We start from the raw sequence: 57,671 nt of genomic DNA on the forward strand, positions 1-57,671 counted from the left end.
ATCGTCTATAACTCGGACTCGGCAGTACCGTGCGGCTGGTCGAGAAGGACGGAACACCGGGATCGATCGAAAAATACGAATCGATCGTACGGTACCCAGCGCCTGATCCGTCGACGAGGTTCTGCCGTCGGCGGATTTCGTTGTGCTTTGCTGTCCGCTGAACAGTTCCACGCGAAATCTGATGGATGCACGACGACTCGCGTTGCTTCGGATGGACTCCGGCTGGCCCTTATCGTGGTGTTCTTGTCCAATGCGGCCTGAGGCCGACTTACTTGCTGCCGTCTCGCGTGTCGCCGCCGATCGCATCGACGATGATCATGGTCCGGTCGAGCACGCCGCGTTCGTCAAAGTAGGCACTGAAATGCGCTGGCATGTAGGCGCCCGCATAGAGCCGGTAAGACCAGGCCTCGCGCTTCATCAGCGGGTAGTACTCGATGGGCTCGCGCGGACGGCCAAAGCGCTCGGCAATATCCTGCTTGGTCCAGACCCCCGGGCGTGCCTCGTAGATTTCTTTCTCGGTCAGCATCTGCCGAAAGCTCGTGAGCTTGCCGTTGGCGTCAAAGTCTGCCGCGTAGACTTCGAAGCCGAGCGGCTGTTTCGAATAAATCCACCGAGTGGTGCCATCAGCGAGCTGGTAGGTTTCCGTGGGAGCGCCGAACGTATCGCGCACGGCATGCTGCGGGCCGCCGAGCATGCCCTCTGCGGTTTCCAGGGGCCGGAGAGTGGCACAGGCGCCCAGCACAAGGGCCGCCACTGTGACAGTCACGCAGGCGGGCAGGCGATAACGCATGATCGTTCTCCAGCGGGTCCGCGGTGTGTGCGCCGCGCCAGTTCAGCATAGCGCACGCAGAGTCCAATAGGATATGGTCATTCATCCTGCCGTCCTGGAAAGAAATCCTTCTTATCTCATCGTCCGAAAAGATTCAGTTCTATTGCGACCAAGGTCGACGCTATAGTTCGAAGCAAGATGCACATCGGGGGCTGGGCTACCACGCTTGGCCAACCGTGTCACAAGATTCGCAGCGGAGAACGGCATGGATGCAGCAAAGCAACTGGTGCACGCGCGTGAAGTTGGCCTCAAGACCGGCATGGTGCTGCAAAAGCGCCTGAAGAATGCGCAGGAGGCCTTTAGTGGCCGCGTGCAGCAAGCCGTTGGGGAGCCGGGCGCCGGCCCGATCAACCCGATGGCCGGCATGGATCCGATGAGCAGCTATGCCTATGCCATCGACAGCATGCAGCGTGCCATCCTGTTCTGGGACACGCTCAGGCAACGGGGCAACAACTTTGTCGAAAACACCATGCAGGGGCTCAAGCCGGTCCTGCATTTTGGCTACGAGACCGTTCTGGATGCCCGCCAGTTCGAACGGCCCGTCAACTACGCGCTGTTGAAAATTATCCCGCCCGATGGCGTGACGATCGATGATAGCCGCCGCCCTTACGTCATCATCGATCCGCGTGCCGGCCATGGCCCGGGCATCGGCGGTTTCAAGGACGACTCGCAGGTCGGCGTGGCAATGCGTGCCGGCCATCCTGTGTATTTTGTCATCTTCTTCCGCGATCCCGAGCCGGGACAGACCCTGCTGGACGTGTGCGAGGCCGAGCAACAGTTCATCAAGAGAGTGCGTGAACTGCATCCACACAGCGCCAAGCCAGCCATCATCGGCAATTGCCAAGGCGGCTGGGCTGCGATGATGCTCGGCGCCTCGGACCCGGGCGACACCGGGCCGATCGTGATCAACGGCGCGCCGATGTCGTACTGGAGCGGTGCCTGGAGCGAGGGCGAAGGCGACAACCCGATGCGCTATTCCGGCGGGCTCCTGGGCGGCACGTGGTTGGCGTCGTATACGGCGGATCTCGGCAACGGCAAGTTTGACGGCGCCTGGTTGGTACAAAATTTCGAAAACCTGAATCCGTCCAACAGTCTCTGGGACAAGTACTACAACCTGTACAAGAAGGCCGATACCGAGCCGCCGCGCTTTCTTGAGTTCGAACGCTGGTGGGGTGGCTACTACCTGATGAACCGCGAGGAGATCGAATGGATCACGCGCAACCTGTTCGTCGGCAACAAGCTGTGGGGTGGTGAAGTCAAGAACGCCGGCGGCAAGGCGTTCGATCTGCGCGAGATCCGCTCGCCCATCGTTTTGTTTGCCTCGATGGGCGACAACATCACGCCGCCGCAGCAGGCATTCAACTGGGTGGTGGACATCTACGGCAGTACCGAGGAGATCAAGGCTCGCGGCCAGGTCATTGTCGGCATGATGCACCGGAGCGTCGGCCATCTCGGCATCTTCGTCTCCGGCAAGGTCGCGCAGAAGGAGCACGCACAGATCGTCTCGGTGCTCAAGAGCATCGAACTGCTGCCGCCTGGGCTCTACGGCATGGTCATCCATGAGCGCAAGGGTAGCGATGGCGTGGACTATGAGGTCCAGTTCGAGGAGCACTCGCTCGAGGAAATCGCCAGCAGGCTTAACCGCTTTGAGCGCGCCGACGAGAAGCCGTTCGAGACGGTCGCCAACCTGTCGGACTTCACGCAGCGCGCCTACGAGCTGTTTGCGCAGCCTTACGTCCAGGCGGTGTCCAATGAGATGACAGCACGGGTGCTGCGCGAATTCCATCCGCTACGCATGCAGAACTGGCTGTTCTCGGACCTGAATCCGTGGATGGCATGGTTGAAGCCCGCCGCCGACGCGGTCCGGGCCAGCCGGCAAACGTTGGAACCGGATCATCCGCTGCGGCAGCAAGAGCAGGTGGGCGCGGAAATGCTCAGCGCCGGTTTGGACGCATACCGGGCCGTGCGCGATGCGATGACCGAATACACCTTTTTCAACGTGTACGCCAACCTGTTCCCGTTCCAGCCAAGGAGCGAGCCTACCGCCCGCGCGGGTACCCCGGCGGCGACCGACCCGCATGACCTGCCGGAAGTCAAAGCGGCGCTGGCCGCGGCCGGGCAAGGCGGATACGCCGAGGCCATTGCCCGGCTGGCCTGCCTGCTGAGCCGCAGGGGTGAGCCCCTGCCGCTGTCCAGGCTGGAGCTGCGCAAGGAGCTGGTCACGGACTACGCCGATCTGCTGCCGGAACTTGAGCCGGACGCCTGGCGCGAGATCCGCGGCAGGCAGGAGCTGATCACGCGGTACGCGCCCGAACAGGCGCTTGCGACGCTGCCGGCCTTGCTCAGGTATCAGGCCGACCGCCAGCGGCTGCAGGCGCTGGCGGAGAAGCTGCGTGTCGATGAGCGCCTGCTTGGCGCCAGGCCCACTGTCGAGCAGGCGGCAATGCTGGAGCGGATCCGCACGGCGCTCGGCGCCACGCCGGAACGCGTCCGCGGCGCGGCCGCGCCGCTCACCCGCGCGTCCTAGCGCGCCGCGGCTGGCACACGCCTCGCAGCCGACCGACACCGACGACCCTGACGCAGGAGTAGCCCGTGGACGCCAAGCATGAGAAGTACCAGCGCCTGATTGATTACTGCAAGGCCATGCCGCCTACACCGACCGCGGTGGCGCATCCGTGCGACCAGTCTTCGCTGGAAGGCGCCGTAGAGGCCGCCCGGCTGGGCCTGATCGCGCCGATCCTGGTTGGGCCGCGTTCCCGCATCGAGGACGCCGCGCGCGCGGCCGGCATTGACATCCGCGAGTACCCGATTGTCGATGCCGAGCACAGCCATGCGGCGGCGGCTGCCGCAGTGCAACTGGTGCGCGAAAGCAAGGCAGAGGCTCTGATGAAGGGCAGTCTGCACACCGATGAGCTGATGGGAGCCGTGGTCGCGGGTAGCAGCGGCTTGCGCACCGGCCGGCGCATCAGCCACTGCTTCGTGATGGATGTGCCCGGCCACGAGGACGCTCTGATCATCACCGACGCCGCCGTCAATATTGCCCCGACGCTTGCCGAGAAGGCCGGCATCCTGCAGAACGCGATCGACCTGGCCCATGCCTTGCAGGTCAAGGAGGTCCGCGTGGCGATCCTGTCGGCGATGGAGACCGTCAACCCGATGGTTCCGTCCACACTGGATGCCGCCGCGCTGTGCAAGATGGTCGACCGCCACCAGATCACCGGCGCGATCGTCGACGGACCGCTTGCGCTGGACAACGCGATCAACCTGGACGCGGCGCGGATCAAGAAGATCGACTCACCGGTGGCCGGGCGCGCCAATGTCCTGCTGGTGCCTGACCTGGACGCCGGCAACATGCTCGCCAAGAGCCTGACCTTCCTGGCCGGCGCCGACGCCGCAGGCATCGTGCTGGGCGCGCGCGTGCCCATCATCCTGACCAGCCGTGCCGACTCGGTCATGACCCGGCTGGCGTCGTGCGCGGTGGCCGCGCTGGTGGCCAAGGCACGCCGCGAGTCCGGCCAGGTGGCGGGGTGATGCCATGGCCGAACTGATCCTGGTCCTGAATGCGGGTTCGTCGAGCATCAAGTACTGTGCTTACAATACCCATGACGATGCACTGAGGCTGGTGCTGCGCGGGAGCATCGAAGGTCTCTACGCGGCACCGGCATTCCACGCCACCGACGCCGCGGGCGCTGAGGTCGAGACCAGGCGGTGGGATGCCGGTACCACGCTCGGGCACGAGGGTGCCATTGCCTTCCTGGCGGACTTCCTGCGCGGCCATGGGGAAGGGCATACGCTGAGCGCGGTCGGGCACCGGGTGGTGCACGGCGGGGTACGCTTCACCCAGCCGGAAAGGGTGACCGACGCGCTACTGGCCGAGTTGGACTCGCTATGCCCGCTCGCACCCCTGCACCAGCCACACAACCTCAAACCGATCCGCATCCTTGCCGAGAGGCGCCCGGAACTGCCCCAAGTAGTCTGCTTCGACACCGCCTTCCACCGGGCGCAGCCGGAAGTGGCACAGGCATTCGCATTGCCCGCGGAGATCAGCGCGCGCGGCGTCAGGCGCTACGGCTTCCACGGACTGTCCTATGAGTACATCGCCAGTGTCCTCCCGAGCGTTGATGCGGGTGCGGCGGCGGGCCGCACGATCGTGGCCCACCTCGGCAACGGCAGCAGCATGTGTGCGCTGGTGGCGGGGCGCAGCGTGGCCAGCACGATGGGCTTCACTGCGGTGGATGGCCTGCCGATGGGAACTCGCTGCGGCAGCCTCGATCCGGGCGTCATCCTCTACCTGATCAGCGAACTCGGCATGGATGCCCGCGCCATCGAGGACCTGATCTATCGAAAATCCGGTCTGCTTGGCGTCTCCGGCCTGTCGAGCGACATGCGCGCGCTGCTCGCCAGCGACGATGTGCAGGCCCGTTTTGCCGTCGAACTGTACACGTACCGCGTCGCCCGGGAGCTTGGTTCGCTGGCCGCCGCCGCACAGGGGCTGGACGCGCTGGTCTTCACCGCTGGCATCGGCGAGCATGCCGCGCCGATCCGCGAGCGCGTATGCCGGCTGGCGGCATGGCTGGGGGTGAGTGTCGATCCCGCGGCGAACGCCAGCGACGGACCGCGCATCAGCTTAGCCTCGGGCAATGTCCCGGTCTGGGTCATCCCGACCAACGAGGAACTGATGATTGCCAGGCATACCCGGGAGGTCCTGGCGGCACCCGCTCGATGACCACCGCTACAGCCGACCAAGCCAGCGGCATGGTAGCGACCGCTCGCTGGCAACAATGAATCCAGGAGAGAGTGACATGACTGCAGCGCAACAACTGCCTATCCTCGCCAACGCCCGCGCACTCGTCTGCGGGATTGCGAACGAGCACTCCATTGCTTACGGGTGCGCCAAGGCCTTCCGCGAACTGGGTGCCGAGGTGGCGATTACCTATGCCAGCGAAAAGGCGCGCCAGTTTGTCGAGCCGGTGGCGCAGGAGCTTGACGCTTCCATCTTCCTCCCCCTGGATGTCACGAGCCAGAAGGAAATGGACGAGTTGTTTGCGCGGATCGGGGAGCAGTGGGGAAAGCTCGATATCCTGGTGCATTCGGTGGCCTGGGCGCCGAAAGACGATCTGCAGGGCGGCCTGCTCAATTGTTCGGCCGAAGGCTTCGCCAAGGCCATGGATGTGTCCTGCCACTCCTTCGTGCGCATGGCCCGGCTGGCAGCGCCCCTGATGGGCGATGGTGGCACGATGTTCACCATGAGCTATCACGGCGCCAACAAGGTGGTGCCGAACTACAACGTCATGGGCCCGGTGAAAGCCGCCCTGGAAGCCGTATCACGCTACCTGGCGTACGAGTTGGGCCCGCGCGGCATTCGCGTGCATGCGATCTCGCCCGGGCCGCTGCAGACCCGCGCTGCGTCCGGGCTTAAGAGCTTCGATTTGATGCTTGCTGACGCTGTGGAACGCGCTCCACTTGGCGAGCTGGTCGATATTATGGATGTGGGATACACCTGCGCCTTCCTGGCCACGCCTTACGCCCGGCGGTTGTCGGGCGAAACGCTGTATGTGGATGGCGGCGTCAATATCATGGCGTGAAACGCAGCGCTCGTTGACATCGTGGGAGGAAAAGGGCGTACGAGGAAACTAAAGTGGGTTGACGGCACAAGGCTCATCCAGCCGGTTCAAGAGGGGATGCATGATGCCTTGCCATGGCATCGAGGTTTGGGAGCCTCGGCTGGCAGCCTCGCTCTCAAGGCCCTCAAGGGGCAAGAGGTACGACTCTATTTCTCCCGCCCCATCATCCCATGAGCAGTACAAGGAATTGCTGCAGCTCCTTCAGTTCCAGATCGGATCTTCCTTCTGCATCTGATCCTTGGTCTTCTTCATCCAATAGGAGCCGATCTGGCGCTCGGTGACGTGACCCTGTTTTTTTACGTCGATCTTGTCGAAACTTTCGTAGACCTTTGGCATTCCCGCCTGAGCTTCGTCACGAGTCAGCTTGCCGTCATGATTGGAATCGGCAGCCTTGAATCGCTCGGCAATCAGAGCCTTGGCCTGGGCCGTAGTCGGGGGAGCTTTCGGCACCTCGGCTGGCGCCGCTCCCTGTTGGGATCCTTGTGCCGGCTGGGCGGCCGCGCCTATAGAAATCAGTCCCATCAGGACTGCGAAACCAACTGCTGGCAATTTGCGCACGGTCATGTCGCTCTCCTCAGTTCATTATGTGTGTTTGGACCTTTGGCACGGAAACGACTTCCATTCGAGCTTCTGTGAGTCTTGGCTCACCCAGCATTCTAGGCGCTCGTAGCGGAGACCGGGGGGCAAATTGATTCCGGTCGGACTGGCGCGACAATACGGCTCGATGGCGGCGATGTCGTGCGTAATCGTCTATGTTCGATATCGGGAAAACTGCGCCGGATCAGCTATTATCAAATGCTGCGGGGGAGTGATTCAACGAGCTCGCTTTCATTCCTTACGACACCGTTGCCATGCAAGCCAAGTCTGACGTGACAAACTTCGTCCCGTACAACGTGCCCCTGTGCGACGGACGGGAAGTGCTGGTGCGGGAGATTGCCGAAGACGACAAGGTCGGCCTGTTAGCGGCATTTAACAGACTTTCTGCCGATGCGCGTTACGCCAGATTCATGGCTGCCATGCAACAGCTGCCGGAAGCGATGCTCGAGCAAGCGACGCATCCGTCGGCTGAGCGCGAGTTTGCGCTGGTAGCGCTTGCCACGGAAAACAAGGTGTCGTCTATTGTGGGTGGCGCACGCTACGCCGCCGCGCCGGGTAGCGATACCTGCGAGTTTGCGGTGACTGTCGCCGATGACTGGCATCGACTCGGCCTGGCCAGCCGACTGCTGGGCACACTGATCGACATCGCTCGGAGCCGCGGCTATCGATGCATGGAAGGCTATGTTTTGTCGTCGAATACCGCCATGCGGCGACTGGCTAAACGTTTTGGATTTGCCGATTTAGCGTGTCCAGACGATGCCACGCTGCGCGTGGTGACGCTTGCGCTTTAAGGCAGCGAGAGTAGTGCCAGGTGCAAGCGTCTTGCTGCGATGTCTTCCGTTTGACGTGATCTATATGAACGCGTGCCCTTTGCGCTAGCTCCTCGCGTGCTCGGTTAGACAGGAATCGCGCCTGGAAGAGCTTTGGACTGGGACGCAAGTACGATTACTCCGCGTGGGACGATCAGCCAAATATATGTCCCATTTTGTCAAATGAAGGTGAGTGCCCCTTGGTAGAATCCGGTGCCCTATGCAGCCAGTTCCGCCGGTTGGGCACGTCGCCCCGATCCATACAAGCGTGCTGCCGGTCTGAGTTAACGCGCATGCTGCCACCTGTCATCTCCGTCGTCATCGCAGACGATCACCCGGTAATTCAACTCGCAGTCAAGGCCACCTTGAGCGAGATCCCGAATGTCCGGATTTCCGCAATATGTTCGTCAGGAAAAGAGCTCTTTGCGGCGCTACAAACGCAACAACCTGACCTTATCGTCACCGATTTCACGATGGAGCGTTCCCACGTCAATGATGACGGTCTTCGGCTGGTCCACCGGCTCAGGCAGTCGCGTCCACATACACCGATCGTGGTTTTCACGATGTTGACCAATGGCGGACTGCTCACGCGCATCAAGGAGATGGGCGTTGCGGCCATCGTCGGGAAGAACGAGGAGCCGGGCATCCTGAGGCAAATCTGTGTCGATGCAATAACAGGTACTGGCCAGCGCCTGTCACCGGGCATAGCGGCCAGGATGTCAAGTGCGGGGGCGTTGGTCAACGGCACGGCAAGCCCGCTGTCCCCGCGGGAGATCGAAGTTGTGCGGATGTTCGCGACTGGCAGCACTCTCACGGAAATCGCGGGATATCTCCATCGATCGCTCGCTACCATTGCGACGCAGAAGCGCTCGGCAATGCGCAAGCTGAATATCACCACTAATGCGGACCTTGTCACGTACGCACGCGACAACGGTCTTACCTGATGCAGGAAGAGCGCGAGCGCTCGCAGCAATCGCCACTACACGCCGACCACTCGGTTGAGCGGAATCTGCAGCGGGAGCGCCGTGTGTTCTCGATGGTGGTCCTGCTGCTGGGGCTGGTCGCCATCGCGATCGCTTCGGCAGCCATGCTTGCCCGCCTGAATGAATCCCTGCGCGCCCAGGAGCAGGTCGCGCGCCTGTACGAGCAGGGCGTCGTCGATGCGGTGCTCGAACGCCGCAGCACCCTGACGGCGACGAACCTGATCCTTGAGTTGCGCAGCAATGGCAAAGTCCCCGCGGCGCAGCGCGGGCATGCCGGCAGTCTATGCACACAGGTGTCTCCGTCTGCGCCTCCCGATCCGGTGTTGGAGCAGAGTTGCGACCAGGCTGTCCGGACGCTGACTGCCGCAAGCCAGAAGCCTTCGATCGAAATGATCTCGATTGCGAACGGGGCGACGTATCGGTATGAAGCGGCCGACGCATCGGGATTCGGCGTGGCTGCGACCCTTCCGCCGCTGTCGTCGTCAAGCATCACCACGATGATTCTTGAGCGGTTCCAGAGCCGCGACATGGATCTCTTGCAGGCAGCGCGGGAGAAGCGTGTCGTATGGCTGGGCATCCCGGCGAATGCGGCCGGAGGGAGTCCGGAGATGGTTGGCGCATCGCTGGTCGCGAAAGGCGACGCACTCTACGCCATCGTGTTGACGCGGATCCCGCTGCAAGACTTGTTTCGGCCAGCCTGGCCGACCTTGTCGATCCCGGAGCCAATTGTCGTCGATCGCCTGGGCACGCCACTGGTTGCTTCAGGTGCACGGGCCAACGCACGGCGCCTGGACGCCAGGCTGGAGGGACTTCCGGAGGGGCTGTTTCATTGGGTCCAGGACTATGGATGGGCCCTGCGGCGCCCGCCGCTCATTGCGGATTTCGGCCACCTGGTCTTCGCACTGCCGCTAGGGCAGCAGTTCCGGGAAATGCGGGAGGAACTGCTCGTTACCGGCCTGATTACGGCCGCGCTTCTCGCCTTGCTGTTTGCGATGTATCGATACTGGAACTATCGCTTCCTGACCGGCACATATGCCGAAGCGGCACGCGCACAGCAGCTGTTGCACGAAGCGAGACTTGCCAGCGAGGCTGCGGCCAAGGCCAAGGTGGCGTTCTTTGCTTCGATGAGCCACGAGATACGGACGCCGCTTTCCTCGCTGCTGGGAAACATGGAGCTCGTGGCCCTCGGTAGGCTGGAGCCGGAGCAGCGGGCGCGGGTAAGCTCCATGCAGGTGTCGGCCGAAGGGTTGCTGCAGATCGTCAATGACGTGCTCGATTTTTCGAAGCTCGACGTGGGAGCGATGCGTCTTGCGGAGGAGCCTGTCGTCGTCACGGAACTCCTGGGTCGCATTGCAATCTCGCACGCGCCGCTTGCGGCGCGGCGTGGGCTGAGCTTCTTCGCGGTATATGGCAAGGAGATTCCGGCGCGGCTCAATCTTGACCCGGTGCGCCTGACACAGATCATCAACAACCTGCTTGGCAACGCGTTCAAATTCACCGAGGCGGGGAAGATTGTCCTGCGCGCGCAATGGGTGGATGAAAACCTTGAGATCGTCATCACCGATACCGGCATTGGCATACCGGAGGCGTATAAGGAACGGCTGTTTCAGCCATTCTCCCAGATCGGCAACAATTGTCTCGCGCAGGCCGGCGGGACCGGGCTTGGACTGTCAATCTGCATGCGGCTGGTGGAGCGGATGAACGGACGTATCACGCTGGACAGCGTACTAGGCGTTGGCACGCGCGTCACGGTTCGCCTGCCGCTCAGCCCGCCGGGCGGGCATCAGACCCCGGCGCAATGGCGCCTGGCGCCGCGCCGCGCGCTGGTCCTGTCCCGTGAGCCAGAGTGCCTCGAAGGAATGCTGAACCATTTCGACTGGGGATCATCACAGCCATTTTTTCGTTCCAGCATCGACGAGCCCATTGACGGGGACAGGTTCGACTGCCTGCTCGTGACCGAGTCCTTGGATCCGGCCCAAGTCATGGCGTGGTGGCGGAACCCCGCCACTATCGTATGGCTCAAGCAACTGGGCCCGCTCGTCCCGACCATACGGCCGGATGGCAGCCGGGAGGTGTCTGCCTACAGCCTGGCCGGTATCCATGCCGCTGCACAGGCGGTCCTCAATAATGCTCCGGAGACCAGGCTTGTCGACGAAGATCGTGTCGTGGCTGCCATACACGATCAGTCCGCAGCGCCGTTCGCGGGCCTTTCCGTGTTGGTCGCGGAAGACAATCTGCTGAACAGGAAACTGCTGCGCGACCAGCTTCACCTGTTAGGTGCGAGCGTTATCGAAGCAGGCAACGGCAACGAGGCCCTGGCAGTGTTGTCGGAACAGGGCGTGCATGCAGTGCTGACGGATGTGGACATGCCCGTAATGAATGGATTCGACCTGCTTCGTGAAATCAGGCGGTGCTGGCCGGAGATACCTGTCTATGCCGTAAGCGCAAGCGCGAGACCGAAGGATGTTACCGAGGGGCTGGCAAGCGGATTTACCGGCTATCTCACGAAACCGGTGTCGCTGGCGACGCTGGCTTCGGTGCTCGATGCTGTTGCCGCCAAGGCCGACCCGCCACGTACGGATGATGGGGCGGCGCCAGTGCTGCTAACCGATGACGATCTGCCTGAGCTGCCGTCGGTCGCCGAAGAATACGCCGAAGCGTTCCTGGCGCAGACCATGGTGGACCTGAACGAATTCGAGGCGGTCCGGGCAGCGCGAGACATCCGCCACCTGGAACGGCTGCTGCATCGAATCGCGGGGACGCTCGGGGTCGTGGGGCGCTCAGGACTGTCCGAACTCTGCGCTGACCTGCACGGCCACGTGACTGAAGCCAAACGCTGGGACGATGAGATCGAACTGCAGTCCGCCTTCATCGTTCAAGGCCTGATGAGCGTATGCGAGCGCGGGCGTGGTGAGAACGAGGTCGCCTGCGGTTCCCGTCCGCTGGCCTTCTAACTTCTATGATTGTGAACACACCTACGCACGGTCAGCATGGGGGGGAAGGCTGGATGCCTGCTTAAGGCACCACTCGTCTTGGGTACTGCCCCGTTGCGAGGGCCTTGGTTCGCCCGCCTGTACGGCGGGTATTTTTCTCTGTGCCCCGGCCGGGCGCATTGGCTGGCGCTGATTGCCGCCGCACCGAGGCGCGAATCCCCGCCACCGGGGAATGATAGCGCCATGCCCCGGACTGGCACCTTCTCAGGAGAGTTCATGAGCAGTTGTAGAAGTCTTGCTCTTGCCGTGTGCACGGCGGCACCGCGGAAGGTGGACCGGGCTGGCGGCAGCCGGTCTACCTCGCCGAGCAACTTGTCAGAGGCGTCCTAAAGAACGGCGCAAGCTTCTGCGCTGGCGGTAACGGCAACGTCCACCCGCGCATCATTGCGTAGGACCACGCAGAGGAAGTTGCCGATGGCTTCGCCCGCATGAGGCTTTTCCCGCCAAAGGCGTGGCAGGGGTGCCGTCGAGGCAAGCAGTTCGCCCTGTTCGGATGCGGCATGGGATTCCGTGCCGGCTATGGCATCGCTCCAGGTTATCGCGATGGGCCCCTCCGGCTTGGTGCCAAGGAAGCAGAAGGAGGGTGCCGACAGCGAGCGCCGCGACGCGGGTCCGGTCTCGCAAGGGCCGGCGCGTAGTGCCAGCACGTCATGATCGGTCCGGTTGACAGTGACGATTTTCGTCCACGGCCAGGGCTCCTGGAACGGATGCCAGGTTTCAGAGGTAGGGATCGCGCATCCTGAGATGGCGCTTGCCGTGGCAATGGCGATGACACGTGTGGAAATCGCGGAAACAGCATTCATTGGATAGTCAGTTCAGGTGAACCTGATCTTCACCTGGGAGGGCATACGACGGCGGACAGAGTAAGCCTGCCTCGCCATGGTGGCTATCAAAGGAATTCGAAATACCGGGCGGCCCTTGGCGCGCATCGATTCGACGCACCCTCACTTTCGAATTTCTTTGATAGCCCCGCCCGCGCCACCGGCATAAGGTGTGCACATCCACGGAGAAGCGACCGGCCGCGCCGGTTTGCGTCGACGGTATCTGATCCACTTCGAAGGAAACTACAGGAATGATCAAGCACTGCCTTTCGGCTGTCTCGATAGCGGGCGCCGGCGCGCGCGGTCGTGGGGTGCCAAACCTTGTCATGGCCCTGCTGATTGCCGGCGCCGCGCAATCGTACGCGCAGAACCTGCCCGCTCACACGCAGCGAGACACCGCGGCGCAGCCGGAAGCCTGCTCCGGTACCGGCGCCGGCCTGCAATCCGCGGCCTGCCGTGCGGCCAGCAATGCCGGCCAGAGCAAGTACAACCTCCTGTACGCGGACGATGTGCCGGCCGGCAACAGCGAAAGGTCAACCGGGCCGGTTTCAGCCAGCCCGTGCCGGAACTGCCCAACGGATGCACAATCCGGCCGGCAAGCGGGGCGCATGCCGGATAGCGCCGCCAGGAACAGCCGCAGCGAATCAGCGGGTACTGCGCCGGCCAGCACACTGTAGTTCTCAACGCGACCGAGTACCTGGCAAGTCAAACACCGGGCCCTGGTGCCCTATCTCTCTATTTCCCCGATGAAACTGCGTCAATATCTGCTGGCGGGCCTTGGCCTGCTGGCAATGCATGAACCAGCGTTCGCCTCCTTCCTCAGCGGAAAGGCCCTCGAGAGCGCCGCCAATGCCATCTCCTGGGTGGTGATGATATTCGTGCCGCTCGCAGCCATCTACCTGTTCTGGATGCTGCATATCTGGCCGGATAAGGTCGCCCACCGGAAGCAGCATCCGCAGAGGGAAGCCATCCATGCGCTATGCCTGCTTTCGCTCTTCTTCGGCGGACTGCTGTGGCCGATGGCCTGGCTCTGGGCACACACCAAGCCGGTGTTCTACCGGGCGGCCTATGGCACCGACAAACTACCGGAAGACGAAGCGGCGCGAGGCGCGGCACATGCCCCCATCGGCCGGCCCGGGAACGTCGCGTCCCTGCGGGCGCCGGCACGCGGCGCTACGTCCGGCGCAGGGGAGCAGAGCTGAATGGATGCGCTGCTGCTTGCTATCTACGCGCTGGCCGTCTGGCTGATCTTCTTCAAGTTCAAATGGCTGCCATGGAACACGACGTCCATGGTCATCGTGGTCACGATTCCGGTGGTTGCCCTGACGCTGCTGGTCCTGACGCTGAACGTGGTGGCACCTTCGTCCCATGATGTCAGGGTGGTCGGCAAGGTGCTCCAGGTGGTGCCGCAGGTAAGGGGGCGCATTGTCGAACTTCCGGCCGAGGGTAACCGGCACTACAAGAAAGGCGATGTCCTGCTGCGCATCGACCCGACGCCCTATCAGGCCTCGGTCAGGCAACTTGAGGGCAGGTTGATGGCGGACGACGCCGCGCTTGCCGAAGCGCAGGCCGTTGCTCGCCAACTCAGCGAGTCCGTGCGCGGAGCGGCCGGCAAGGTTGCCACGGTACAGGCCAAGCTGTCGCTCGCCCGACAGCGGCTCAGGGAACATGAGGCACTGCTTGCGGCAGGGGCCGGATCGAAGTTTGACCGGGAAGATGCCCTGGCGCGGCGGCACGAACTGGAAGGCGAACTGGTCAGCGCTCAAGCCGTCGAGGACGAGGCCAGGCAGAAGCTGTCTGCCAAAAGCCAGGGGGAATTCGCCGCCATCGCCACGGCGCGCGCCAAGCGCGCGGAAACCGAAGTCATGCTCGAGAACGCCCGATGGGAACTTGGCCAAACCGAGTACCGGGCGCCCGCCGACGGCAAGGTCGTGAACCTGCAGGTGCGCGTGGGCACGATGCTGGTCCCGTTTCCGTTCTCGCCGGCATTCAGCTTCGTTGAGGACGAGCAGGAGGTGGTCGCCTTCTACAGGCAGAACGAGCTATACAACGTCAAGGCGGGGGATGTCGCCGAGATCTACCTGCCGACGCATCCGGGTGAAATCATCAAGGCAAGGGTGGATTCGATCGTCTGGGCGCAATCACAAGGCCAGTTCGCGCAGGGGGGAATGATTCCGAACACTGCTGCCACGGAAGCCGTACCGAACCGGTTCGCCGTCAAGCTGGACCTGCGCGACGAATCGAAGGGCCAGATGCTTCCGGTCGGGGCGGTCGGCGCGGGTGCCATCTACACCGCGCACATGAAGATGTTCCATATCGTTCGGATGGTCTTCCTGCGCGTCAGTTCCAAGCTGAACTATCTGGTATTCAAGCTCCATTAAAGGCAAGCCTGTGTCGTCATCTCTCAACAAGACTCTTCCGGTACTGCTGGTGCCGCTCGCCATGCTCTTTGGCTGCGCTCTGCAGGCGCCGCCGGATAGCGCCAGCCTTCGAGGCCAGGCGGTCCCCGCGCTTGAAGGGCAGCGCACCTGGGCAAACGAGGCCGCAGCAGGCGAGCCCGCGGACGACTGGCTTGCAAGCTTCGACGATGCTGAGCTGCAGCGGCTGGCCCGGGAAGCGATCGCGCACAACGGCGATCTCAGGCTTGCAGCGGTGCGCGTCGAGCAGGCGCAGGCACTCGTTACCATGCAAAGCAGCGGCCTGTTGCCGAGCGCGGGCGTGAAGGGCAGGGCTGGCCATTCGGAAACCCAGTTCCTTTCGATTGGTGCGAGCTGGGAGATCGATCTCTGGGGCCGCATCCGCGCACAATCGCGTGCCGCGAAATCCCAGTATGCCGCTACCGCGGACGAATATCTCTGGGCGCAGCGCGTCGTCGCAGCCGCTACTGCCAAAGCATGGTTCACGCTGATCCGGTCCGCAAAGCTGGAAGGCCGGCAGCGGCAAGCCGTTGCCGTGCAGGAGCAACTGGTGCAGATCGCCGAGCGGCGGGTTGCCATCGGTGCGGCGCCGGATACTGAACCGGCGGAGGCGAAAAATGCGCTGCGCACGCAGGTGGATTCGCTGCGGAAGGCCGAACTCGCCAGGAGCCAGGCCGCGCAAGCCCTGGAACTGCTGCTTGGCCGCTACCCTGCCGGGGAAATCGGGAATAGTGTGGGGAAGCTGGAGTTGCCCGCCATTCCCATAGCCCCGCAGGCAGGCTTGCCTGCAGACCTGCTTGATCGCCGCCCGGACTTGACGGCCGCGGCGCACCGCGTCGCCGCGGCCTTCGACCTGAGGCAGTCCGCCGAGGCAGCGCGGCTGCCAAGCATTTCAATCAGCGCGGCCATTACCGGCATCCGTAGCGACGTGCTGTTGCTCAACCAGTCCGGCACTCCGATCAAGGGACTGAATGGCGCGATCTTCGCGCCGTTGTTCACGGGAGGAAAGCTCAAGGCCAGGGCGGACTACTACAGCGCCGAGCAGAGGTCCGCCATGATCGCCTATGGCAACAGTGCCCTGCAGGCACTGGGCGAGGTCGATGCGGGGTTGCGCGCTGAATCGAATCTTGCAGATCGCACCAGGCAACTGCAGGATCGGGTGAACGAGAGCCAGCTATTGGTACAGCGCGAGGAGGCGCGCGTTAGCATTGGTGCTTCCGATCCGCGCGGCGTCCTGAAGGCTCGGCAGACAATGCTGGCTGCCGAGATGGATCTGATCCACCTGAGGGGCGATCATCTCAACCAGCGCATTGCGCTATTGTTGGCGCTAGGGGGTGACTGGAGCAGGAAAGCCATGGAAAGCGCTTGAATGGGTCAAAATGCCAGTCAGAGCATGAAGCTGACTGGCATGGTGTGCCTTGGATGGAAGAGATTCACTTCTTGCTTTGAGAATGCGCGTCAAAGCGCGCGACTTCTTCGAGCAGCATCGGCGCACCCATGCTGTTCGCGTGCAAGCCTAGAACGCTAACGCCTTGAAGGACGGCGGCGATCTCTTCCTTGGTGGCGCCCAGCTCGAGCGCGCGGCGGATATGGCGCCGCGTTCCAGGACCGTACATGTGCGTGCAGGATACATCGACGGCAATGGAGATGAACTCCCAGACCTTTGGCTCGATCAGCCCCTTGGTCATCGGATGCATGGCCATGTCGAGGAATTTCTCGGTCCAGATGGGGTCCAGCTCCGTAAAGCTGTTCCACTCCGGATTCCAATAGCCGCTCGCGCGCAAGCTGTCGCTGATGGGTGTGGCTGGCGGGGTGCTTGTACCCGTGTACTTGTCGTCGTGCATGGCGGTCAGTTCAAGGAGGGCTTGTAGTTGATGGCACGCAGTGCCTGACCTGTCCGCTCGTTCTCCCGCTTGAGCGTTTTCTCCAGATCGGCGGAGGTCTGTGTGGGACTCCCTGCGTTCATTCCAAGTGCCGCAAGCTGGCTCTTCACCGAAGGGGATGAGACGGCCTTGATTAGCTCCTGCTGCAGCTTGCTGCGGATGGCAGCTGGCACGTCGGGCGTGGACCAGACGCTGGTGCCCATGATCTGGCTGAGATTTGGGTAGCCCGCTTCCGCCATTGTCGGCACAGCGGGCAGGAACGGCGAACGCTCGGCCGATGTCACCGCCAGCGCCCGGACCTTGCCGGGTTTCACGAGCGCAAGCGCGGTGCCCATGCCGTCAAACATGAACTGAATCTGGCCGCCCATCAGGTCGGTGAGCGCGGGGGGCGAGCCTTTGTAGCCGACGTGCTCCATGTCCAGCCCGGCCGCCTTGTTGAACTGCATGCCTTTGATGTGAGAAAGCGTACCCGGGCTGTAGGACGCATAGGAGACCTTCCCCGGATGTGCCTTCACGTAGGCCACCATCTCGCTGACATTGGTGACCGGCAGACGCGGGTCGGCGACCAGCACCAGCGGCACGCTGGCCACTTCAGCGACCGGTGCCAGATCCTTGAACGGATCGAAGCGGAATTTGTAGCTGTACGGGTTCTCCGTCACAAGCGAGTTGGGAGACAGCACGAATGTGTAGCCATCGCGTGGCGCGGCGAGCATTGCCTCCGTGGCAATGATGCCGCCTGCGCCGGGCTTGTTCTCAACCACCACGGATTGTTTGAGGTTCTGGCGCATGCTTTCCGCAATCGTGCGCGCGATCATGTCGGATGCGCCTCCCGCCGGAGCTGGGACGAGGATGCGAATGGGGCGGTTGGGCCAATCCCCTTCCGCCAGCGCGCCGGACAGGGGCAGGGCGGACAACAGCGTTGCAAGGCAGGTACCGCGTGTGAGTCGGATGATGTTCGAGATCATTTGGCTCTTTGCCTATGTGTTGTTACCGCGTCGTACGCGGTGGCTGTGCGAATGACCGGTGCGTCTGACATGAGCAGGGGCGCTAAGACTTGCTCCTCATGACTGACGCCGGCAGGAGCGAACAAGACAAGACAGATCGATCCAGTTGCTGCAATTCAGGCGCTGGGGTGCACACATCAACTGGACCGATTTGTTGTCTGCGCCGTAGTCGACTCAGGCTACGCGGCGCAGCGGCACGTTCTTGACACCAGGCTTGCGGTTAGGGGTCATGCCATTGCCGGCCAGGGTTTCGTCGACATCGTCGTACCAGGTGCCAATACGGTAGATCTCCCGCGCTTCCTTGCCATCGGCGATCTCGCGGCCCAACTCCTTGGCGATTCGCACAAGCTGCTGAACCTGCTGCACCGAGGTGAAGCGCTTGCCATGCTGATCAATGAGAGTGTCCTCGATGCCGCAGCGCACATGCATCCCCATCGCCAACGCCATCGTGTTCCACGGGAGTACGTTCTTGAACAACGACTCGGCGGTAACGGTGCAGCCATCCGGTGCACGCTGGATGAAGTCGAACAGGTTGTACGGATGCGGACCATGGTGGCCGCCACCGATGCCGATGCAGGTCAGGTTCAGCGGGCCCTTGTAGACCCCCTTGCGCACCATGCGGTCCAGCGTTTCGAGCGCATGCATGCCAACCAACTGAAAATGCGGCTGGATGCCGGCATTCTGCAGGCGGCGCAAGTGTTCTTCCGCCCAGGTCGGGCCTGCCGGAACGATCATTTCACGATAGGCATCGTACGTAGCCGGATTGGCGAGGGACGTGCCTTCGTAGAATTCCGGATAGATCAACTCCATGATGTTCATCTGGATGGTGTTGAGCGCTACCGTCACCTGGTCCGGTTTCGGGTCGAGTTCGGCCAGTGCGTGTCGGGTGTCGTCCGACAGCCACTTTGCAGCCTGGCCATCGTCTTCCGGCGCAAACGAGATCGAGCCGCCGACCTGAATGATCATGTCCGGCACCGCCTTGCGAACGCCGGCGATCAGTTCGTTGAACATGGACAAGCGCTTGGAACCCTTGCCATCCGGCTCGCGCACGTGCAGGTGTAGCACGCTGGCGCCGGCCTCATAGCAATCCACGGCCTTCTGGATTTGCGCTTCCATGGTCACCGGGATGTCTTCGGGGAAATCTTCCGGCATCCACTCCGGACCGTAGGGGGCCACCGTGATCACCACCTTGTCCATATTCTCCGGGTGCAGCGAATCATCCAGAAATTGCATTTCGTTCTCCGTGATAGGGGATTTAGCTATCGGCGCCGCAACGAATTGTTGAGGTCGAACCGGACGCTGCCATGGGGTTCCGTTCATCGTTGATTTACGGGATTAGTCTATTAATCCCGGGGCGGTCGTTTTCTCTCATTTCGTGACATTGATGTCTCCTTTCGTGACAGAATGCTGGGTGCCCGGGTTTCCCCTGAACGAACGGATCCGGGTTACTCCCCGGGTGAATGAGAGAAGATGGGCACATTGATTCGCACTGGCGTGCTAAAGAACTATTTCAAGGTTGCGCAGCACTTGGGTCTGGAACCGCAGCCGTTGTTAAGGAAATTGCGGTTGAGCAGCGAGATGCTTGCGGACCCGGACCATTGGATTCCCGGGAGTGGTGCCGTTACCTTGCTGGAAGAGTCAGCGCGGATCACGCAATGTCCGACATTCGGGTTGCATATGGCCGATTTGTGGCAACTGTCCGATCTCGGTGTCGTCAGCGTTTTGCTCACGCACCAAAGGACCCTGCGCGACGCTGTCGGAACGTTGATTCAGTTTCGGCACCTGATGAATGAGCTCCTGGTCATCCGGATCGAGGAGGTCGGCAAGAAGGTCATCGTGCGGGAGGACGTCGTCGCGGATGATGCCGGCCCGTCCATACAGTCAGTTGAACTGGCACTGGGCACACTGTCACGCATGTGCAGCACGCTTCTGGGCACTTCCTGGTACCCTCTTAGCGTCAATTTCACCCATGACGCCCCATCTGATCTGCGGCTGCACCGCCGCATCTTCGGAGGGAAGCTGGAGTTCGCAAGCTCGTTCAACGGTCTGGTTTGCCGAGCTGCCGACCTGGAGATTCCCAACCCTATTGCCGACCCCGTCATGGCACGCCATGCCCAACGCTTGCTTGAAGGGTTGCCGGGGGCTAACGAGCCGTCGGTTGTACTCGAGGTGCGCAAGGCGATCTACCTGATGCTTCCGATAGGGCGCGCTACCATCGAGCAAGTTGCTCAAGGCCTGGGAATAAACGTGCGCACGCTGCAACGCCAGCTCGAAAGCGCCGGAGAGGTCTTCTCCGACATGGTCAATGGCGTAAGGCGCGATCTCGTCATCCACTACATGGACAACGGAAGCCTCTCGCTGGGACGCATTGCCGAGTCGCTCGGGTACTCCGCTTATGGCTCGTTTTTCCGTTGGTTCACTGCGCAGTTCGGGATGACGCCGACGCGGTGGCGCGACACTAAACCAGCAGACCGGGGAAGGCGCGGCAATTAGCCGTTGTTAGAGACCGCAAAATCGGGGGCAACGACGAAGTCTGCCGCGGAAACGCTGATGAGCCACCTAGAATGCGCGCATGGATTCCGATCCTCGGTCCGAGCATCCGATCTCCGAAAAAGCTGTTTGAACTTCGTTGTGGGCAGGGGGCGGTGACTGAGTGGTTCTGAGTGTGGGGCACGGCTGCGGCAAAGGGACGGCCGGCTTTCCTCCGCCAGAGCCAGTCCCTGCCTACATCACGCGCCCGAACCACCACAACGACAGCAGCCCCGCACACGTGGCCAGCAACGCCCCCAGCGCGGCGAAGAACGCAGTAATTTCAACCTGTTCGCGCTTGCCAAACGTCAGCCGCATATTGAGCGCCCGGTACACCCTCTTCAGTTGCGCGGCATCCGCAAGCGGGAAATACTCTGCCCCTGTCGCATTGGCGACTTCCTTCAACACCTTCTCATCCAGCCTGACGCGTGCCGACCAGCCATCGACCGAGAGCACCACACCGTCGGTCGTGCCAACCCCGACGGTATAAACGCGCACGCCGTGCGCCGCGGCAAGCTGCGCCGCCTGCGTCGCGGCCGGGCCGGTGTTGCTTTCACCGTCGGAAAACAGGACGATCGCCCCGGAGGGATAAGAGCCGGGCGTCACGACTTCGCCGCTGTGGGATGCGTCCGGCTTTTGCAGCGGCGTGGTGTCGCCGTTCATGAGGCGCTCGGCGTCACCAGCCGTCTGCGGCAGCAGCGTCGTCAGCGCGATGAGCAGGCCATTGCCCAGCGCGGTGCCGCCTTGCGGCTTGAGGCGGTCGATCGCCGTGGCCGCGGCATCCTTGCTGCGGCTGGGCGCCTGTGCCACGGCGGCGGTGCCGGCCATCGCGACTACTCCCGCGCTGACGCCCGCGGGCAGTGTGTCGAGTAGAACCTTGGCCGCTTGCTGGGCGGCGCGGATGCGGCTGGGCTGGATATCCTGCGCGCGCATGCTGCCGGACAGATCGATGACCACGACCACGGTCTCGATGTGCGAGGGCAGCATCATCACTGCCTGGGGTCGGGCGATGGCGAAGGTCAGCGCGGCCAGGGCCAGCAGGAGCAGCATGGGCGGCACGTGGCGGCGCAAGGTCGCACCGCCCCTGATGGCAACGCCGACGGATTTCAGGGTGGGATAGTGCACCGTGGCGTGGCGCCGGCGCCTGTCGAGCCATACGTAGCCAGCGGACAGCACGAGGACGAGCGTGAGCAGCCACAGCATGCCTGGCCACAGGAAGCTGAAGACGGGTAGCCGGCTTATGGCATCGGTCATGCTGCCTCCTTGGGCCCGTTCTCCTGCTTTGCTGTTGCGGCGGCACCTTGACGGTGGCGGCGCCGGCGGGTGAAGTGCAGCAGGGCCAGGTCCAGGCGGGCGTAGGTCGACAGCGTCAGGCACGCCACGCCGGCCTGGGTGAAGGCCAGGCGCAATTCGTCCTCGCGCGCCTGGGCGGCGGCGGCGAAGCGTTTGCGGAAGGCCGGGTCGTGCGTGTCGACGAACATCTGCTCGGCGGTTTCGGCATCCTGCAGCACGACCAGGCCCAGGTCGGGCAAGGCCATCTCCAGCGGGTCGACCAGCCGCACGGCGACGACCTCATGGCGCCGGGCCAGCATTTGGAGCGATGCCTGCCAGCCCGGGGCGCTGATGAAGTCGGAGACCACGAACAGCACCGATCGATGTTTCGCGACTGCCCGTGCGCGCTCCAGCAGGTCGCGCAAGCGGGTGTCGCCCGGCGACGCGGCCGGTGTGCCATGCATGCGGTCGAGCAGGTGCAGCAGGTGCCGGCGCCCCGAGCGCGCCGGCACCACCGACGCGCCCGCGTCTGTGGCCCCGCCGTAGAGCAGGGCGCCGACCCGGTTGCCATAGCGCGTCAGCAGCAGCGCCATGACGGTGGTGAAGTCGCTCAGCAGGTCACGCTTGCTCACGCTGCCGGAACCGAAACCGACCGATCCGCTCAGGTCCAGCAGGAACCAGACGGAGACCTCCCGGTCTTCCTGGTACTCACGCACGTGCGGTGTTTGCAGCCGTGCTGTCACGTTCCAGTCGATGTGCCGCACGTCGTCGCCGGGGCGGTATTCGCGCAGGTCGGCAAGATCCAGCCCAAAGCCGCGGAACAGCGTGCGGTAGTCGCCCTGCAGCAGGCCATCGAGGCGGCGCACCACGGTCCATTCCAGGCGGCGCAGCAAGGCCTCGGTCTGCCTTGCGTCGACGCTGGCCAGCGCCGTGCCGGCGGGCATGCTGCCGGGTGCGGCCTCCGGGCCGCTCCGGCGCCGCCTATTGCGCAGGCGCCCGAACATGGGATTCCAATGGGCGCTCCGGGACCGGCAGCGCCTGCAGGATGCGGGTGACGAGCTGGTCGGCAGTCACGCCGTCGGACATGGCCTCGTACGAGAGCACCAGGCGGTGGCGCAAGACATCCGGCACGAGATCGACCACGTCTTCGGGCAGCGCATAGTGCCGGCGGCGCAGGAACGCCAGGGCGCGCGCGCCTTCGATCAGGCCGATGGTGGCGCGGGGGCTGGCACCGAACGCTATGTATCGATCCAGGTCCTCCAGCCCGTAGCCTCCAGGCTTGCGGGTGGCCGCCACCACGCGCACTGCATACTGGAGCAGGCTCGGATCCACATAGATCCTGCCGCATTCGTCCTGCAGGCTTGTCAGGCGCTCCGGCGTCGCGATGGGGCTCACGCTGATGCTGGGGCCGGTGACACGGTTGACGATGACGGCCTCCTCCTCCTCGCTGGGATAGCCCACCAGGACCTTCATCAGGAAGCGGTCGACCTGCGCCTCAGGCAAGGGGTAGGTGCCTTCCGTTTCTATCGGGTTCTGCGTGGCCATGACGAGGAAGGGCGTGGGCACCAGATGGGACTCGCCGGCGATGGTGACCTGCTTCTCCTCCATCACTTCCAGCAAGGCGCTCTGCACCTTGGCCGGCGCGCGGTTGATCTCGTCGGCCAGCAGCAGGTTGGCGAAGACCGGGCCCCGCACGGTGGAGAACTCGCCCGTGCCCTGGTTATACATGCGCGTGCCAATCAGGTCGGCCGGCAGCAGGTCAGGCGTGAACTGGATGCGCTTGAAGGAGCCGCTCATGGTCCTGGCCAGCGTCTTGACGGTCAGCGTCTTGGCCAGGCCCGGCACGCCTTCCACCAGCAGGTGGCCACCCGCAAGGATCGCCACCAGCACCCGTTCGAGGAAGTGGTCCTGCCCCACCACCACGCGCTTCACCTCATACAGCAGGCGTTCCATCAATTCGGCGCTGTCCACTGCGCCCCGGGTTTGGTCGTTCATAGGCCCCCGCGATTAGAAAGGAGAGGATCCGATGGAAGCGCCGGCGCTTTCGATCGTGACAGCAAAGCCGATGCCGAGGAAAGTGCCGCTCTGGTTGGGGTTGAGGATGGCGGTGACGATCCCTACCACCTCGCCATCCAGATTCACCAGCGGTCCGCCGGAGTTGCCCGGATTGGCGGCGGCGTCGAACTGGATGAGCTTGTCCAGGTCCCGCTTGCCGTCCGGCAAGACGAACCTGCGGTCGAGCCCCGACACCACGCCGGCAGACACCGACGGGCCGATGCCGAACGGAAAGCCGACCGCGACGACTTCAGTGCCGGGCGCGAGGTTCCGGCTGGAACCGAGCGTCGCCGGCGGCAGGTCGTCGGGGATGGAACTGGGCCGGATCACGGCTAGGTCTTTCTCCGGGAACGCCTGCACAACCGAGGCCTCGGCCGTGTGGCCGTCGTGGAACCTGACCTCCAGGCGCAGGGCGTCGGCGACGACGTGGTAGCTGGTGAGAATGGTGCCGCTTTCGGTCACGACCACCCCCGAACCGATGTGGCGGGCTGTGCGCTTGCCGCCGGACTCGCCCTTGCTGCCCGGTGGGTCGCCTTTTGCGAGTTCATCGCCCGAAGGCGGCGGGGATAGCGGAGCCGATTCGGGAGGTGCCTTGCGGCGTGTGGCAGGGGGATCACGCTTGGCGTGTGGGGCGGATGCCGCTTTCTTCGGCTTGTCCGCAGCCTTTTCGGCTGGCGCATAGCTGCGAACTTCCACCACCGACTCGCGAACCGCCTCTGCCGCCCTGGCTGTGCGCGAAGGCAGGCGCTTGGTTTCCAGCGTGTGCAGCACGGCGGAGTCGATGTCGGCTTGCTTGAGGACGCGCGGCGTCGGCTGCAACAGCCAGGCAGAGCCAACGACCGCCGCGAGCACCAGCGCCACCGCTGCCGAGACCCATCCGTAGATCGTTACCCGTCTCATTGCCGCTCCCGAGGTCCCGTCCCGCCGTGAAAAATACAGTACCATCGTCTTACCCACGCGCCAAGGAGCAGGTGCATGCAGTTTCTCTGGCCGCAAATGCTCTGGCTGTTGCTTGCGCTGCCCCTGCTGGCAGCCGCTTACCTGTACCTGATTGCGCGGCGCAAGAAAATCGCGCTGTTGTATGCCAGCCTTGCGCTGCCGCGCGCCGCCCTGGGTCCCGGCCAACGGCTGCGGCGTCACATTCCGCCACTGCTCTTCCTGCTCGCGCTGGGCGTGGCCCTGCTGGCTTGCGCCCGTCCTACGGCGACGATCACGCTGCCGTCCGACACCATCACCCTGGTGCTGGCCATGGACACCTCCCGCAGCATGGCGGCGACCGACGTTGCACCAACCCGGATCGGCGCATCCAAGCAGGCTGCCCGGGATCTCATCGTCGGGCTGCCGGCCAGCGTGCGCCTGGGCATGGTCTCTTTTGCCGCCACCGCGACCGTGGTGCTGCCCCCCACCGACAACCGGCAGGACATGCTCGACGCAATCGATCGCTTCCAGCTCCAGCTCGGCACGGCGACCGGCAGCGGGCTGATCCAGGCGCTGGCAGTGTTGTTCCCCGACGATGGCATCGACCTGGAAGCCATCCTTTTCAGCGGCGAGTCGCTCGCACCCGGTCCCGGCGGCAGATCGCTGACAGAGGCCGCCGCGGCGGACGCCGTCCGCAAGCGCGAACAGGAACGGCCGGCGGCGCAGCCCGGCTCGTATCGGCACGGTGCGGTAATCCTGCTCAGCGATGGCCGCCGCACCACCGGCCCGGACCCGCTGGACGCTGCGCGCATGGCCGCCCAGCGCGGCGTGCGCGTCTATACGGTGGGCTTCGGTACGCCGCAGGGCGGAGCCGCGGCAGAGTCGGGCCTGTCTTACTACATGCAGCTCGATGAACCCGCCTTGCGGGCGGTAGCGGCGATAACGAACGGCGAGTACTTCCAGGCTGGCTCGGCTGCGGACCTGAGCCAGGTGTATCGCCAGCTCAGCGCCCGCTTCGCGCTCGAGCGCAAGGAAACCGAGATCAGTGCATTGTTCTCGGCAGCAGCGGTCCTGCTGCTGGGGGTGGCGTGCGGGCTCTCGATGCTGTGGTTCCGGCGGTGACCTGAAGCACGGTTGATGAAGCTGCCGGGTTCATTCCCTGAGCCATCCATGGGCGCAGCGGGTGTATTTTCGGCCTGGATCTCACCCGGGAACCGAGACGCCACACGCTAATGGCCGCATGATCCATGCCGTCTTGCGCATGGACTGCGCCAGCTTTCCGCCCCCGGCGGCGCCACAAGGAGCTGGATGGGCGCCCAGACAGTGACGGAAACAAATGTGCCGCATCTACACGAGCCGCACAAGCAGAAGGATAGCCAGTGAACGGATCAATGGAACGGGCCTGCCACTGCGTCAGTCGAAATCCCCCCGATCGGCTGCGAAGCGAACCAGCGCCAGGAAATGGCAAAGTGGCTGCACCGTTCCCAGTGGGAATCGTCCGACTTCTAGCGGCCTTCTTCGACAAGTCCATGCACTTCAACGGTGGCAGAATGGCTTGTGCCCGCTCTCCCGTCACAGCCTTGACGGAGAGGCACGCCACGCGAGGTTGACGACATTGTGCTGACCCTTACAGATGTCTCCAAGACATACAACGGCGCCCGACCGCGCACGGTTCTCCGCGGAGTCAGTCTTGCGCTGGACGCCGGCGAATTTGTCGCCGTCATGGGCGAATCGGGCGTGGGCAAGTCAACGCTGCTCCACCTGATCGCCGGTCTGGATCGGCCCGACAGTGGCCGCATCCAGTTCGACGGACAGGATCTGGGCAAGCTGGACGACGATGCCGCAACCTTGCTCAGGCGTCGCAAGCTGGGGTTCGTGTTCCAGGCCTTCCACGTGCTGCCGAATTTGAGCGCGGCGCAGAACGTGGCGCTGCCGCTGCTGTTGAACGGCCTCGAGCAAAAAGGGGCGTCGGCGCGCGTTGCCGAGATGCTCGCCGCGGTTGGGCTTGAGGGGCGCGAGGACAGTCTGCCGCGCGAGCTTTCCGGCGGGGAGTTGCAGCGGGTGGCGATTGCGCGTGCCCTGGTACACCGTCCAATGCTGCTGCTGGCGGATGAGCCGACTGGCAACCTTGATCACGAGACGGCCGCGCGGGTGCTGAGCCTGCTGCGCAAACTGGTCAACGCAAACGGCACGGCCGCGATTATCGTCACGCATTCGGCAGTGGCTGCGGCGACGGCGGATCGCGTCTTGCAATTGACGCCGGGCGGATTGACGCCGCTGGGGCCACAGCCGCCGATGAGCGCGGCCGCCTAAGCCATGCGAACGCCGCGCTCACTCGGCCTTGCACTACTCCTGGGCGAATTGCGCGCCCATCCCGGACGCGCCATCATCGGCATCCTTGCCGTGGCCATCGGTGTGGCAATGGGCTATGGCGTGCATCTGGTCAACCACGCTGCGTTGGCAGAGTTTTCCCAGGCGGTGCGCTCCTTGATGGGGAATGCCGATCTGGAGATCCGCGGGCCGCGCATGGGCTTCGACGAATCGCTCTATCCGCGCATCGCGGGCCTGGCGGAGGTGGCGTCGGCCAGCCCCGTGGTGGAAGTCAATGCGCTGGTGCCGGGGCGCACCGGTGCGCTGACGCTGTTTGGCATCGATGTGTTCCGGGCGGCGCCTGTAACACCCAATCTGATCGGGCGGCCCGCCGAGGAGCGCGCGGGCAAGCTCGACGTTCTCGATCCCGACGCCGTGTTCCTGTCGCCGGCGGCGTTGAGCTGGCTCGATCTCAAGCCCGGGGACCCGCTCACCGTACAAGTCGGGCTGACCGCGCTTACGCTGCGTATTGCCGGCACGCTGCCGGCGGCGGGCGAGGGCATGCGCCTGGGCGTGATGGATATCGGTGCCGCGCAGTGGCGCCTCGACCGGCTTGGCCTGCTGCAGCGGATCGACGTCAAGCTCAGGCCGGGAGTGGACACCGACAACTTTGCGCAAGCGCTGGCCGCGCTGCTGCCGCCAGGGGTGGTGGCGGGTTCGCCGCAGGACAACGCGCGCCGGACTTCCAACCTGTCGCGCGCCTATCGGGTGAACCTGAACGTGCTTGCTCTGGTGGCGCTGTTCACAGGCGCCTTCCTGGTGTTCACGATGCAGGCAGTCTCGGTGCTGCGGCGGCGCTCGCAGCTTGCACTGTTGCGCGCCCTTGGGGTGACGCGCGCTGGTCTGCTGCGGCTGCTGCTGGCGGAAGGCGCGGTGCAAGGCGCGCTCGGCGCGATGCTCGGCCTGGCGCTTGGCTTCTTCCTCGCCGCCACGGTGCTCGGGTACGCGGGCGGAGATTTGGGCGGCGGCTACTTTGCAGGTGTAAAGCCCAAGGTCCGCTTCGACGCGCTGGCAGCGCTGATCTTCTTCACACTCGGCCTGTCGGCGGCGGTGCTCGGCAGTCTCGCACCGGCATGGGAGGCCGCACGCGCGCGGCCGGCGCAGGCGCTCAAGGCGGGCGATGAGGAGACACCGCTCAAGCGGCTACGCTCGCCGTGGACCGGGCTTGCTGCGATGGCAGCCGGGCTTGTGCTGACGCCACTGCGGCCGGTGGCGGATCTGCCGGTCTTCGGTTATGCGGCGATCGCCCTGTTGTTGGTGGGCGCCATCCTGCTGATGCCACGGCTGGCGCATCTCGTGTTCGGCTTGCTGCCCTCTTGGCGACGGGCTGTGCCGCAGCTTGCCCTGACCCAGCTCGCCGGCGCACCGGGCCGCGCGGCCATCGCGCTGGCCGGCATAGTCGCCAGCTTTAGCCTGATGGCGGCGATGGCGATCATGGTGTCAAGCTTTCGCATCTCGGTGGACGATTGGTTGCACAATGTCCTGCCGGCCGACCTTTATCTGCGTGCTTCGTCAAGCGGCGACAGCGCGTATTTCTCGCTTGACGACCAGGCGGCCATCGCCAGCGTCCGTGGCGTTGCGCGTGCCGAGTTTCTACGTTCGAGCCAGATCCTGCTTGATCCCGAGCGCCCCCCCGTCACGGTCATTGCCCGGCCGATCGATCCGCACAATCCGGGCGCACGGTTGCCGCTGACGGCAGCGCCCGTCGCGGCGCAGCCGGGGGATCCGCCGGCGGTATGGGTCAGCGAGGCGATGGTCGACCTCTATGGCTTCCGCCCGGGGCAACGTATCACGCTGCCGCTGCAGGGCCGGCCCGTCGCCTTCCTGGTGGGCGGCGTGTGGCGCGATTACGCACGCCAGCATGGTACGGTCGTGATCAGCCAGGACGATTATCGACGGCTCACGGACGAGCGGCGTGTCACTGACGTTGCCCTGTGGCTGGAGCAGGGCACCGGCCCGGCGCAGGTCAAGGAGAGGCTGCGCCAGCGCGTCGCCGGCGGTGAACACATTACCTTCGCCGAGCCTGGCGAGATTCGCGCCGTCACCTTGAGAATCTTCGACCGGAGCTTCGCCGTGACCTACCTGCTGGAGGGCATAGCGGTCGTGATCGGCCTGTTCGGCATTGGCGCCAGCTTCAGCGCGCAGGCCCTGGCGCGTGCGCGCGAATTCGGCATGCTGCGGCATCTCGGCTTCATGCGTTGGCAGATCGGCGCGATGCTGGCACTGGAGGGCGCGTTACTCGCTCTGCTTGGCGTGGTAGCCGGTCTTGCGCTGGGATGGATCATCGCCCTGATCCTGGTTCACGTTGTCAACCCGCAGTCGTTCCACTGGACCATGAGTTTGCATTTGCCCTGGGCATTCCTCGCCCAGTTGGCGAGCGCGGTGGTGGCGGCGGCCTCGCTGGCTGCGCTGGCGAGCGGGCGGCAGGCGATGTCGCGTAGCGCAGTGCGCGCGGTTCAGGAGGATTGGTGAAGAGGCGCTCATTCCTGCTGTTGTTGCCGGGTTCCGGCGTGGCGGCCGCGGCGCTGGGCGCAGCGCCCGCTTATCCGCCGGTCGCCGCGGGACGAACCCTGTCCTTCCCGCGCGACCACGGCGCGCACCCCGACTATCGCACCGAATGGTGGTATGCCACCGGCTGGCTGCAGACGCGGGCAGGAGCGCCGCTCGGCTTCCAGGTTACGTTCTTCCGCTCGCGCCCGCCGTTCGACCAGGCCAACCCAAGCCGCTTCGCGCCGCAGCAACTGCTGTTCGCCAATGTCGCACTGAGCGATCCCGTGGCCGGCAAGCTCCAGCACGACCAACGCGCGGCGCGCAGCGGCTTCGGCCTTGCGCTTGCCGATACTGCCGATACCGATGTGTACATCGACAGCTGGTCGCTGCGCCGAGAGGCGACGGGGCACTACCGAGCCAGATTTCCCGCGCGGGATTTCACGCTCGATCTGACAATGGAACCAACCCAACGGTTGCTGCTACAGGGCGAACGGGGATACAGCCGCAAGGGACCGCTGGCGGCCCAGGCGAGCTATTACTACAGCCAGCCGGGGCTCAAGGTGAGCGGCACCCTGGAACGGCGCAGCCTGCAGGAAACCGTGCACGGTACCGCCTGGCTGGATCACGAATGGTCGTCGACCTTGCTGGCCGACGAGGCCGTCGGCTGGGACTGGCTCGGCCTCAACCTGGATGACGGCAGCGCGTTGATGGCCTTCCAGATCCGGGACAAGCCGGGGCGCAAGTTCTGGGGAGGCGGCACGCTGCGCGGCAGCGACGGTCGCGTCCAGGTACTGGCTCCCGACGAGGTCAACTTCATGCCGGCACGCCGTTGGCGCTCGCCTCGTACCGGCACGAGCTATCCGGTTGCCATGCGGTTGAACGCAGGCGGTCTCACGCTCGAACTGCTACCGCTGATGGATGATCAGGAACTCGATAGCCGCGCGAGTACCGGCGCGGTCTATTGGGAGGGCGCGGTGACGGCGTTGCGGGGAGGCAAGGTGGTCGGACGGGGCTACCTCGAACTGACCGGGTATTTCCAGCGCCTCAATCTTTGACTTGAGGCCCGGCCCGGGTAATAGGGAGCGGCCGGTCGGAGTGCCCGCCCGCCGCTTCGCTCGGCGATTCACACGATTTCCCTCAATCGCAAGATTCTCGCCATACCCCCTCTTTGGTGGGACCTTCTCCAGAGGAAAGCCGATTGCCCTGCTATTTCCGTCACGCTATGATGATTTTCAAACAGCGCGCCGCGTGCTCCCTACTCGTTGGTGATTGCGGGCAGCGTAAAGAAAGGTGCCGCCGGGCAATGGAGGGGTCAATTGGTAAAGGACGACTACAAGCACTGGAGACGCCGGTGGCTGCGGTGGCACTCGCGGTCTCTGCTGGCAAGCGCACTAGTATTGCAGCGAAGTGAGTGTGATGCCTACCTTAACCAGATGCTGAGGGCATACCTTGCCTACGGCGACTTCACCGAAAACGAAGTTGAATTCATTTTTCGGCGAGTCTCCCACGGCGTACGGAAGCTCGGGTCAAACCTGGATGCATCAGTCTTTGCCCGGCGTGCCCAGGAGCGAATCCGAGCCCATGGGCTTAGACTGATGACGGACGCATCCGAGGTCTTCGGCTAGGACCTGGCGGGAAAGGGAGTGACTGCTCGTCGACGTTGGCCGGATGGGACGCGCCAACGCGAGTATAGTCACGGAAGGCGCTCGCGCGGGCTTGGGTGTTGGAGAGTTCCCGCACGAGCGCTAGCGCAGCGCGCACCGCACGCTGCCTACAGGAGCTCCCCATCGCTTTGTGCCGCATTGCGCTCCAGCATGACTTCGCAGGCCCGCTCCTCCGTCCGTTTGTTTGGCGAGTTCCAGCTCGACGGCGCTGGCGCGCCCCTGTTTAACGCAAACTCCCCCCGCTTGCAGGCGCTGCTCGCCTGCCTTGTCCTGCATCGCGACGCACCGCAGACGCGGCAGCAGCTCGCCGTACTGTTCTGGCCTGATTCCTCGCAGGCGCAGGCGCGCAATGCCCTGCGTCAACTGCTGTTTCAGCTGCGCAAGACCTGGCCGGAGGCAGATCAGTTTGTCCATGCCGATGCGCAAACGGTGCGATGGCTGCCCGATTCGCAGCTTGACCTCGATGTAGCGCAGTTCCAGTCCGCGCTTGCTGCTGCGGCCAGGGCCTCGAGGCACGGCGACGCAGGCGCTGAAGAAGAACTGCTGACGCATGCCGCGGATCTCTATCGCGGTGACCTGCTGGCCAACTGCTATGACGAGTGGATCCACCCCGAGCGCGAAAAGTTGCGCGAACAGTGCATCGCGGCGCTCGCGCGCCTCGGTCAACTGAGTGAGGACCGGCGCGACTATGCAAAGGCGTTGAAGTACACACAGCAGTTGCAGCGGCTCGACCCGTGCCGCGAACCCACCTGCCTGGCGCTGATGCGCCTGCACGCGCTGAACCACGATCACGCATCGGCCATGCGCGCCTATCGTAGCTGTGTGGAAACGCTCGCTCGCGAATTGGGCGTCCTGCCCGGCGACCCCATGCGCGAGGCCTATGCGCGGTTGGCTGCGCAGGCTGCGTCAATGCAGCGCCAACGCCCGCGGCGGGATGCGATGCTGCCAATGATTGGCCGGCATGGCGAATGGCGCCGGCTGCTTGAAGTCTGGCAGCGTACCCAGCTGGGCGACAAGCAGTTTGTCCTGATCCTGGGCGAAGCCGGCATCGGCAAATCGCGCCTGGCGGAGGAACTGCTGGTCCATCTGGCCGAGCAAGGCATCACCGTGGCGCATTCGCGCGCCTATGCGGCCGAGGGACAGCTTGCGTTTGCGCCGGTGACCGGCTGGCTGCGCAGCCCTGGCCTGAGTGGTGCGATCGGCAAGCTCGACAGACTGTGGCTGACCGAGGTCACGCGCCTGTTGCCCGAACTCCTCACGCAGCAATCCGGACTGTCGCCGCCGTCGCCTCTTACCGAATACTGGCAACGCCAACGGTTCTTCGAGGCGCTTGCGCGAGCGGTGCTTGCACAAGGCGGGCCGCTTCTGTTGCTGCTCGACGACCTGCAATGGTGCGACGGCGAGACGCTCGAATGGCTGCGCTTCCTGATGCGTTTCGACGTGGCGGCAAGGCTGATGGTGGTCGCAACGGCGCGCCCCGAGGAAATCATGCCGCTGCACGCGGCGAACCGGCTGCTGGACGCACTACGCCGCGACGACCAGTTCATCGAGATCTCATTGGGGACACTCGACGCCGCGGAAACGGCAAAGATAGCGGCCCAGATCCTGGACCGGCCGCTGGCCGACACGGAGGCAACCCGGCTGTTCGAAGAGAGCGAGGGTAACCCGCTGTTTGCCGTCGAAATGATGCGGGCCCGCTCCGACACCATGCCGGTCGGGGACGCACAGGGCGGCATGGCGTCGAAGTTGCCGCCCAAGGTTTACTCCATCATCTCGAACCGGCTGGCACAGCTTCCTCCGGGCGCCCGCGAAATCGTCGGGGTTGCTGCAATCATTGGACGGGCGTTCACGACCGACATCCTCGCCCAGGCAAGCGACCTCGGCGAGGATGCCCTGGCAGGCGCACTGGACGAGCTGTGGCAGCGGCGCATCGTGCGCCAGACCGACGCTCGCGGCCTGGCCTTTGACTTCAGCCATGACAAGATCCGCGACGTGGCATACGCCGACGTGAGTCCGCTACAGCGCCGCCGCCTGCATTTGCGCGTGGCGCGAGCGCTCGAGCAGGCGTCAGGCGATGCGCCCGACGCGGCAAGCGCGCAGATCGCCTCGCACTATGAGCGGGCGGGCCTGCCAGCCCAGGCGGCGGCGTTCTATCGGCGCGCGGCCGTTGTCGCGCAGAGTGTGTATGCCTATGACGATGCCATTGCATTGCTGACGCGCGGGCTGGTGCAAGCGGACCGGATTGCCGATCCGCAGGAGCGCGCCAGTCAATCGCTGGCCCTGCAACTCGACCTTGCGCCACCGATTCGCATCGCCCGAGGCTGGGCGGCACCCGAACTGGAGGCGCCGCTGCGACGCGCGGTGGAACTGAGCCGGCTGGCGGGTGACGCCAGTCAGCAAGCACGCGCCCAGGTCAGCCTTTCATTTTTCCTGGTAGTGAGGGCGGAACTTGCACAGGCACGTAGCCTGAGCGAGGAACTGATTGCGGGATTGGGGCCGCTGGGCTCCGGTACTTACTCGGTGATGGCATGGACCAGCGTCATGGGTAGTCTGGTCCAGCAAGGCGACTGGATGGCTGCCGAGCCCGCGTATCAACGCGCGCACCGCGCTTATGACGAGGCCCAGCACGCCGAGCATGCGTCCCTGATGGGCGGTAACTTCGGCGTGCTGGCCGCCGCGTGGTCGGCGCACGCATTGTGGTTCAGGGGGCTTGCCGATCAGGCCCTTCAGCGTGGACGCGAAGCGCTGGAGGTGGCAAACCGGGTAGCACACCCGTTCTCCCAGGCGCTCGCGCTGTCATATCTCGCGACGCAGCATGCGCTGCGACATGAGCACGGTCTCACGCTGCACTATGCCCGCCTGGCACACGAGATCGCCGAACAGTACCACGTAGGCTACTACCTTGCCTGGGCAGGCATACTGCTCGCCTGGGCGAACGCGAAACAGGCGCCCGGCGCCGACGCCGTGGTGGCGATGCAGGCGGCGATCGAGGGCTTTCACGTAACGGGCGCACGCCTGCGTCTGCCGCTGTATCTGGCCATGTTGGCTGAATGCCTGGGCGACGTAGGAGAGACCGAGGCTGCGTTGGCGGCTTTGGACCAGGCGCTCGAATGCGCCGGGCGCACTGGCGAGCACTGGGTGGACGCCGAGCTGTACCGTCTGCGCGGTGAATTGCTGCTATGCAGCAGCGCCAGCCTCGCCGAAGCCGAGTCATCGCTGATCAAGGCGATCGAGATCGCCACAGCCCAGCACGCGCTACCGCTTGAACTACGTGCCACCCTGTCATTGACAACGCTGCGAACCTCGCAGGGGCGCGTCAATGCGCATGAGGTGGTCGAGGCGCCGCTTGCGCGATTCACCGAGGGCTTCGATCAGCCCGACATCGTCAAGGCGCGGGCGTTACTCGCGCGTTAGCTTCGGCTCGACCACCGCGCCCCGGTCGGGAGGCAGAATCCCCTTGTAACGGTTCACCTAACGCTTTCAAAACGCCGAGGTTGCTAAAACTCCTGCATACCAACCGGACAGGAGGCAACCATGGAAGCTTCATTGAGCGAACCCGTCGCAACCGCCCTCAAGGCGCATTTTCGGGGACAACTGATTCAGCCGGGCGACGCGGCTTACGACCAGGCGCGTGCCGTCTACAACGGAATGATCGACAAGCGACCTGCGATCATCGCGCGCTGCGTCGATGTTGCGGACGTCATCGCGGCGGTGAACGCCGCGCGCGACGGCGGGATGCTGCTGGCCGTGCGTGGCGGCGCGCACAATGGCGCCGGGCTCGGCACATGCGATGGTGGACTGGTGATCGACCTGTCGCCCATGAAGGGCGTGTTTGTCAATGCCGGAAGCAAGACACTGCGGGTTGGCGGTGGCTGCACCTGGGGCGATGTGGATCACGCCGCCAGTGCCTACGGGCTGGCGACGCCGAGTGGCTTCATCTCGACCACCGGCGTGGGCGGACTGACGCTCGGCGGCGGCATCGGCTACCTCAGCCGCGCCTACGGCCTGACGATCGACAATCTGCTCAGCGCCGAGGTCGTTCTGGCCGACGGGCGCATCGTCACAGCAAGCGAGGACGAAAACGCGGACCTGTTCTGGGCGTTGCGCGGCGGCGGTGGCAACTTCGGCGTGGTGACGTCGTTCGAGTTCAAGGCTCATCCCGTAGCCACGGTCTATGGCGGCCCGATGCTGTGGCCGATGGAGCAGGCCCGCGAGCTGATGAAATGGTGGCGCGACTTCATCCTGAGCGCGCCGCAGCACATCAATGGCTGGTTCGGTTTCGTCACGGTGCCTCCCGCAGCGCCCTTCCCGGAGGAAGTTCACCTGCAGAAGATGTGCGCAGTGGTGTGGTGCTACACCGGCCAGATCGATCAGGCCGAAACGCACTTCCGTCCGATTCGCGAGGCCATGCCGCCAGCGGTGGACTTTGCCGGACCAGTCCCCTGGCCTGTCCTGCAGAGCCTGTTCGACGGACTGTATCCGGCGGGCTTGCAGTGGTACTGGAAAGCGGACTTCGTCAGCGACCTGAGCGACAAGGCCATCGATCTGCACATCAAGTACGGGCAGCAGTTGCCGTCGATGCACTCGACCATGCACCTGTATCCGATCAATGGTGCAGCGCATCGCGCCGGCTGCGACGACACGGCCTTCAGCTACCGCGATGCCAACTTTGCCAGCGTGATTGTCGGCGTGGATCCCGACCCGGCCAACAACGATCGCATCGTGCAGTGGGCGAAGGACTACTGGCTGGCCCTGCATCCGCACTCTGCTGGCGGCGGCTACATCAACATGATGATGGACGAGGGCAATGACAACGTGAAGGCGTCCTATCGCGACAACTATGCGCGGCTGGCGGAGATCAAGCGCAAATACGACCCGGCCAACCTGTTCCGCGTGAATCAGAACATCAGGCCCGCCTGACGCACCACGCTTTTGACATGGGGCGCAGGTACCCCTTATCCAGAAGCCCGGCGCGACACCGCTGCCACGGATGGCAGCCGGTACACGCCAGGCAACGGCTTGCACGGCAGAGGCGATCCCGTGTGGCCTGTACCGTTCCGTAGCTGGTCGCCCGCACGAGGAGTGCCGTCGCGGCAACGCCGCCGACACCCCTGTTGGAGATAGCAATGCATAAGACTCTTGCCAAGACCCTGCTTGCCGCTGCCGCACTTGCCGCCGGGCTCAGCCAGACCGCCCACGCCGGTGCCTATGCCGATGGGCTGATCGTCGCCGCGCCGGGACACAGCGACCAGCGCGACGCCTTTACCGATGGCGCGCACAGTCCGCCCACCGAGGCCGCCATGCTGCCCGTGGTCGCGTATCAGGGCAGGTCCGTGTGCGCGGTCCGTGGCTTTGATCCGTACCTGGACGGCATGCGCAAGCCTGACCCTTACACCGATGGCGCCCGCATCAGCTCGCGCGATGGCTTCACCGACGGCGCGCGCAGCGATGCGCGCGACAGCGGGGAATGCTTGTCCTGAGCAGGGCAGGGCAACGGGGCGGTTGGTCTGGGCCTGCTCCGTTGTCCAGGCGCGGGAATATGCGCCATGACTTGGGCATGCCCCGATATGACGCAACCCTGCGGTCAGGCAACCGAGTCCCGATCGACAGGGGTGTAGTCAAATCGCATTGCAATCGCAATGGCCTGTGACAGAACCCGCGTCGATTCGATCGTGGCGATCATGCGTCGTTGATTCTCCGTTTGGCAATAGCGGATCTGCAAAGCAGCAAACCACCTCGGTGAGGAGTCTCCGCGGTGGAATCATCGCGGATGACCCCACCTGCAAGCTGGAACATGACGCAAGCGGTTGCGAGGCATGGCTTCGCCATTCGTACTATTGCAAGGCCATCACCTGGCGCTTACGAACAACTTGCCAGAGCGTCACCGCTAGTCGATCAGCTTGCCCTGCGCGTCAAAGAACGGATGCGCTGCCCCATAGTCCCCGATCGCTGCCGCATGCGTCACGAGTCCGTGTGCCGGATGCCACCAGTGCAGCAGGTAGCCGGGCGGCTCCATGCGAAAGCACGAGGGCGCCTGCGGGTCCAGGTCCAGCGCCACCTGGTGCGCCGGCCCGGGCGCGGTGATCGCGACCGTGCCACCGAAGCGGCGCGTGATGTGCCGATGCAGATGGCCGCACAGCACGCGTTCCACTTGCGGGTGGCGGCGCACGATGGCTTCGAGCGCGTCGGCGTTGGCCAGGCCCTGCTCGTCCATGTGGCCGATGCCGGTAAAGAACGGCGGATGGTGCAGCAACAGCAGGGTGGGGCGGGCCGGGTCGGCAGACAGTGCGGCTTCCAGCCATGGCAGCGCGCCGGGATCGACGCGCCCGCCGGGCTGGCCCGGCACGGTGCAGTCGAAGGCCACCAGCCGCAGCGGTCCCGAGTCGATGCTGTAGTGCACCGGGTCTTCGCCGCTGCCGGTGGCGAACAGATAGTCGTGATCGGCAAAGACGCGGCGTAGCGCGCCGCGGCTGTCGTGATTCCCCGGCAGCAACCGCACGGGCATGGATAGCCGCTGCAGGATCTGGCGCAGGAACTGGTATTCGCTTTCGGCGCCGAAGTCGACCAGGTCGCCGGTGACAATCACTGCGTCGGGCTGTTGCGGGGCTGCCAGCAGGGTGTCGATGCAGCGGTGTAGTGCACCGGCGGTGTCAACCAGCCGGTACGACAGCTTGCCGCCGGCCTTGATGTGGAGGTCGGTGATGTGGGCGACCAGGTAGGGGGCGGTGTTCATGCTGCCAGGGCTTCGGGAAGTGTGATGAGGTGGCCGGTGTCGATGCGCAGGCCGACGCGGTCTCCGGCGTGCCAGTTGTCGCGGCGCGTGGTGTCGACGATGAGCGGCGCGGAGGCGCCGACTTCCACCAGCAGGCGGGTGCAGTTGCCCAGGAACAGGGCCGTGACCACGCTACCGTGCAGATGGGCGTCGTCCGTGTGCACCAGCGCCACGTCTTCGGGGCGGAACATCAGGTCGGCGCGCTGCGCCGGCGCGGATTCGTGCGTCCGGGGCACGACGCCGCCAGGCACGCGCCAGGCGCCGTTCTCGGCAGCGGCGGACAGGCGGTTCATGGTGCCGATGAAATCCGCCACGAAGGCATTGGCCGGCGCGCGGTAGATATCCTGCGGCGTGCCCGTCTGGGCGATGCGGCCCTTGTCCATAACGATGATGCGGTCGCCCAGCGCCATGGCCTCGGCCTGGTCATGCGTGACATAGACGGCGGTGATGCCCAGGTTGCGCAGCAACTGGTTGATGTCGGCGCGCAGGGCGTCGCGCAGCTTGGCGTCGAGCGCGGTCAGCGGCTCGTCCAGCAGTAGCACGCGCGGTTGCACGGCAATGGCGCGTGCGAGCGCCACGCGCTGGCGCTGGCCGCCCGAGAGCTGGTCCACGCGGCGGTCGGCGAAGGGTTCGAGATGCATCATCGCGAGCATGTCGGCAACCCGCGTGCGGCGCGTGGCGGCGTCCACGCGCCGCACGCGCAGCCCGTAGCCGATGTTCTCGGAGACGGTCATATTGGGGAACAGCGCGTAGCTCTGGAACACCATGCCCACGCCGCGCTGCTCGATCGGCAGCGCGGTCACGCAGGTATCGCCGAACCAGACTTCGCCGCCTGCATCGGGATACTCCAGCCCGGCGATGATGCGCAGCGTGGTGGTCTTGCCGCAGCCGGACGGGCCTAGCAGTACCACGGTTTCCGCGGCGCCGATGTCGAGATCCAGCGGCTGCAGCGCCAGCGTGCCGTCGGCAAACGTCTTGCCGCAATCGCGCAGCCTGATGGTGGTGGGTTCATGCATGACGGGTCTCGGTATGAGGGTTGGCCGGCGTGGCGGCAACAGCAGGGGCGGGCACCGCTTCGGGAACATACTTGCGGGAACGCGCGCCCAGCGCGCTGAGCGCCTGCATCAGCACCAGCAGCGGAATGATCATGACGAAGAAGACGATGGTGTAGGCCGAGCCGATCTCCAGCCGCATCGAGGCATAGCTGTCGGCCAGGCCCACCGGCAACGTCTGCGTGGTGGGCGTGTGCAGCATCCAGGTGAGGTTGAATTCGCCCACCGACAGCGTGACCACCATGAGCGCGCCGGCCAGGATGCCCTGGCGGCAATTGGGCAGCACCACGGTAAAGAAGCGCTGCAGGCGGCTGGCGCCAAGGCTGGCCGCTGCGTCCTCCAGCGTGCGGATATCGATGGCGGAAAGGATGGCCAGCACCGAACGCACCATAAAGGGCAGGGTGAACAGCACATGGCCGATCAGGATAAACAGCCAGCTCGTGCGCAGGGCCTGCCAGGTGCCGTAGAGCAGGATCAGGCCAAGCGCGGTCGCGAGGCCCGGAACGGCCACCGGCAGCATCAGCAGTTCCTCGATCAGCCGGGTGATGCGGTTGCGCCGCAGCGCCATGTAGTACGCGGCCGGCACGCCCAGCACCAGCGTGCAGGCAAGGCAGGCCAGCGCGATCAGCAGCGACAGGAAGATGGTATTGCGATAGAGCGACCAGACTTCCGCGAGCCAGCGCGTGGTCAGGCCGCTTTCCAGGCCGATGAAGACATTGTTGGTCAGGCCAGCCAGCACGGAGAGCACGACCGGCACGGTCATGAAGGCGCAGACCGCCAGTGTGAGCGCCAGTTGCAGCCAGTAGCCGGGGCGGCGATGGGTTGGGGTCATGGGATGGCTCCTAGGCGGTCGCGGCCACGGCGTCGCCGGAAAACCAGCGCGCGAGCGCCAGCAAGGCCCAGGTGACGGTGCCCAACAGGATGGACAGCGCAGCGGCCATGCCGAAGTTGGCGTAGTTGGTGAACTCGTTGTAGATGGTGAGCGGCAGCACGTCGAGTTGCGTGGCCAGCGTGAAGGCGGTACCGAACGCGCCCATGCTGGTGGCAAAGCAGATCGCGCCGCTGGAGATCATGGCCGGCATCATCGCGGGCAGCATCACGTCGCGCACCACGCGCCAGGGCCCGGCGCCCAGCGAGCGGGCAGCTTCTTCCAGCGAGGCGTCGAGCTTCTCCACTGCCGCCATCACGGTCAGGATCACGCGCGGGATCGAAAAGTACAGGTAGCCGACGAACAGCCCGGCCAGGCCGTAGGCAAAGGTCCAGCGCTCGCCGGCGAGCTTGTCGCCGACCATGGCCAGCAGGCCGTTGCGGCCGCCGAGCATGATGACCATGAAGCCGATCACCACGCCGGGAAACGCCAGCGGAAAGGTCAGCATGGCCACCAGCACGGACTTGCCAGGCACCGCGTTGCGCTGCAGGAAGGTGCCGGCAATGCCGGCAATCACCAGCGTGACCAGTGTCACGGCTGCCGACAGCAGCACGGTGACCATCAGGCTGTGCAGGTAGCGCGGACTGGAGACCACAGTCCAGTACACGCCCGCGCCTTGCTCGCCGTTGATGCTGACCGCCACGAGCCGCGCCATCGGCAGGCAGAAGAAGGCCAGGAAGACCACCAGTGCCGGCAAGGCAAACAGGAAGAGGGAGGGGGATCGGTTTGTCATGGCTGTGACGGGGTGATGGGCGGTGGGCGATGGCTTGGGCGAGCCGCCCGGCTGTCTCCCCGCTTGCGGGAAGACAGCCATCAGACGGGAGACACCATCGCCAGTCGTCAGCGCGCTTGTCAGCGCACCTGTCAGCGCACCTCCTTCAGATACTGCTCGCTGAACGCCTTTTGCACGTCGGCCATCTTGCCGAAGTCCACCGCCTTGGCCCGTGCGTATTCGGTGGCCGGCAGGAAACGCGCCTGTACTTCCTTAGGCACCACGCCGGCGCGCACCGGGCGCAGGTAGGCGTTGGCCCACAGCGCCTGGCCGGCGTCGGACAGCACGAAATCGAGCACCTTGCGGCCTTCGGCCTCATGCGGCGCCTTGTTGACCAGGCTCATCACGTAGGGAACCACCACTGAGCCCTCCCTGGGGATTACGAAGGCAACGTTGGCGTTGTCCTTGTAGCGGGCGCGATAGGCGTTGAAGTCGTAATCGAGCAGGATAGGGATTTCACCGGACAGCACGCGCGCATAAGCGGTCTGCTTGGGCACGATCGGCTGGTTCTTCTGCAGGTCCTTGAAATACTTGAAGGCCGGGCCGAAGTTGTCGAGCGTGCCGCCCATGGCCTGGTTGACGGCCACTGCGCCCACGTAGCCGACGAAGGCGCTGGCGGGGTCGAGATAGCCGACCAGGCCCTTGTACTCGGGCTTGAGCAGGTCGGCCCATGACTGCGGCACCGGCTTGCCGCGCAGCGCGTCGACATTGACCATGAAGCCCAGCGTGCCGGAATGGATGGCGAACCAGTTGCCCTGCGGGTCCTTCAGGCCGTCGGGAATGTCGTTCCAGTGGGCGGGCTTGTAGGCGGCGGTGACGCCGTCCTTCTTGGCCTGGATGCCGAAGGTCACGCCGTAGTAGACCACATCGGCCACCGGGCTGGCCTTCTCGGCGACCAGCTGCGCCAGCGACTGGCCGGAGTTCTTGTTGTCCAGCGGCACGGCAACGCCGGTCTTTTCCTTGATGGCGCGGATCTGTGCCGCCCAGTCGGCCCATTCGGGCGGGCAGTTGTAGCAGATCGCGGTCTGGGCGGCCACGCCCTGGCTGAACGCGGCGGCGCTTAGCGCCAGGGCAATCCAGCGCAGCGGGCGGCGCCAGGAAGGAATAGGTTGCATGAGAGGCTCCTTGGTTGAGGACAGGGGTGGGGGATGCAACATGCGCACGCGGTTACGCGCGGTTACATTGATGGCGGAGCGGCCACGGTGCCGTTGACGCGCAGTGCGTGCGGCAGCAGCGTGACGCGCGGCGGCGCCGCCGAGGCTCGTCCGCCATCGTGCAGCCAGGCAAGCAGCCGGCCGACGGCGCTGGCGCCGATCTCCGAATTGGGTTGCACGACGGTGGCCAGCGGCGGTTCGACCACGCTGCCCAGCGCGATACCGTCATAGCCCAGCACGGAGATGTCGCGCGGCACGCTCAGGCCGAGGCGCCTTAGGTCGGAGATCACGCCGATGGCCAGCAGGTCATTGGTGCAGAAAAAGGCGGTGGGCGCATCGTTTGCCCGGACCAGCGCGCGGATCTGTTCGGCATTGCTGGCGGTGTGCGATGGCAGGCAGACTGGCGCGGCGGGCCTTAGCCCGTGCGCGCGCATGGCGTCCTGATAGCCGGCAAAGCGCTGGCGCGCGCGGTCCGAGGCGACGAAGGCGCCCGATACCACGACGATGCGGCGGTGCCCGGCGGCAATCAGGGCCTCCACGCCGGCGCAGGCGCTGCGCCGGTTGTCCACCGATACCGAATGACGCCGGCTGCGCGGTCCGGCCTGGTTGTACGCCAGCACGTATGGCACGCCCTCGCCGTCGAGTTGATCCAGCACCGTGCTGTGCGCCGCGTCGGCCACGGTCAGCACCATGCCGTCCACGCGATGGCGCAGCAGGTACTCCACACGCTCGCATTCGCGAGCCGGATCGTAGCCGCTGGTGACCAGCATCAGCGAATAGCCGCCCGCCAGCGCCGCTTCCTCGATGCCGTGCCAGCATTCGGCGAACACCGCGTTTTCCAGCGTTGGCACCATCACACCGATCATGCGGGTCTGCTGGGCGCGCAGCTTGCTGCCGAGGAGGTTGGGGCGAAAGCTGAGCCGGCGCGCCGCCTCGCGCACGCGCTGCGCCGTGCTGTCGCGCACCAGGTGCGGGCTGCTGAACACGCGCGATGCGGTGGCGAGCGACACCCGCGCGGCTTGCGCCACGTCGATCAGGGTGGCGCCACCTGTCGTGTCGGGCCTGCCCCCCGCTGGATCTTTGCGATTCACGCTTAGAGCTCCGGATGAAAACGTTTTCATTGAAGGTGGAAAAAACGGGGCGTCAAGACATTCCGTCGCTGCACTGCCGCAGAAGGCGGCTGGCGGACGGGCGCCTGCACCCTGCCTGGATGGCATTTTGTTTGGCGTGGATGACAGGGGGATGACATCCGGGTGCAAAGGCCGGATGCCGGCCGCGTAGGAAAACGCCGCCTACGGAGTGCGCACCGCAGGTCGCGTGTCGCGTACCGTGGTCGGGGCGGGGTACACGTCGTCGCTGGGCGCAATCGGCTGACGCGGCGGTGGCGGTGTCGCCGCGGTATCCCGGGGGACTCCCTCGCATCCCGCCAGGGCTGCGGCCAGAAGGGCAATGAGGGAGCACTCAGCCAAGCCGCAACGGAAGGCGTGACCGGTGCGGGGGAAGAGCGTGCGGTGCTGCATAAGCGGACCCCAGGTGGCAATCCTGCCTCTAGCTTATGCTACTGGCGCACAACAGAGCTCTCCTGGAATGTGTGGTTCAAGCCTGACATCCCCGTATCCACCCGACAGCTGTATATTCTGGGCCGCGACGCATAAAGGCACGTGCCTGACTCACAAGCCTTGCTTCGTGGAAAGAGCTGCCGCCTGTGTATGCACTTCCTTATGCCGGCTCCTGTTGGCCCCTGACTGTTTTGCGCAGCATTTTCATAAGCCAATGCCTGCTGGCTAAGACATGAAGCCATGTGCCTGCAAACTCGCAACAAGCCGGGGCAGTGTGTAACGAATCTATTATGTAGTGGTGCATATGCCACATTTGAGCGGATGCAAGCAGGTAGAATCGCGCCTTCCGTGCCAATCGCAACATTCCTATAACAATGAGCCCCCGTCCGTCGCGCCTGCCGTGCATTGACGCCCTGAAAGCGGTCAGCTCCCAGTTGATCGTGCTCCATCACCTGGCCTTCTATGGCCCGATGTCCGATACCGCGTATCGGCTGGCCCCGGGGCTGGTGGACTGGCTCTACGACTACGCCCGCATCGCCGTGCAGGTCTTTCTGGTGGTCAGCGGTTTCCTCGCCGCGCGCAGCCTGGCGCCGCATGGCCAGCTGGAAATCAGCCAGCATCCGCTGCTGGTGCTGTGGCGGCGCTACCAGAAGCTGGTGGTGCCATTTGCTGCGGCGCTGCTGCTCAGCATTGCCGGGGCCGCCCTGGCGCGCCAATGGATGGTGCATGATTCGATCCCTGCGCCGCCCGGCCTGCTGCAGTTCCTTGCGCACGTGACGCTGCTGCATAACGTGCTCGATGTCGACGCGCTCTCGGCCGGGGTCTGGTACGTGGCCATCGACCTGCAGCTGTTTGCGCTGCTGCTGGGTGCGCTGTGGGCCGCGCGCGCCGTGGCGCGCGGGAAAGCGCCGGCGGGTGCCGGGGTCAGCATTGGCATTGTGGTGCTGGTGGCGGTGGCATCGCTGTTCTGGTTCAACCGCGATGCCGCGTGGGATATCTGGGCGCTGTACTTCTTCGGCGCCTATGGCATGGGGGCGCTGGCCTACTGGGCGTCCAACCCCGGTCGCCCGGTGTTGCCGCTGCTGGTCCTCGGCGCGGTAACGTTGGCGGCGCTGGCCTTCGATTTCCGGCTGCGCATCGCGGTGGCGCTGGCGACTGCGCTGCTGCTGGCGGTGGCGCGCCGCGGCGGCTGGCTGGAGCGCTGGCCGCGGGCGCGCGTGATCGGCTTCTTCGGGCGCATTTCCTATTCGGTGTTCCTGGTTCACTTTCCGGTCTGCCTGCTGGTCAACGCGCTGGTGTCGAACCTGGCGCCGGGCCAGCCGGTGCTGAACGCGCTCGGCATGGTTGCCGCATGGGCGCTCAGCAATGTGGCCGGCGCGTTGTTCTATCGCTACATCGAAAGCGCCCGGCCGTTGGCGGCGCTGCGTGCGCTACTGGGCAACGGCCGCGACCGCGCCAGCCGGCAAAGCGTGTAACGTTTGCAGGCATGGCCGTGCAGCGGTGGTACGGTTTCTCCCGGACGGCGACGTGCCAGCATGGCCGTGCGCGCTTCTTGTTGGTGCTTGTGCACCCGTCATGCCACGTCGCCTGCACGCCATGCGTGCATGCCGCCCGCGCAAACTTGCGTTCGGCGCCACACACATCGGAGCAACACTCGCGTAAATGGCATTGGGCGATGGCACAAAGGTTGCCTAGTATGGAATCGTAAACCTGACCATTTGGTCAGGATTCCATCGGGAACCGAGGGTGCCATGTCCGACCATATCGTCCTGACCTCGCACGCACGCCGCGACAAGCCGGCCGAGCCTATCCACTGGGGCGCCCCCACGGCGGCCGAGCGCGGGCCGGTCATCGCCAGCCTGGCGAATCCGGCGCAGCGCAATGTGATCGGCACTCACGCAGGTGCCTACGCCATCTACCGGGCCCTGGCGGTTGCCGCGGGCGCATTGCAGCGCGACCATCGCACCGACCTGACCGATACCGCGCCGGCGGAGGCGATCGGCCCGCATCCGCAGTGGGGCGACCCGGAGAAGATAGTTTCGCTGGATCCCTGGGGCCACCTGGTGTCCACCGTGTTTGCCGACCGCATCGCGGCCGGCGTGGATATCCGCCCGACCATCGCCGTCACCCGCGCGCATATCAACATGCCGGAGCTGATGTCGGCCATCGCGGCCGGCCGGCTCAAGCCCGACGGCGACATCCTCCATGCCAATGGCGATGTGCGCGTGACCAAGGCTGCGGTCGATCCGGTCTGGTATCTGCCCGGGCTGGCGGCCCGTTTCGGCATCAAGGAAAGCGTGCTGCGCCGCAGCCTGTTCGAGCAGACCGGCGGCATGTTCCCGGAACTGGTGACGCGGCCGGACCTGAAGGTGTTCCTGCCGCCCATCGGCGGCATGACGCTGTATTTCTTCGGCGACGTGAGCCAGCTGGGCAAGCCTGAAACCCGCGTGGCCTGCCGCGTGCACGATGAATGCAACGGATCGGACGTGTTCGGGTCAGACATCTGTACCTGCCGGCCGTATCTGGCACATGGCATCGAGGTGTGCATCGAGATGGCGCAGCAGGGCGGTGTCGGGCTGGTGGTCTACAACCGCAAGGAGGGCCGCGCGCTGGGCGAGGTGACCAAGTTCCTGGTCTACAACGCCCGCAAGCGGCAGGTGGGCGGCGACCGTGCCGAGACTTACTTTGCCCGCACCGAATGCGTGGCAGGCGTGCAGGACATGCGTTTCCAGGAGCTGATGCCGGATGTGTTCCACTGGCTGGGCATCCGCCGCATCGACCGCTGGGCGTCGATGAGCAACATGAAGCATGGCGCGCTGGTGGCGCAGGGCATCGAGGTGGTCGAGCAGGTGGCCATCCCCGAGACCCTGATTCCCGCCGACGCCCGTGTCGAGATCGATGCCAAGGTGGCCGCGGGCTACTTTACGCACTACACGCCGCCGGATGCGAACGAACTGGCCCTGGCAAAGGGCAGGGGGTTGAACGAATGACGATGTTTCCCGAGGATGGCAAGCCCGGCATGGACCGCCAGGGCACAGGTAACGAGATGCGGCCTGGTGCCGGCTGGCTGAGCCCGGTGCCGGAAGGGCATCCCGCTTCGGCGCTGCTGTGTGCCGAGGCGGTGCGCACGCATTGCGCGGCGGTCACCGAGAACGTGGCCAGCGGCGCGTCCGAACTTTTCACCTGGCATCCGGACCGCGTGCATGCCATTGCCGACTATGTCGCCAGCACCATCCGCCAGCGCTATCCTGACCTGCAGGTGCCGTACCACAGCCGCTGGCGCCATTTTGAAAGCGCCGGCGTCGACCAGCGCGCGGACCGGTGGCAGGTGCTGTGCGAGCGTGCCGCGCTGAGCGGGCCCGAGCACCGCGAGGAGCGCGCCCGCATCGGCATCGACCTGGTGATTCCAAGCGTATTGCTCGATGCCGGCGCCGGCCCTGACTGGCGTTACCGCGATCCGGCCAGCGACCTGGTGCTGACGCGCTCGGAAGGGCTGGGCGTGGCCAGTTTCGACCTGTTCGCGCGCGGCGGCTTCTCGGCCGCGCCGGGCGATCCGCTGCGCGCGGACGCCGAGCGGCTGCAGCGCATCGATGCCGACAGCATCGCCCACGCCTTCCAGGTCGCGCAGCACAACCCGCTGGTGGGGCTGGAAGGCCGCGCCGGCCTGCTGCGCCGCCTCGGCGAGGTGATGGAGGCGACCCCGGCGCTGTTCGGCCGGCCGGCACGGCTGGGCAACCTGTACGACTACCTGAAGGCGCATGCGGTCAACGGGCACCTCGACGCCGGCTTCCTGCTGCGCACGCTGCTGGTCGGCCTGGGGCCGGTATGGCCGGGGCGGATCATTGTCGAAGGCGTGTCGCTGGGCGACTGCTGGCGGCATCCGGCCGCGCCGGGCGGGCTGGTGCCGTTCCACAAGCTCACGCAATGGCTGACGTATTCGCTGCTGGAGCCGCTGGAGGACGCCGGCCTGACCGTGACCGGGCTGGACGCGCTGACGGGCCTGCCCGAATACCGCAACGGCGGCCTGCTCTACGACTTCGAGCTGATGGTGCCGCGCGACCCCGGCTTTGCCGCCGTGCCGCATGCGGTGGATGAGCCCGTGATCGTCGAATGGCGCGCGCTGACCGTGACCGGCCTGGACCTGGTGGCCGACGGCGTGCGCCAGGCGCTTGGCTTGCAGGAAGAAAATTTCCCGCTGGCGCGCGTGCTCGAAGGCGGCACCTGGGCGGCGGGGCGCCGCATTGCCGCCAAGCGGCGCCCGGGTGGCGCGCCGCCGTTCGCCATCATCAGCGACGGCACGGTGTTCTGAGCAAGGTCGGCCGCCAGGCGGCCGACCTTGCCGGCAGGCATTGCGTGTGAAACCTGGCATCTGGAGCGTCACCATGAACGACATGTCCGCTGTTCCCGCTGTTGAACCACTCGATGCCGATCCTGCCGGCCTGGCCGGGGTGCTGGTCGTCGACCACCCGCTGGTGCAGCACAAGGTCACCCTGGTGCGCAGCGAGGACACCACCACCGACAACTTCCGCCGGCTGGTGCGTGAAATCAGCCAGTTGCTGACCTACGAAGCCACGCGCGACCTGGCCATGGAGACGGTCGCCATCCGCACGCCGATCGCGCCGATGCAGTCGCGGGTGCTGTCGGGCAAGAAGCTGTGCCTGGTGTCGATCCTGCGCGCGGGCAACGGCTTTATCGACGGCATGCTGGAGCTGCTGCCGGCGGCGCGCGTCGGGCATATCGGCCTGTACCGCGACCCCGAGACGCTGGAGCCGATCGAGTACTACTTCAAGATGCCGGAAGACATCCAGGAGCGCATGGTGATCGTGGTGGACCCGATGCTGGCCACCGGCAACTCGGCCATTGCCGCGCTGAACCGCCTGAAAGAGGCCGGCGTCACCACCATGAAGTACGTGTGCCTGATCGCCTCGCGCCCGGGGCTGCGCGCGCTGCGCGCGGCGCACCCTGAGGTCGGCATCGTCACCGCGGCCATCGACGAAACGCTCAACGAGCACGGCTATATCGTGCCCGGGCTGGGCGACGCCGGCGACCGCCTCTACGGCACGCGCTGATGGACACGCAGGCCAGCGCCGCGGCGCGGCGCCCGCTGCCCGCGTGCGATGCGCCGGGCGGGCGCATCCGGCAGGAGAACCAGGCCATGATCCTGCGCGCGGCCGAGCATGTCTTTGCGCGCGCGGGCTTTGCCGGCGCCACCATGGCCGAGATCGCGGTGCGCGCCGGCGTGCCCAAGTCCAACCTGCATTACTACTTCCGCACCAAGCAGGCGCTGTACCGCGCCGTGCTGGCGCATACGCTGCAGCTGTGGCTGTCGGAGACTGACATCATCCGCGCCGAGCTGCCGCCGCAGGTGGCGCTGGAACAATACATCCGCGCCAAGATGCGGCTGTCGGCCAGTCATCCGGATGCATCGCGCGTATTTGCCAACGAACTGCTGCACGGCGCGCATGAGATCGGCGAGGTCCTGCGGCAGGTGCTGCGCGAACTGGTGTCGCGCAAGGCCGCGGTGGTGCAGCAGTGGATCGACCGCGGCCAGATGGCGCCGGTCGACCCCCAGCACCTGTTCTTCACGATCTGGGCGGCCACGCAGACCTATGCGGATTTCGAGTCGCAGGTATGCGCGGTGCTCGGCGTCAGCCAGCTGGAGCAGCGGGACTATGCGCAGGCCACCGAGCACCTGGTGGCGCTGCTGCTGCGCGGCTGCGGACTCGACCCCGAGCCCGCGGCGCCCGACCGGCGCGCATGACGCCGTGGCGCCGGAGCCGGCGCCGTGAGAACATCGCCGTATCGCCGTGCCTCCTGCCTGAGAGACCTCCATGCTCGACCTGATCCTGCGGCACTGCAACCTGCCCGACGGGCGCACCGACATCGATATCGGCATTGCCGCGGGCCGCATCGCCGCGGTTGAGCCGGCACTGGCCGCGCACGCCGCCGACGAGATCGATGCGGCCGGCCACCTGGTGACGCCGCCGTTCGTCGATGCGCACTTCCATATGGACGCCACACTGTCGTACGGGCTGCCGCGCGTGAACCAGTCGGGCACGCTGCTCGAAGGCATTGCGCTGTGGGGCGAGCTCAAGCCGATGCTGACGCAGGACGCGCTGGTCGAGCGCGCGCTGGCCTACTGCGACTGGGCGGTGGCGCGCGGGCTGCTGGCGATCCGCTCGCATGTGGACGTGTGCGATCCGCGGCTGCTCGCGGTGGAGGCGCTGCTGCACGTGCGCGAGCGCGTGCGCCCCTACCTGGACCTGCAGCTGGTGGCGTTCCCGCAGGACGGCGTGCTGCGCGCGCCCGGCGCGCTGGACAACCTGAAGCGCGCGCTGGACATGGGCGTCGACGTGGTCGGCGGCATCCCGCATTTCGAGCGCACCATGGCGCAGGGCGCCGAATCTGTGCGGCTGCTGTGCGAGCTGGCGGCGGACCGCGGCCTGCGCGTCGACATGCATTGCGACGAGAGCGACGACCCGCTGTCGCGCCATATCGAGACGCTGGCCAGCGAGACCGTGCGGCTCGGCCTGCAGGGCAGGGTGGCGGGCTCGCACCTGACCTCGATGCATTCAATGGACAACTATTACGTATCCAAGCTGATCCCGCTGATGCGCGAGGCCGGCGTGGCGGCGATCGCCAATCCGCTGATCAACATCACGCTGCAGGGGCGGCACGATACCTATCCGCGGCGCCGCGGCATGACGCGGGTGCCGGAGTTGCTGGCGGCCGGCGTGCCGGTGGCGTTCGGCCACGATTGTGTGATGGATCCGTGGTACAGCCTGGGCTCCGGCGACATGCTGGAAGTGGCGCACATGGGGCTGCATGTCGCGCAGATGACCGGGCAGGAAGCCATGCGCGCGTGCTTCGCCGCCGTGACCGCCATGCCTGCGCAGATCCTGGGGCTGGATGGCTACGGCGTGGCGCCTGGCTGCCGCGCCGACCTGGTGCTGCTGCAGGCGCGCGACCCGGTGGAGGCGATCCGCCTGCGCGCCACGCGGCTGCGGGTGCTGCGTGCCGGCAAGACCATCGCCAGCATGCCTCTGGCGATGGCTGCGCTGGACCTGCCTGGCCGGCCGGCGCAGGTGGATTTCCTGCGGCGCGGCGGCGGGCAATAAGGATCACAAATTTTTTGTGTCAGGGTGTTGACAGTCCCTGACGCGCTCGGCATAATTTCGTTCTTCGCATCGCGGCAGCAATGCAGCGAAACGAAGCCCAGATGGCGGAATTGGTAGACGCACTAGGTTCAGGTCCTAGCGGTGGCAACACTGTGGAGGTTCGAGTCCTCTTCTGGGCACCAATATTTAGAAAGGCTCGCGCAAGCGAGCCTTTCTTCGTTTTAGCCCGGCGTGAGTGACCGGGTCACCGCCATTCGATACCGAGGCGGCGGTGCCGGATATGTGGAAGAAGCCCGCAGCGATGCGGGTTTTTTTCGTCCATCGTTTCCGTGCTGGTGCCGGGGCCGGCCTGCTTCAGCCGGCTGCCACCCCTTCCTCGCGCTGTGCCTCGCGCACGCAGTTGCGCCCTTCGGCCTTGGCGCGGTACATGGCAGCGTCGGCCGCGCCGAACAGCCGCTGCCAGTGACGCTCGCCGCCGCGCCCGATGGCCACGCCGAAGCTGGCGGTGACGCACAGCTGGGTGCTGCCCGACAGGTAGACCGGGCGCGACGCGATTTCCGCGCGCAGGGTTTCGGCCAGCGCGGCGGCCTCGCCCGGCCTGCCGTGCGGCAGCAGCAGCGCGAACTCCTCGCCGCCGAAGCGTGCCAGCACGCCTTCGGGCGGCACCAGCGCGCGCATCATCGCAGCGATGTCGCGCAGCACCTGGTCGCCGGCGGCATGGCCATGGCGGTCGTTGATCTGCTTGAAGCGGTCCACGTCGATCAGCACCAGGCTGGCGCTGTCGTGTGCCGCGTACTGCGCGGCCACCAGCTCCAGCGCGCGCCGGTTCAGCAGCCCGGTCAGGCTGTCGGTGCGCGCCTGGTGTTCCAGTTGTTCGGTCAGCGAGGCGCGCTCGCGCAGCTTGCGGCGCAGGATCTCGATGGCATCGAACAGGCGCCGCATCTCCGCCGCGGGCCTGGCGGACGCCGCTGGCGCAGCGTAGTGCGGGTGTTCGCGCGCCTCGGCCAGGCCGATCACTTCGTCGCCGGCGCGCAGCAGCGGCAGGATCACCGAGCGCTGCATGAACACCAGCACGTAGCCCAGCACGGCAAGGATCAGCGCCGACGTGCCGCACGCTGCCGTCAGTTCGCGCAGCGCTTGTGCGCGCGCTGCGGTGAAATGCGCGACCACCTCGTCCAGGAATACCCTGCGCAACCGCTCCAGCGGCTCCAGCGTGCGCACGTAGCGGTTGGTCAGCTCCGTCGGCGTCATCGAGTAATTGCCCGAGACGCGGCCCTGCGCAACCAGGCTGTCGATCATCGACAGGCCCTGGCCGAAGAACTGGTGGCCGGCGTCGGCGTATGCCTGCTCCAGCGCGGGCACGGCGCCGAACATGTTGTACGCCGGCCCCGCCAGCTGCCATAGCTCCAGCAGCCGGCCGCGCGAGCGCGTGGCGTCCACCAGGCTCTGCACTGGCATCGGCTGGCGCGCCGCCACGGGCGCCATGATCTGCGAGGCGATGCGCCCGCCATACTCGCGCAGGTCGCCCAGCATCCTGCCGGTCAGCGCCGGCGCCGCCAGGCCGTCGTCGCAGGCGGACAGTTCGCGCACCTGCCAGGCGATGACCGGCTGCAGCGCGTCCACGACCTCGAACATGCTTTCGATGGCATGGCGGATTTCGTCCATGTCACGGTCCTGGCGCGGCCGCCCGGCGAGTTCGTCGATCTCGGCCCGCGCCCGCGCCAGGCGTTCGCGCACGCGCTCGACCATCAGCGGCGGCAGGTGGTGGTTGTGCAGGCCGAAGGGTGCCGGCGGCGGCGCGGCCAGGCGCGCCAGCGCGGCGTCGCTGCGGGCGCGGAACGCTTGCAGGCGCTCACGCGCGGAGGTGTTGGGCGAGGGTGGATCTCCCAGCACGCTGTTGGCCGGTCCACGTTCCGCGGACAGCACGTTGGCGGCCTCGAGCAGCTCGCGGTATGCCGAGATGTCGTACAGGTTCTGCCGCGCCGAGGTGAAGTCGCCATACGAGCGGGCCATCACCAGCGCGGCGAGCACCAGAGTGCAGAGCCCGCCGACCGCCGTGGCGATCGCCAGCTTGCGCTTCAGGCTGCGGCTGCGTCCGGCCGGCGGTGCCATGCCCCCGGGTTCGGACTCACGCCGGCGCGCACGTTGCCACAAGGCCATAAGGTTTGCTCCCGGCGGCAGCTTGCCGGGCGATGTCTGCAAGATTTGTCATTACCGCCATTATTGACGAAAAGGCGCAGCGGCCAGGCCGAATTTGCTCGCTGACAGAGTTGTACGGGGCGCGCGCGGCCGAACATTCCCGGCTAACGCTGGCAGGGCATTTGACCTATGCTCGAACTCATCGGGCAGGCACATATAACGTCCGAAGGTGGTTGCCATGACTACGGTCTTGTCATCGAGAGAAAGGGAGGCGGGGACTTGCCCCGGGTGGCACGTATGTGCCGCGCATCACGGCATGGTCCTGCATCACCTGCAGTACAGCGTCATCCTGGCCATGCTGATGTGTGCACTGGCCCATGCAGATGACGCCGTTCCGGAAAGCCAGGGCGTCTCCGGCTGGGACCAGCCGCTGCAGGCGCAAGCCGGGCAGCCCGCCATGGCCGACGTGCCCGATCTGCTGGTTGCCGACACCGCTGCTCCTGCCTGGTCCGCCACGCCCGCCGAGCCCGTCACCGTCGAGTATGCCGCGCCGTCGCAGTCATCCCCATCCGCGTTAACGCTTGCCATGGGCCCCGGGCCCGATGACGATGTGCCCGGCCTTGCCGCGGTCGACCGTGAAACCGCCGCCATGGCCGAACGCCCGCGCCGGGTGTCGCTGCACCTGGATGACATCACCAGCGCAGGCGGTTTTGCCGACAGTCGCATGCGCACCATGGCGCTGGCGGTCGATGCCGTGGTGCCGCGCACAGGCGGGCTGACCATCCAGCCGCGCTTGCAGCTGGCCTACCAGCCTGGCATGTCGCCCGTCTCCGGCATGCCGATGCAAGCCATGCCCGGCGATGCCAGCGCCGCCGGTATCGGCGTGCGCCTGTACGGCGCGCAGCCGACGCGGCTGGCCGGCATTTATCCCTTTGTCGAGGCTGACTGGTGGCAGGACAGCCGCAAACAGGTCATCAACATCAACGGCACCAAGATCGATGCCGACCTGCTGCGCGGGCTGTTCTCCTTCAACATCGGCGCGCATGGCAATACATCGACCGGCATGAAGCTGTGGTTCAAGGTGAGGGCGGGGCGCAACCCGGGCGGAACGGTCGGGGCGCGCTATCGGTGGTAGTGGTGGTAGTGGTGGTAGTGGTGGTAGTGGTGGTAGTGGTGGTAGTGGGGAGGGTGGCGCCAAATGCGAGCGCCGCAATGAAAAAGGGCTTCCGTTTCCGGAAGCCCTTTTTCTTTCTGCATAGGTGGCGCGGCTGGCAGGATTCGAACCCACGACCCCTTGGTTCGTAGCCAAGTACTCTATCCAACTGAGCTACAGCCGCACACGAGAGGCGCCATTGTAGCGCAATTTCTGATTTGCGCAAGCCCCCCGCCAAAAATCTTCAACTGGCCCCGATGCCCGCGCCGGTGCTACGCCGTGGCGTTCGACCAGATGCCGTCCGCTTCCTGCGCCTTGCCGTCATCGCGCAGCTTGAGCAGGTGCGCCAGCAGCGATCGCTGCGCAACCGGATGCATGCGCGGCGGCACATCGTCGTAGACGCGCAGCAGCAGCTCGCCGATCGGTGCCGGGCCCAGTTCGCGCAGTGCGGCAACGACCTTGGCCTCGCGCTGCAGCCGGTGCCGGACCAGGATGCGGATGGCGTCCTGCGGGCGCGCGATCAGGAAGCCATGGCCCGGCGCCAGCCAGTCGAGGTCTTCATCCTGCAGTGCTGCGAGCGAGTCCAGGTAGGCGCGCATGTCGCCATCGGGCGGGCCGATGACGACGGTCGAGCCCTGCATCACGTGGTCGCCGGTAAAGAGTGTCTGTTCTTCTTCCAGCAGGTAGCAGAGGTGGTTCGAGGCGTGGCCCGGCGTGTGGCACACGCGCAGGGTGCAGTCCTCGGTGATGGCAAGGCGCTCGCCGTGGTTCAGTTCGCGCTGTGGCTCGAAGCTGAGGTCCTGCCACTGGCCGGCAGGCGCGGCACGCCCGAGCACCGTGGCGCCGGTGGCGGCCTGCAGCGCGGCGGCAGCGGGCGAATGGTCCAGGTGGGTATGCGTGGCGAGGATCCAGCGGATCGGGCCGGGTGCGGCAGCAAGGATGGCGCGCACATGCTCGCCATCGTCCGGGCCCGGATCGATCACGGCCCATTCATTGCGCGCGCCGCCGCCTATCAGGTAGGTGTTGGTGCCCGGGCCCGTCATCACGCTGCCGTTGTTGGCGGTCACGCGCCAGACGCGCTCGGACAGTCGTACCGGCACGCCCGGTACCAGCTCATAACGGCCGTGCGTGTTGCCGTCGGGATCGATGCGGCCGATCTCGGCGTAGCACGGCTCGTTCGGCATCACCGGGCGCACGCCGGCCGCGCCGGTGGCCAGCCGCGGCATGATGCAGGCAATGCCGCGCAGCTGCGAGTAATAAGCGAAGCAGGCCGCGGCGCTTTCAAACTGCGCGATCGAGCTCAGCGTGCGGCGCGTGACGTGCATCAGCGGCAGGCCGCTGGCGGGATCGGCGGCCTCGCCGGGGCGAATCCAGCGGTGCTCCACGATCTCGGTGCCGTCGGGCACGGCCACCTGGCCTTCGGGGGCGATGGCGACAAAGAAGCGGGTATCGAAACGCTTGGGCAGGCCGGGGGGCGTCAGCCAGTAGCTGTGATAGGCGAGCCGGTCGGCCGCCAGGCGCAGGCCCAGTTGCTCGCAAGCGTGGGCCAGGCCGGGGCCGCCGCGCTGCACTGCCTCGCGCAGCAGCGCCTGGCCGGCGGCGTCGAGCTGGTGCGGCGAATGCGGGCGCCCGTCGCGGTCACAGGCAAACAGCAGGCCGGCCTCTTCATAGCATTCTCGCAAGGCGGCCAGGTAGAAGTCCAGGCCGCTGGCCGGCATGCCCAGGCGTTCGCTGGCAAGGGCGTCGTCCAGGCCGTGGGCATGCGCGTGCAGGGCCTTGTCCTGCGCGTCGAGCGTGCCGCCCGGGAAAACGTAGGCGCCGCTGCTGCGGTCGTTGGCGCGTTCGACGCGGCGTACCAGCAGCACTTCCATGCCGGCCGGCGCATCGCGCACGACGAGCAGGCTGGCGGCGGTGCGCAGCAGGGGAGCAGGGGTGGCAGGGCGGTTGCCGCTTGTCTCTGTGGTTGTCATTGTGTCGGCATCGTGGTTGTGCTGGCGGCACGCACCTGGCCGGAACCCGGGGCGCTGCCGCGTGCCATAGTTTAGCCGCGTTCAAGGATTCGCTATCGGCGGGGCATTGCCGGGCTGCCCGGGCGCGCCGGCTTTGGCTTTTCCGGCCAGAGGCAGTAACCTGATAGCTCCGCTTCACTTTTTGGGGTGCCCGTTGCCGGCGCCCTCCTTCTGAGGAGGTCCGCGTGATCCGAGCTTCTTGCCTGTGCCTGCCGCTGGTGTGCCTGCTGGCCGCCTGCGAAACGCCGCCGCAGATGGCACCGCGCCCTGTGCCCCCGGCCACCACCCGCATCACCGTCGATCCACAAGCCGCATCCAGGGCCGCGTCCATGGCCTGCGAGCCGGCCGTGGCGGAAGCCCTCAAGCGCCGCTACCCGCAGCCTGGCAGCGTGATGCTGATGGCCGACCGCGAGCAGTACTACCTGCGCCCCAATGCGCAAACCTCGGTCAATGGCGAAGGCGTGTTCGAGCCTGACGACAGTTCGTCGGCGATCGGCTTCCACTACGCCTGCCTGTACAACGCGCGTACGGGCAAGGTCGATGATGTGCAGATGCGCTATTGATCCTGCCGATCGGCCGCATTGCATGGCCTGCGTAGAAAATTCCAGGCCTCATTCAACAATTGTTGCGCGAAACGAATGTAATCGCGCGTCCCCATTTCCTTGACCAACCGGTCGACCGGCTCTTAGCATAGCCACGCGTATTTTCGAGGTTCGCATATAGAACTGCAGTTCTAATGGCGTAACTTTGGCCGAAACTGGAGACAAGGAAGCTATGAGCAAGATTGCCGGGTTCTTCACCGAACTCATGCGCCGGTACCTGCCGGATCCCTTTGTATTTGCCATCGGCCTGACCTTGCTGACGATGGCGCTGGCGGTGACGGTGCAAGGGCAGGCAGCGCCGGCCGTGATCGCCAGCTGGGGCAAGGGGTTCTGGAACCTGCTGGCATTTACCACGCAGATGGCGGTGATCCTGGCGATGGGCTACGTGCTGGCCACCGCGCCGTTCACTGACCGCATGCTCGACCGCATCGTCAGCGCCGTGCACTCGCCGCGCACCGCGGTGATCGTCGCCACGCTGGTGGGCGGCATCGGCAGCTACCTGAACTGGGGCTTCGGGCTGGTGATCGGCGGCATCATCGCCAGGAAGCTGGCGCTGAAGGTCCGTGGCGTGCATTACCCGCTCATCATCGCCGCCGCGTACAGCGGCTTCACCCTGTACGGGCTGGGCCTGTCGGCCAGCATCCCGGTGCTGATCTCCACCCCGGGCCACCCGATGGAAAAGCTGATGGGCGTGATCCCGCTGTCTGAAACCATCTTCTCCACGCCGATGCTGCTGACCAGCCTGGCGGTGATCGTCACGCTGCCGCTGCTCAATGCCTGGCTGCATCCGCGCAACCCGGCCGATGTGGTGGAGATCCGCCGCGACCAGGAACCCGCCAAGGCCGAGGCCGGCTCGGCCCACAGCATGGGCGGCGAGAACACCCTGGCCGCGCGCCTGAACAACAGCCGTATCCTGAGCCTGGCCATCGGCCTGTGCGGCATGGCCTACGCGGTCATCTACTTCACGCAGGGCGGCTCGCTCGACCTGAACCTGATCAACTTCCTGATCCTGTTCGCGGGCGTGCTGCTGCTGGGCACGCCGGTCAACTACGTGGCCAAGCTGAACGAAGGCATCAAGACCATTTCCGGCATCATCCTGCAGTATCCGTTCTATGCAGGCATCATGGCGATCATGGCCGGCTCGGGGCTGGTGGA

45 protein-coding genes, 2 tRNA genes and 1 pseudogene (1 of these 48 only partly in view) are annotated in these 57,671 nt (G+C 65.5%); 29 read left to right on the top strand and 19 right to left on the bottom strand.

Annotated features, from left to right (window positions below; all coding sequences use genetic code 11):
- Positions 1-118 precede the first annotated feature (118 nt).
- A pseudogene (locus AC3WRR_RS02720) lies at positions 119-199 on the top strand (hypothetical protein); the annotation flags it as partial.
- A gap of 69 nt (positions 200-268) precedes the next feature.
- Here AC3WRR_RS02720 and AC3WRR_RS02725 read toward each other — a convergent pair.
- Positions 269-790 carry a hypothetical protein gene (locus tag AC3WRR_RS02725; RefSeq protein ID WP_011617359.1) on the bottom strand — a complete coding sequence of 174 codons (522 nt, stop codon included), beginning with the start codon at positions 788-790 and terminating at the stop codon, positions 269-271.
- A gap of 244 nt (positions 791-1,034) precedes the next feature.
- Here AC3WRR_RS02725 and AC3WRR_RS02730 point away from each other — a divergent pair, with 244 nt between their 5' ends.
- The 4 genes from AC3WRR_RS02730 (at position 1,035) to fabI (ending at position 6,414) form a co-directional block, all read left to right on the top strand.
- Positions 1,035-3,356 carry a DUF3141 domain-containing protein gene (locus tag AC3WRR_RS02730; protein ID WP_439669166.1) on the top strand — a complete coding sequence of 774 codons (2,322 nt, stop codon included), beginning with the start codon at positions 1,035-1,037 and terminating at the stop codon, positions 3,354-3,356.
- A gap of 65 nt (positions 3,357-3,421) precedes the next feature.
- Positions 3,422-4,360 (top strand): phosphate acetyltransferase, encoded by a 939-nt coding sequence (locus tag AC3WRR_RS02735; RefSeq protein WP_492296172.1) that lies wholly within the window; start codon positions 3,422-3,424, stop codon positions 4,358-4,360.
- A 4-nt stretch (positions 4,361-4,364) separates the two neighbouring features.
- Positions 4,365-5,555 carry an acetate/propionate family kinase gene (locus AC3WRR_RS02740; RefSeq protein WP_058698861.1) on the top strand — a complete coding sequence of 397 codons (1,191 nt, stop codon included), beginning with the start codon at positions 4,365-4,367 and terminating at the stop codon, positions 5,553-5,555.
- Between the two features lie 76 nt (positions 5,556-5,631).
- A complete protein-coding gene (gene fabI, locus AC3WRR_RS02745) occupies positions 5,632-6,414 on the top strand; it encodes an enoyl-ACP reductase FabI (protein ID WP_011617355.1) in 783 nt (260 codons plus the stop codon).
- A 240-nt stretch (positions 6,415-6,654) separates the two neighbouring features.
- Here the strand turns inward: fabI and AC3WRR_RS02750 are convergent, their stop codons facing one another.
- The gene (locus tag AC3WRR_RS02750) at positions 6,655-7,017 is read right to left on the bottom strand and encodes a CREC-EF hand family protein (RefSeq protein WP_011617354.1); all 363 of its coding nucleotides are present in this window, start codon (positions 7,015-7,017) and stop codon (positions 6,655-6,657) included.
- 287 nt (positions 7,018-7,304) lie between these two features.
- Here AC3WRR_RS02750 and AC3WRR_RS02755 point away from each other — a divergent pair, with 287 nt between their 5' ends.
- The 3 genes from AC3WRR_RS02755 to AC3WRR_RS02765 all read left to right on the top strand — a co-directional run bounded on the left by AC3WRR_RS02755 (position 7,305) and on the right by AC3WRR_RS02765 (position 11,796).
- Positions 7,305-7,841: a GNAT family N-acetyltransferase gene (locus AC3WRR_RS02755; RefSeq protein ID WP_492296174.1), complete on the top strand. Its 537-nt coding sequence runs from the start codon at positions 7,305-7,307 to the stop codon at positions 7,839-7,841.
- A 311-nt stretch (positions 7,842-8,152) separates the two neighbouring features.
- The gene (locus AC3WRR_RS02760; RefSeq protein WP_439671917.1) at positions 8,153-8,803 is read left to right on the top strand and encodes a response regulator; all 651 of its coding nucleotides are present in this window, start codon (positions 8,153-8,155) and stop codon (positions 8,801-8,803) included.
- Complete coding sequence (locus AC3WRR_RS02765; protein WP_492296176.1) at positions 8,803-11,796, top strand: ATP-binding protein; 2,994 nt, start codon at positions 8,803-8,805, stop codon at positions 11,794-11,796. The genes AC3WRR_RS02760 and AC3WRR_RS02765 overlap by 1 nt, the downstream gene beginning before the upstream one ends.
- A 365-nt stretch (positions 11,797-12,161) precedes the next feature.
- On the opposite strand, the gene AC3WRR_RS02770 is transcribed toward AC3WRR_RS02765, so the two are convergent.
- A complete protein-coding gene (locus AC3WRR_RS02770) occupies positions 12,162-12,638 on the bottom strand; it encodes a hypothetical protein (RefSeq protein WP_439671915.1) in 477 nt (158 codons plus the stop codon).
- A gap of 764 nt (positions 12,639-13,402) precedes the next feature.
- Between AC3WRR_RS02770 and AC3WRR_RS02775 the strand changes: the two genes are divergently transcribed.
- From AC3WRR_RS02775 to AC3WRR_RS02785, 3 genes are read left to right on the top strand one after another with little or no spacing between them, the layout of a single operon-like run.
- On the top strand, positions 13,403-13,858 hold the full coding sequence (locus tag AC3WRR_RS02775) for a DUF3302 domain-containing protein (RefSeq protein WP_041688127.1): 456 nt from the start codon (positions 13,403-13,405) through the stop codon (positions 13,856-13,858).
- Positions 13,859-15,037, top strand: coding sequence for an HlyD family secretion protein (locus tag AC3WRR_RS02780; protein WP_492296179.1), 1,179 nt, complete (start codon positions 13,859-13,861; stop codon positions 15,035-15,037). It abuts the gene before it with no gap.
- Between the two features lie 10 nt (positions 15,038-15,047).
- Positions 15,048-16,442, top strand: a complete 1,395-nt coding sequence (locus tag AC3WRR_RS02785) for an efflux transporter outer membrane subunit (protein ID WP_492296181.1) — start codon at positions 15,048-15,050, stop codon at positions 16,440-16,442.
- A gap of 64 nt (positions 16,443-16,506) precedes the next feature.
- Here the strand turns inward: AC3WRR_RS02785 and AC3WRR_RS02790 are convergent, their stop codons facing one another.
- The 3 genes from AC3WRR_RS02790 to AC3WRR_RS02800 all read right to left on the bottom strand — a co-directional run bounded on the left by AC3WRR_RS02790 (position 16,507) and on the right by AC3WRR_RS02800 (position 19,193).
- The gene (locus AC3WRR_RS02790) at positions 16,507-16,917 is read right to left on the bottom strand and encodes a carboxymuconolactone decarboxylase family protein (protein ID WP_011617345.1); all 411 of its coding nucleotides are present in this window, start codon (positions 16,915-16,917) and stop codon (positions 16,507-16,509) included.
- A 5-nt stretch (positions 16,918-16,922) separates the two neighbouring features.
- On the bottom strand, positions 16,923-17,921 hold the full coding sequence (locus AC3WRR_RS02795; protein WP_011617344.1) for a Bug family tripartite tricarboxylate transporter substrate binding protein: 999 nt from the start codon (positions 17,919-17,921) through the stop codon (positions 16,923-16,925).
- A 213-nt stretch (positions 17,922-18,134) separates the two neighbouring features.
- Positions 18,135-19,193, bottom strand: a complete 1,059-nt coding sequence (locus tag AC3WRR_RS02800; RefSeq protein WP_011617343.1) for a beta-keto acid cleavage family enzyme — start codon at positions 19,191-19,193, stop codon at positions 18,135-18,137.
- A gap of 237 nt (positions 19,194-19,430) precedes the next feature.
- Here AC3WRR_RS02800 and AC3WRR_RS02805 point away from each other — a divergent pair, with 237 nt between their 5' ends.
- Positions 19,431-20,453 carry an AraC family transcriptional regulator gene (locus tag AC3WRR_RS02805; RefSeq protein WP_454750413.1) on the top strand — a complete coding sequence of 341 codons (1,023 nt, stop codon included), beginning with the start codon at positions 19,431-19,433 and terminating at the stop codon, positions 20,451-20,453.
- Between the two features lie 231 nt (positions 20,454-20,684).
- On the opposite strand, the gene AC3WRR_RS02810 is transcribed toward AC3WRR_RS02805, so the two are convergent.
- The 4 genes from AC3WRR_RS02810 to AC3WRR_RS02825 are packed head-to-tail and all read right to left on the bottom strand — an operon-like array spanning position 20,685 to position 24,716.
- Positions 20,685-21,743, bottom strand: coding sequence for a VWA domain-containing protein (locus AC3WRR_RS02810; RefSeq protein WP_492296184.1), 1,059 nt, complete (start codon positions 21,741-21,743; stop codon positions 20,685-20,687).
- Complete coding sequence (locus AC3WRR_RS02815; protein ID WP_010814599.1) at positions 21,740-22,765, bottom strand: DUF58 domain-containing protein; 1,026 nt, start codon at positions 22,763-22,765, stop codon at positions 21,740-21,742. The genes AC3WRR_RS02810 and AC3WRR_RS02815 overlap by 4 nt, the downstream gene beginning before the upstream one ends.
- The gene (locus tag AC3WRR_RS02820; protein ID WP_011617339.1) at positions 22,743-23,756 is read right to left on the bottom strand and encodes an AAA family ATPase; all 1,014 of its coding nucleotides are present in this window, start codon (positions 23,754-23,756) and stop codon (positions 22,743-22,745) included. The genes AC3WRR_RS02815 and AC3WRR_RS02820 overlap by 23 nt, the downstream gene beginning before the upstream one ends.
- Before the next feature lie 12 nt (positions 23,757-23,768).
- Positions 23,769-24,716, bottom strand: coding sequence for a S1C family serine protease (locus AC3WRR_RS02825; RefSeq protein WP_011617338.1), 948 nt, complete (start codon positions 24,714-24,716; stop codon positions 23,769-23,771).
- A gap of 75 nt (positions 24,717-24,791) precedes the next feature.
- On the opposite strand from AC3WRR_RS02825, the gene AC3WRR_RS02830 reads away from it, so the two are divergent.
- The 7 genes from AC3WRR_RS02830 to AC3WRR_RS02860 all read left to right on the top strand — a co-directional run bounded on the left by AC3WRR_RS02830 (position 24,792) and on the right by AC3WRR_RS02860 (position 36,738).
- Positions 24,792-25,856 (top strand): VWA domain-containing protein, encoded by a 1,065-nt coding sequence (locus AC3WRR_RS02830; protein WP_010814596.1) that lies wholly within the window; start codon positions 24,792-24,794, stop codon positions 25,854-25,856.
- Between the two features lie 495 nt (positions 25,857-26,351).
- Positions 26,352-27,047 carry an ABC transporter ATP-binding protein gene (locus AC3WRR_RS02835; protein WP_011617337.1) on the top strand — a complete coding sequence of 232 codons (696 nt, stop codon included), beginning with the start codon at positions 26,352-26,354 and terminating at the stop codon, positions 27,045-27,047.
- A gap of 3 nt (positions 27,048-27,050) precedes the next feature.
- A complete protein-coding gene (locus AC3WRR_RS02840) occupies positions 27,051-29,576 on the top strand; it encodes an FtsX-like permease family protein (RefSeq protein ID WP_492296186.1) in 2,526 nt (841 codons plus the stop codon).
- Positions 29,573-30,649, top strand: a complete 1,077-nt coding sequence (locus AC3WRR_RS02845) for a lipocalin-like domain-containing protein (RefSeq protein WP_011617335.1) — start codon at positions 29,573-29,575, stop codon at positions 30,647-30,649. The genes AC3WRR_RS02840 and AC3WRR_RS02845 overlap by 4 nt, the downstream gene beginning before the upstream one ends.
- 759 nt (positions 30,650-31,408) lie before the next feature.
- Entirely contained in the window at positions 31,409-34,672 is a 3,264-nt protein-coding gene (locus tag AC3WRR_RS02850) for an AfsR/SARP family transcriptional regulator (protein ID WP_492296189.1), read from the top strand.
- 120 nt (positions 34,673-34,792) lie between these two features.
- Entirely contained in the window at positions 34,793-36,178 is a 1,386-nt protein-coding gene (locus AC3WRR_RS02855; protein WP_492296191.1) for an FAD-binding oxidoreductase, read from the top strand.
- Between the two features lie 206 nt (positions 36,179-36,384).
- Complete coding sequence (locus AC3WRR_RS02860) at positions 36,385-36,738, top strand: hypothetical protein (RefSeq protein ID WP_010814589.1); 354 nt, start codon at positions 36,385-36,387, stop codon at positions 36,736-36,738.
- 407 nt (positions 36,739-37,145) lie between these two features.
- Here AC3WRR_RS02860 and AC3WRR_RS02865 read toward each other — a convergent pair whose 3' ends face one another.
- The 6 genes from AC3WRR_RS02865 to AC3WRR_RS02890 all read right to left on the bottom strand — a co-directional run bounded on the left by AC3WRR_RS02865 (position 37,146) and on the right by AC3WRR_RS02890 (position 43,057).
- Entirely contained in the window at positions 37,146-37,991 is an 846-nt protein-coding gene (locus AC3WRR_RS02865; protein ID WP_010814588.1) for a phosphodiesterase, read from the bottom strand.
- On the bottom strand, positions 37,988-39,046 hold the full coding sequence (locus AC3WRR_RS02870; protein WP_492296192.1) for an ABC transporter ATP-binding protein: 1,059 nt from the start codon (positions 39,044-39,046) through the stop codon (positions 37,988-37,990). Before AC3WRR_RS02870 ends, AC3WRR_RS02865 begins: the two co-directional genes overlap by 4 nt.
- Positions 39,039-39,914 carry an ABC transporter permease gene (locus tag AC3WRR_RS02875; protein ID WP_058696821.1) on the bottom strand — a complete coding sequence of 292 codons (876 nt, stop codon included), beginning with the start codon at positions 39,912-39,914 and terminating at the stop codon, positions 39,039-39,041. The genes AC3WRR_RS02870 and AC3WRR_RS02875 overlap by 8 nt, the downstream gene beginning before the upstream one ends.
- A gap of 10 nt (positions 39,915-39,924) precedes the next feature.
- The gene (locus tag AC3WRR_RS02880; protein ID WP_037024235.1) at positions 39,925-40,743 is read right to left on the bottom strand and encodes an ABC transporter permease; all 819 of its coding nucleotides are present in this window, start codon (positions 40,741-40,743) and stop codon (positions 39,925-39,927) included.
- A 131-nt stretch (positions 40,744-40,874) separates the two neighbouring features.
- Positions 40,875-41,897, bottom strand: a complete 1,023-nt coding sequence (locus AC3WRR_RS02885) for an ABC transporter substrate-binding protein (protein WP_492296194.1) — start codon at positions 41,895-41,897, stop codon at positions 40,875-40,877.
- Between the two features lie 62 nt (positions 41,898-41,959).
- Positions 41,960-43,057 carry a substrate-binding domain-containing protein gene (locus AC3WRR_RS02890; RefSeq protein ID WP_011617329.1) on the bottom strand — a complete coding sequence of 366 codons (1,098 nt, stop codon included), beginning with the start codon at positions 43,055-43,057 and terminating at the stop codon, positions 41,960-41,962.
- An 812-nt stretch (positions 43,058-43,869) separates the two neighbouring features.
- Between AC3WRR_RS02890 and AC3WRR_RS02895 the strand changes: the two genes are divergently transcribed.
- From AC3WRR_RS02895 to AC3WRR_RS02925, 7 genes are all read left to right on the top strand, one after another.
- A complete protein-coding gene (locus AC3WRR_RS02895) occupies positions 43,870-44,970 on the top strand; it encodes an acyltransferase family protein (protein ID WP_011617328.1) in 1,101 nt (366 codons plus the stop codon).
- A gap of 276 nt (positions 44,971-45,246) precedes the next feature.
- Positions 45,247-46,485, top strand: coding sequence for a GTP cyclohydrolase II (locus tag AC3WRR_RS02900; RefSeq protein ID WP_010814581.1), 1,239 nt, complete (start codon positions 45,247-45,249; stop codon positions 46,483-46,485).
- Positions 46,482-47,804 carry a URC4/urg3 family protein gene (locus tag AC3WRR_RS02905; RefSeq protein WP_010814580.1) on the top strand — a complete coding sequence of 441 codons (1,323 nt, stop codon included), beginning with the start codon at positions 46,482-46,484 and terminating at the stop codon, positions 47,802-47,804. Before AC3WRR_RS02900 ends, AC3WRR_RS02905 begins: the two co-directional genes overlap by 4 nt.
- Positions 47,805-47,877: 73 nt before the next feature.
- Entirely contained in the window at positions 47,878-48,564 is a 687-nt protein-coding gene (gene upp / locus AC3WRR_RS02910) for a uracil phosphoribosyltransferase (RefSeq protein ID WP_010814579.1), read from the top strand.
- A complete protein-coding gene (locus AC3WRR_RS02915; protein WP_010814578.1) occupies positions 48,564-49,256 on the top strand; it encodes a TetR/AcrR family transcriptional regulator in 693 nt (230 codons plus the stop codon). Before upp ends, AC3WRR_RS02915 begins: the two co-directional genes overlap by 1 nt.
- Before the next feature lie 70 nt (positions 49,257-49,326).
- Positions 49,327-50,613 carry an amidohydrolase family protein gene (locus AC3WRR_RS02920; protein ID WP_492292383.1) on the top strand — a complete coding sequence of 429 codons (1,287 nt, stop codon included), beginning with the start codon at positions 49,327-49,329 and terminating at the stop codon, positions 50,611-50,613.
- 95 nt (positions 50,614-50,708) lie between these two features.
- Positions 50,709-50,795, top strand: a tRNA-Leu gene (locus tag AC3WRR_RS02925).
- Positions 50,796-50,967: 172 nt separating this feature from the next.
- Here AC3WRR_RS02925 and AC3WRR_RS02930 read toward each other — a convergent pair.
- Positions 50,968-52,773, bottom strand: coding sequence for a GGDEF domain-containing protein (locus AC3WRR_RS02930; protein ID WP_037024232.1), 1,806 nt, complete (start codon positions 52,771-52,773; stop codon positions 50,968-50,970).
- Positions 52,774-52,990: 217 nt separating this feature from the next.
- Here AC3WRR_RS02930 and AC3WRR_RS02935 point away from each other — a divergent pair, with 217 nt between their 5' ends.
- A complete protein-coding gene (locus AC3WRR_RS02935; RefSeq protein ID WP_492296195.1) occupies positions 52,991-53,887 on the top strand; it encodes a hydrolase in 897 nt (298 codons plus the stop codon).
- A gap of 125 nt (positions 53,888-54,012) precedes the next feature.
- On the opposite strand, the gene AC3WRR_RS02940 is transcribed toward AC3WRR_RS02935, so the two are convergent.
- Both AC3WRR_RS02940 and AC3WRR_RS02945 read right to left on the bottom strand, forming a co-directional pair.
- Positions 54,013-54,089: transfer RNA gene (locus AC3WRR_RS02940), tRNA-Arg, on the bottom strand.
- An 88-nt stretch (positions 54,090-54,177) separates the two neighbouring features.
- Entirely contained in the window at positions 54,178-55,875 is a 1,698-nt protein-coding gene (locus AC3WRR_RS02945; RefSeq protein ID WP_010814574.1) for an MBL fold metallo-hydrolase, read from the bottom strand.
- 224 nt (positions 55,876-56,099) lie between these two features.
- Between AC3WRR_RS02945 and AC3WRR_RS02950 the strand changes: the two genes are divergently transcribed.
- The gene (locus AC3WRR_RS02950) at positions 56,100-56,477 is read left to right on the top strand and encodes a hypothetical protein (RefSeq protein WP_010814573.1); all 378 of its coding nucleotides are present in this window, start codon (positions 56,100-56,102) and stop codon (positions 56,475-56,477) included.
- 211 nt (positions 56,478-56,688) lie between these two features.
- On the top strand, positions 56,689-57,671 hold the 5' portion of the coding sequence (locus AC3WRR_RS02955) for a short-chain fatty acid transporter (RefSeq protein WP_492296197.1). Its footprint extends 358 nt past the window's final position; 983 of the gene's 1,341 nt are visible here — the first part of the coding sequence; its start codon is at positions 56,689-56,691; its stop codon lies beyond the right edge, outside the window.

It is taken from the genome of Cupriavidus sp. FW305-3-2-15-C-LB2 (assembly GCF_058787575.1).

Excerpts from the sequence above, each read along its gene's own strand:
- AC3WRR_RS02725 (WP_011617359.1), bottom strand. The coding sequence starts at position 790 with ATGCGTTATCGCCTGCCCGCCTGCGTGACTGTCACAGTGGCGGCCCTT.
- AC3WRR_RS02730 (WP_439669166.1), top strand. The coding sequence starts at position 1,035 with ATGGATGCAGCAAAGCAACTGGTGCACGCGCGTGAAGTTGGCCTCAAG.
- AC3WRR_RS02740 (WP_058698861.1), top strand. The coding sequence starts at position 4,365 with ATGGCCGAACTGATCCTGGTCCTGAATGCGGGTTCGTCGAGCATCAAG.
- fabI (WP_011617355.1), top strand. The coding sequence starts at position 5,632 with ATGACTGCAGCGCAACAACTGCCTATCCTCGCCAACGCCCGCGCACTC.
- AC3WRR_RS02750 (WP_011617354.1), bottom strand. The coding sequence starts at position 7,017 with ATGACCGTGCGCAAATTGCCAGCAGTTGGTTTCGCAGTCCTGATGGGA.
- AC3WRR_RS02755 (WP_492296174.1), top strand. The coding sequence starts at position 7,305 with ATGCAAGCCAAGTCTGACGTGACAAACTTCGTCCCGTACAACGTGCCC.
- AC3WRR_RS02760 (WP_439671917.1), top strand. The coding sequence starts at position 8,153 with ATGCTGCCACCTGTCATCTCCGTCGTCATCGCAGACGATCACCCGGTA.
- AC3WRR_RS02765 (WP_492296176.1), top strand. The coding sequence starts at position 8,803 with ATGCAGGAAGAGCGCGAGCGCTCGCAGCAATCGCCACTACACGCCGAC.
- AC3WRR_RS02770 (WP_439671915.1), bottom strand. The coding sequence starts at position 12,638 with ATGAATGCTGTTTCCGCGATTTCCACACGTGTCATCGCCATTGCCACG.
- AC3WRR_RS02775 (WP_041688127.1), top strand. The coding sequence starts at position 13,403 with ATGAAACTGCGTCAATATCTGCTGGCGGGCCTTGGCCTGCTGGCAATG.
- AC3WRR_RS02780 (WP_492296179.1), top strand. The coding sequence starts at position 13,859 with ATGGATGCGCTGCTGCTTGCTATCTACGCGCTGGCCGTCTGGCTGATC.
- AC3WRR_RS02790 (WP_011617345.1), bottom strand. The coding sequence starts at position 16,917 with ATGCACGACGACAAGTACACGGGTACAAGCACCCCGCCAGCCACACCC.
- AC3WRR_RS02795 (WP_011617344.1), bottom strand. The coding sequence starts at position 17,921 with ATGATCTCGAACATCATCCGACTCACACGCGGTACCTGCCTTGCAACG.
- AC3WRR_RS02800 (WP_011617343.1), bottom strand. The coding sequence starts at position 19,193 with ATGCAATTTCTGGATGATTCGCTGCACCCGGAGAATATGGACAAGGTG.
- AC3WRR_RS02805 (WP_454750413.1), top strand. The coding sequence starts at position 19,431 with ATGGGCACATTGATTCGCACTGGCGTGCTAAAGAACTATTTCAAGGTT.
- AC3WRR_RS02810 (WP_492296184.1), bottom strand. The coding sequence starts at position 21,743 with ATGACCGATGCCATAAGCCGGCTACCCGTCTTCAGCTTCCTGTGGCCA.
- AC3WRR_RS02815 (WP_010814599.1), bottom strand. The coding sequence starts at position 22,765 with ATGTTCGGGCGCCTGCGCAATAGGCGGCGCCGGAGCGGCCCGGAGGCC.
- AC3WRR_RS02820 (WP_011617339.1), bottom strand. The coding sequence starts at position 23,756 with ATGAACGACCAAACCCGGGGCGCAGTGGACAGCGCCGAATTGATGGAA.
- AC3WRR_RS02825 (WP_011617338.1), bottom strand. The coding sequence starts at position 24,716 with ATGAGACGGGTAACGATCTACGGATGGGTCTCGGCAGCGGTGGCGCTG.
- AC3WRR_RS02830 (WP_010814596.1), top strand. The coding sequence starts at position 24,792 with ATGCAGTTTCTCTGGCCGCAAATGCTCTGGCTGTTGCTTGCGCTGCCC.
- AC3WRR_RS02840 (WP_492296186.1), top strand. The coding sequence starts at position 27,051 with ATGCGAACGCCGCGCTCACTCGGCCTTGCACTACTCCTGGGCGAATTG.
- AC3WRR_RS02850 (WP_492296189.1), top strand. The coding sequence starts at position 31,409 with ATGACTTCGCAGGCCCGCTCCTCCGTCCGTTTGTTTGGCGAGTTCCAG.
- AC3WRR_RS02855 (WP_492296191.1), top strand. The coding sequence starts at position 34,793 with ATGGAAGCTTCATTGAGCGAACCCGTCGCAACCGCCCTCAAGGCGCAT.
- AC3WRR_RS02860 (WP_010814589.1), top strand. The coding sequence starts at position 36,385 with ATGCATAAGACTCTTGCCAAGACCCTGCTTGCCGCTGCCGCACTTGCC.
- AC3WRR_RS02865 (WP_010814588.1), bottom strand. The coding sequence starts at position 37,991 with ATGAACACCGCCCCCTACCTGGTCGCCCACATCACCGACCTCCACATC.
- AC3WRR_RS02870 (WP_492296192.1), bottom strand. The coding sequence starts at position 39,046 with ATGCATGAACCCACCACCATCAGGCTGCGCGATTGCGGCAAGACGTTT.
- AC3WRR_RS02875 (WP_058696821.1), bottom strand. The coding sequence starts at position 39,914 with ATGACCCCAACCCATCGCCGCCCCGGCTACTGGCTGCAACTGGCGCTC.
- AC3WRR_RS02880 (WP_037024235.1), bottom strand. The coding sequence starts at position 40,743 with ATGACAAACCGATCCCCCTCCCTCTTCCTGTTTGCCTTGCCGGCACTG.
- AC3WRR_RS02885 (WP_492296194.1), bottom strand. The coding sequence starts at position 41,897 with ATGCAACCTATTCCTTCCTGGCGCCGCCCGCTGCGCTGGATTGCCCTG.
- AC3WRR_RS02890 (WP_011617329.1), bottom strand. The coding sequence starts at position 43,057 with ATGAAAACGTTTTCATCCGGAGCTCTAAGCGTGAATCGCAAAGATCCA.
- AC3WRR_RS02895 (WP_011617328.1), top strand. The coding sequence starts at position 43,870 with ATGAGCCCCCGTCCGTCGCGCCTGCCGTGCATTGACGCCCTGAAAGCG.
- AC3WRR_RS02900 (WP_010814581.1), top strand. The coding sequence starts at position 45,247 with ATGTCCGACCATATCGTCCTGACCTCGCACGCACGCCGCGACAAGCCG.
- AC3WRR_RS02905 (WP_010814580.1), top strand. The coding sequence starts at position 46,482 with ATGACGATGTTTCCCGAGGATGGCAAGCCCGGCATGGACCGCCAGGGC.
- upp (WP_010814579.1), top strand. The coding sequence starts at position 47,878 with ATGAACGACATGTCCGCTGTTCCCGCTGTTGAACCACTCGATGCCGAT.
- AC3WRR_RS02915 (WP_010814578.1), top strand. The coding sequence starts at position 48,564 with ATGGACACGCAGGCCAGCGCCGCGGCGCGGCGCCCGCTGCCCGCGTGC.
- AC3WRR_RS02920 (WP_492292383.1), top strand. The coding sequence starts at position 49,327 with ATGCTCGACCTGATCCTGCGGCACTGCAACCTGCCCGACGGGCGCACC.
- AC3WRR_RS02930 (WP_037024232.1), bottom strand. The coding sequence starts at position 52,773 with ATGGCCTTGTGGCAACGTGCGCGCCGGCGTGAGTCCGAACCCGGGGGC.
- AC3WRR_RS02935 (WP_492296195.1), top strand. The coding sequence starts at position 52,991 with ATGACTACGGTCTTGTCATCGAGAGAAAGGGAGGCGGGGACTTGCCCC.
- AC3WRR_RS02945 (WP_010814574.1), bottom strand. The coding sequence starts at position 55,875 with ATGACAACCACAGAGACAAGCGGCAACCGCCCTGCCACCCCTGCTCCC.